This window comes from Pseudomonas sp. LAMO17WK12:I10 (assembly GCF_900215185.1).
In the GTDB taxonomy this organism is placed as follows: Bacteria; Pseudomonadota; Gammaproteobacteria; order Pseudomonadales; family Pseudomonadaceae; genus Aquipseudomonas; species Aquipseudomonas chlororaphis.
This window is the reverse complement of sequence record NZ_OBDX01000013.1, coordinates 114081-170022: the sequence shown is the minus strand read 5'-3', so window position 1 is coordinate 170022 and position 55942 is coordinate 114081. Positions and strand designations below refer to the sequence as shown.

General features: G+C 65.1%; 53 protein-coding genes (2 of these 53 only partly in view). 25 read left to right on the top strand and 28 right to left on the bottom strand.

Annotated elements, in window-relative coordinates:
• The 5 genes from CRO75_RS16285 to CRO75_RS16265 all read right to left on the bottom strand — a co-directional run.
• A protein-coding gene (locus tag CRO75_RS16285; protein ID WP_097136792.1) for a hypothetical protein crosses the window boundary here: on the bottom strand, positions 1-517 show its 5' portion. 278 nt of this gene lie to the left of the window's left edge; the window shows 517 of its 795 coding nt (coding positions 1-517); its start codon is at positions 515-517; its stop codon lies off the left edge, out of view.
• On the bottom strand, positions 514-1362 hold the full coding sequence (locus CRO75_RS16280) for a DUF4123 domain-containing protein (protein WP_097136789.1): 849 nt from the start codon (positions 1360-1362) through the stop codon (positions 514-516). Before CRO75_RS16280 ends, CRO75_RS16285 begins: the two co-directional genes overlap by 4 nt.
• The gene (locus CRO75_RS16275) at positions 1359-3434 is read right to left on the bottom strand and encodes a type VI secretion system tip protein VgrG (RefSeq protein WP_097136787.1); all 2076 of its coding nucleotides are present in this window, start codon (positions 3432-3434) and stop codon (positions 1359-1361) included. Before CRO75_RS16275 ends, CRO75_RS16280 begins: the two co-directional genes overlap by 4 nt.
• Before the next feature lie 348 nt (positions 3435-3782).
• Positions 3783-4607, bottom strand: a complete 825-nt coding sequence (locus tag CRO75_RS16270; RefSeq protein WP_097136785.1) for an alpha/beta hydrolase — start codon at positions 4605-4607, stop codon at positions 3783-3785.
• Positions 4608-4639: 32 nt separating this feature from the next.
• Positions 4640-5215, bottom strand: a complete 576-nt coding sequence (locus CRO75_RS16265) for a flavodoxin family protein (RefSeq protein WP_097136783.1) — start codon at positions 5213-5215, stop codon at positions 4640-4642.
• Positions 5216-5599: 384 nt separating this feature from the next.
• Between CRO75_RS16265 and CRO75_RS16260 the strand changes: the two genes are divergently transcribed.
• Positions 5600-8416 carry a winged helix-turn-helix domain-containing protein gene (locus CRO75_RS16260; protein WP_097136782.1) on the top strand — a complete coding sequence of 939 codons (2817 nt, stop codon included), beginning with the start codon at positions 5600-5602 and terminating at the stop codon, positions 8414-8416.
• On the opposite strand, the gene CRO75_RS16255 is transcribed toward CRO75_RS16260, so the two are convergent.
• The gene (locus tag CRO75_RS16255; RefSeq protein ID WP_097136819.1) at positions 8363-9859 is read right to left on the bottom strand and encodes a winged helix-turn-helix domain-containing protein; all 1497 of its coding nucleotides are present in this window, start codon (positions 9857-9859) and stop codon (positions 8363-8365) included. The genes CRO75_RS16260 and CRO75_RS16255 overlap by 54 nt on opposite strands.
• A gap of 153 nt (positions 9860-10012) precedes the next feature.
• The gene (locus CRO75_RS16250; RefSeq protein WP_097136779.1) at positions 10013-10963 is read right to left on the bottom strand and encodes a GlxA family transcriptional regulator; all 951 of its coding nucleotides are present in this window, start codon (positions 10961-10963) and stop codon (positions 10013-10015) included.
• A gap of 222 nt (positions 10964-11185) precedes the next feature.
• On the opposite strand from CRO75_RS16250, the gene CRO75_RS16245 reads away from it, so the two are divergent.
• Entirely contained in the window at positions 11186-11908 is a 723-nt protein-coding gene (locus CRO75_RS16245) for a pirin family protein (protein ID WP_097136778.1), read from the top strand.
• A gap of 210 nt (positions 11909-12118) precedes the next feature.
• Here CRO75_RS16245 and CRO75_RS16240 read toward each other — a convergent pair whose 3' ends face one another.
• The 3 genes from CRO75_RS16240 to CRO75_RS16230 form a co-directional block, all read right to left on the bottom strand.
• Complete coding sequence (locus tag CRO75_RS16240; protein WP_097136775.1) at positions 12119-12523, bottom strand: DUF3077 domain-containing protein; 405 nt, start codon at positions 12521-12523, stop codon at positions 12119-12121.
• Between the two features lie 683 nt (positions 12524-13206).
• Positions 13207-14814 (bottom strand): MFS transporter, encoded by a 1608-nt coding sequence (locus tag CRO75_RS16235; RefSeq protein ID WP_097136773.1) that lies wholly within the window; start codon positions 14812-14814, stop codon positions 13207-13209.
• A gap of 109 nt (positions 14815-14923) precedes the next feature.
• Positions 14924-15568 (bottom strand): hydrolase, encoded by a 645-nt coding sequence (locus CRO75_RS16230; protein WP_009048370.1) that lies wholly within the window; start codon positions 15566-15568, stop codon positions 14924-14926.
• A gap of 175 nt (positions 15569-15743) precedes the next feature.
• Between CRO75_RS16230 and CRO75_RS16225 the strand changes: the two genes are divergently transcribed.
• From CRO75_RS16225 to CRO75_RS16210, 4 genes are all read left to right on the top strand, one after another.
• Complete coding sequence (locus CRO75_RS16225) at positions 15744-16646, top strand: LysR family transcriptional regulator (RefSeq protein WP_053260645.1); 903 nt, start codon at positions 15744-15746, stop codon at positions 16644-16646.
• Between the two features lie 140 nt (positions 16647-16786).
• Entirely contained in the window at positions 16787-17446 is a 660-nt protein-coding gene (locus tag CRO75_RS16220; RefSeq protein WP_097136771.1) for an isoprenylcysteine carboxylmethyltransferase family protein, read from the top strand.
• Between the two features lie 480 nt (positions 17447-17926).
• Complete coding sequence (locus tag CRO75_RS16215; RefSeq protein ID WP_097136769.1) at positions 17927-19291, top strand: glutamine synthetase family protein; 1365 nt, start codon at positions 17927-17929, stop codon at positions 19289-19291.
• Positions 19292-19348: 57 nt separating this feature from the next.
• The gene (locus tag CRO75_RS16210; RefSeq protein WP_097136767.1) at positions 19349-20662 is read left to right on the top strand and encodes an FAD-binding oxidoreductase; all 1314 of its coding nucleotides are present in this window, start codon (positions 19349-19351) and stop codon (positions 20660-20662) included.
• Positions 20663-20747: 85 nt separating this feature from the next.
• On the opposite strand, the gene nadE is transcribed toward CRO75_RS16210, so the two are convergent.
• Genes nadE through CRO75_RS16195 form a run of 3 tightly spaced genes read right to left on the bottom strand, consistent with a single transcriptional unit; the run spans position 20748 to position 23463 of the window.
• Positions 20748-21575 (bottom strand): ammonia-dependent NAD(+) synthetase, encoded by an 828-nt coding sequence (gene nadE, locus CRO75_RS16205; RefSeq protein ID WP_097136765.1) that lies wholly within the window; start codon positions 21573-21575, stop codon positions 20748-20750.
• Between the two features lies 1 nt (position 21576).
• Complete coding sequence (gene pncB / locus CRO75_RS16200) at positions 21577-22806, bottom strand: nicotinate phosphoribosyltransferase (protein ID WP_097136763.1); 1230 nt, start codon at positions 22804-22806, stop codon at positions 21577-21579.
• A 9-nt stretch (positions 22807-22815) separates the two neighbouring features.
• Positions 22816-23463: a nicotinamidase gene (locus CRO75_RS16195; protein WP_097136761.1), complete on the bottom strand. Its 648-nt coding sequence runs from the start codon at positions 23461-23463 to the stop codon at positions 22816-22818.
• A 182-nt stretch (positions 23464-23645) separates the two neighbouring features.
• Here CRO75_RS16195 and CRO75_RS16190 point away from each other — a divergent pair, with 182 nt between their 5' ends.
• The 4 genes from CRO75_RS16190 to CRO75_RS16175 all read left to right on the top strand — a co-directional run bounded on the left by CRO75_RS16190 (position 23646) and on the right by CRO75_RS16175 (position 27461).
• On the top strand, positions 23646-24191 hold the full coding sequence (locus CRO75_RS16190; protein WP_097136759.1) for an adenylyltransferase/cytidyltransferase family protein: 546 nt from the start codon (positions 23646-23648) through the stop codon (positions 24189-24191).
• A 1-nt stretch (position 24192) separates the two neighbouring features.
• Positions 24193-24900 (top strand): NUDIX hydrolase, encoded by a 708-nt coding sequence (locus CRO75_RS16185; RefSeq protein WP_097136757.1) that lies wholly within the window; start codon positions 24193-24195, stop codon positions 24898-24900.
• An 8-nt stretch (positions 24901-24908) separates the two neighbouring features.
• Entirely contained in the window at positions 24909-25415 is a 507-nt protein-coding gene (locus CRO75_RS16180) for an NUDIX hydrolase (RefSeq protein ID WP_092418439.1), read from the top strand.
• 213 nt (positions 25416-25628) lie between these two features.
• On the top strand, positions 25629-27461 hold the full coding sequence (locus tag CRO75_RS16175) for an NAD(P)/FAD-dependent oxidoreductase (protein ID WP_097136755.1): 1833 nt from the start codon (positions 25629-25631) through the stop codon (positions 27459-27461).
• A 75-nt stretch (positions 27462-27536) separates the two neighbouring features.
• Here the strand turns inward: CRO75_RS16175 and CRO75_RS16170 are convergent, their stop codons facing one another.
• Complete coding sequence (locus CRO75_RS16170; protein ID WP_092418441.1) at positions 27537-28439, bottom strand: LysR family transcriptional regulator; 903 nt, start codon at positions 28437-28439, stop codon at positions 27537-27539.
• 101 nt (positions 28440-28540) lie between these two features.
• Here CRO75_RS16170 and CRO75_RS16165 point away from each other — a divergent pair, with 101 nt between their 5' ends.
• Positions 28541-29764, top strand: a complete 1224-nt coding sequence (locus tag CRO75_RS16165) for an aspartate aminotransferase family protein (protein ID WP_097136753.1) — start codon at positions 28541-28543, stop codon at positions 29762-29764.
• Between the two features lie 141 nt (positions 29765-29905).
• On the opposite strand, the gene CRO75_RS16160 is transcribed toward CRO75_RS16165, so the two are convergent.
• Positions 29906-30445: a DUF4174 domain-containing protein gene (locus CRO75_RS16160; RefSeq protein ID WP_092418443.1), complete on the bottom strand. Its 540-nt coding sequence runs from the start codon at positions 30443-30445 to the stop codon at positions 29906-29908.
• Between the two features lie 504 nt (positions 30446-30949).
• On the opposite strand from CRO75_RS16160, the gene CRO75_RS16155 reads away from it, so the two are divergent.
• Positions 30950-31819: an oxaloacetate decarboxylase gene (locus tag CRO75_RS16155; protein ID WP_009043268.1), complete on the top strand. Its 870-nt coding sequence runs from the start codon at positions 30950-30952 to the stop codon at positions 31817-31819.
• A 95-nt stretch (positions 31820-31914) separates the two neighbouring features.
• Here CRO75_RS16155 and CRO75_RS16150 read toward each other — a convergent pair whose 3' ends face one another.
• The 3 genes from CRO75_RS16150 to CRO75_RS16140 form a co-directional block, all read right to left on the bottom strand.
• Positions 31915-32322 carry a response regulator gene (locus CRO75_RS16150; RefSeq protein WP_085530475.1) on the bottom strand — a complete coding sequence of 136 codons (408 nt, stop codon included), beginning with the start codon at positions 32320-32322 and terminating at the stop codon, positions 31915-31917.
• Between the two features lie 218 nt (positions 32323-32540).
• Positions 32541-32951 (bottom strand): hypothetical protein, encoded by a 411-nt coding sequence (locus CRO75_RS16145; protein ID WP_097136750.1) that lies wholly within the window; start codon positions 32949-32951, stop codon positions 32541-32543.
• Positions 32948-35038 (bottom strand): C1 family peptidase, encoded by a 2091-nt coding sequence (locus CRO75_RS16140; protein ID WP_158539498.1) that lies wholly within the window; start codon positions 35036-35038, stop codon positions 32948-32950. The genes CRO75_RS16145 and CRO75_RS16140 overlap by 4 nt, the downstream gene beginning before the upstream one ends.
• Positions 35039-35374: 336 nt before the next feature.
• Here CRO75_RS16140 and ppnN point away from each other — a divergent pair, with 336 nt between their 5' ends.
• A complete protein-coding gene (gene ppnN, locus CRO75_RS16135) occupies positions 35375-36748 on the top strand; it encodes a nucleotide 5'-monophosphate nucleosidase PpnN (RefSeq protein WP_007924984.1) in 1374 nt (457 codons plus the stop codon).
• Positions 36749-36916: 168 nt separating this feature from the next.
• Positions 36917-37234 (top strand): DUF2388 domain-containing protein, encoded by a 318-nt coding sequence (locus tag CRO75_RS16130; RefSeq protein ID WP_007924983.1) that lies wholly within the window; start codon positions 36917-36919, stop codon positions 37232-37234.
• A 53-nt stretch (positions 37235-37287) separates the two neighbouring features.
• On the opposite strand, the gene CRO75_RS16125 is transcribed toward CRO75_RS16130, so the two are convergent.
• Complete coding sequence (locus CRO75_RS16125; protein ID WP_097136746.1) at positions 37288-37902, bottom strand: NAD(P)H-dependent oxidoreductase; 615 nt, start codon at positions 37900-37902, stop codon at positions 37288-37290.
• A 104-nt stretch (positions 37903-38006) separates the two neighbouring features.
• On the opposite strand from CRO75_RS16125, the gene CRO75_RS16120 reads away from it, so the two are divergent.
• Positions 38007-38633, top strand: coding sequence for a TetR/AcrR family transcriptional regulator (locus tag CRO75_RS16120; protein ID WP_097136744.1), 627 nt, complete (start codon positions 38007-38009; stop codon positions 38631-38633).
• Here the strand turns inward: CRO75_RS16120 and CRO75_RS16115 are convergent.
• On the bottom strand, positions 38630-39871 hold the full coding sequence (locus tag CRO75_RS16115; RefSeq protein WP_097136742.1) for an MFS transporter: 1242 nt from the start codon (positions 39869-39871) through the stop codon (positions 38630-38632). The genes CRO75_RS16120 and CRO75_RS16115 overlap by 4 nt on opposite strands.
• Before the next feature lie 135 nt (positions 39872-40006).
• Positions 40007-40966: an AraC family transcriptional regulator ligand-binding domain-containing protein gene (locus CRO75_RS16110; RefSeq protein ID WP_097136741.1), complete on the bottom strand. Its 960-nt coding sequence runs from the start codon at positions 40964-40966 to the stop codon at positions 40007-40009.
• 69 nt (positions 40967-41035) lie between these two features.
• Here CRO75_RS16110 and CRO75_RS16105 point away from each other — a divergent pair, with 69 nt between their 5' ends.
• From CRO75_RS16105 to CRO75_RS16080, 6 genes are all read left to right on the top strand, one after another.
• Entirely contained in the window at positions 41036-41890 is an 855-nt protein-coding gene (locus tag CRO75_RS16105) for a sterol desaturase family protein (RefSeq protein WP_097136739.1), read from the top strand.
• Complete coding sequence (locus CRO75_RS16100; protein ID WP_097136737.1) at positions 41887-42483, top strand: NAD(P)H-dependent oxidoreductase; 597 nt, start codon at positions 41887-41889, stop codon at positions 42481-42483. The genes CRO75_RS16105 and CRO75_RS16100 overlap by 4 nt, the downstream gene beginning before the upstream one ends.
• A gap of 303 nt (positions 42484-42786) precedes the next feature.
• On the top strand, positions 42787-43506 hold the full coding sequence (gene pcsA, locus CRO75_RS16095; protein ID WP_097136735.1) for a phosphatidylcholine synthase: 720 nt from the start codon (positions 42787-42789) through the stop codon (positions 43504-43506).
• A gap of 36 nt (positions 43507-43542) precedes the next feature.
• Positions 43543-43908, top strand: coding sequence for a DUF2784 domain-containing protein (locus CRO75_RS16090; protein WP_007924961.1), 366 nt, complete (start codon positions 43543-43545; stop codon positions 43906-43908).
• Between the two features lie 115 nt (positions 43909-44023).
• Positions 44024-44422 carry a hypothetical protein gene (locus CRO75_RS16085; protein WP_007924960.1) on the top strand — a complete coding sequence of 133 codons (399 nt, stop codon included), beginning with the start codon at positions 44024-44026 and terminating at the stop codon, positions 44420-44422.
• Positions 44423-44437: 15 nt separating this feature from the next.
• On the top strand, positions 44438-44878 hold the full coding sequence (locus CRO75_RS16080) for a GNAT family N-acetyltransferase (RefSeq protein WP_097136733.1): 441 nt from the start codon (positions 44438-44440) through the stop codon (positions 44876-44878).
• Between the two features lie 124 nt (positions 44879-45002).
• Here the strand turns inward: CRO75_RS16080 and CRO75_RS16075 are convergent, their stop codons facing one another.
• The gene (locus tag CRO75_RS16075) at positions 45003-45968 is read right to left on the bottom strand and encodes a helix-turn-helix domain-containing protein (RefSeq protein ID WP_097136731.1); all 966 of its coding nucleotides are present in this window, start codon (positions 45966-45968) and stop codon (positions 45003-45005) included.
• A 106-nt stretch (positions 45969-46074) separates the two neighbouring features.
• Between CRO75_RS16075 and CRO75_RS16070 the strand changes: the two genes are divergently transcribed.
• The gene (locus CRO75_RS16070) at positions 46075-46620 is read left to right on the top strand and encodes a thioesterase family protein (protein WP_097136729.1); all 546 of its coding nucleotides are present in this window, start codon (positions 46075-46077) and stop codon (positions 46618-46620) included.
• Positions 46621-46736: 116 nt separating this feature from the next.
• On the opposite strand, the gene CRO75_RS16065 is transcribed toward CRO75_RS16070, so the two are convergent.
• Together CRO75_RS16065 and CRO75_RS16060 are read right to left on the bottom strand one after the other, a co-directional pair.
• Complete coding sequence (locus CRO75_RS16065; protein ID WP_097136727.1) at positions 46737-48725, bottom strand: U32 family peptidase; 1989 nt, start codon at positions 48723-48725, stop codon at positions 46737-46739.
• 118 nt (positions 48726-48843) lie between these two features.
• Positions 48844-49224 carry a RidA family protein gene (locus CRO75_RS16060; protein WP_097136725.1) on the bottom strand — a complete coding sequence of 127 codons (381 nt, stop codon included), beginning with the start codon at positions 49222-49224 and terminating at the stop codon, positions 48844-48846.
• 264 nt (positions 49225-49488) lie between these two features.
• On the opposite strand from CRO75_RS16060, the gene CRO75_RS16055 reads away from it, so the two are divergent.
• Positions 49489-49875: a VOC family protein gene (locus tag CRO75_RS16055; protein WP_097136723.1), complete on the top strand. Its 387-nt coding sequence runs from the start codon at positions 49489-49491 to the stop codon at positions 49873-49875.
• 69 nt (positions 49876-49944) lie between these two features.
• On the opposite strand, the gene CRO75_RS16050 is transcribed toward CRO75_RS16055, so the two are convergent.
• Both CRO75_RS16050 and CRO75_RS33535 read right to left on the bottom strand, forming a co-directional pair.
• Positions 49945-51621 carry an MFS transporter gene (locus CRO75_RS16050; protein ID WP_097136721.1) on the bottom strand — a complete coding sequence of 559 codons (1677 nt, stop codon included), beginning with the start codon at positions 51619-51621 and terminating at the stop codon, positions 49945-49947.
• A 252-nt stretch (positions 51622-51873) separates the two neighbouring features.
• Positions 51874-52005 carry a hypothetical protein gene (locus CRO75_RS33535; RefSeq protein WP_256596225.1) on the bottom strand — a complete coding sequence of 44 codons (132 nt, stop codon included), beginning with the start codon at positions 52003-52005 and terminating at the stop codon, positions 51874-51876.
• A 140-nt stretch (positions 52006-52145) separates the two neighbouring features.
• On the opposite strand from CRO75_RS33535, the gene CRO75_RS16045 reads away from it, so the two are divergent.
• A complete protein-coding gene (locus CRO75_RS16045; RefSeq protein ID WP_097136718.1) occupies positions 52146-53087 on the top strand; it encodes a class I SAM-dependent methyltransferase in 942 nt (313 codons plus the stop codon).
• A gap of 105 nt (positions 53088-53192) precedes the next feature.
• On the opposite strand, the gene CRO75_RS16040 is transcribed toward CRO75_RS16045, so the two are convergent.
• Complete coding sequence (locus CRO75_RS16040; protein ID WP_097136716.1) at positions 53193-53981, bottom strand: DeoR/GlpR family DNA-binding transcription regulator; 789 nt, start codon at positions 53979-53981, stop codon at positions 53193-53195.
• 180 nt (positions 53982-54161) lie between these two features.
• On the opposite strand from CRO75_RS16040, the gene yghX reads away from it, so the two are divergent.
• Complete coding sequence (yghX, locus tag CRO75_RS16035) at positions 54162-55061, top strand: YghX family hydrolase (RefSeq protein ID WP_097136714.1); 900 nt, start codon at positions 54162-54164, stop codon at positions 55059-55061.
• A 51-nt stretch (positions 55062-55112) separates the two neighbouring features.
• Here the strand turns inward: yghX and CRO75_RS16030 are convergent, their stop codons facing one another.
• A protein-coding gene (locus CRO75_RS16030; protein WP_097136712.1) for a phosphatidylserine decarboxylase family protein crosses the window boundary here: on the bottom strand, positions 55113-55942 show its 3' portion. It continues 592 nt past the right edge of the window; 830 of the gene's 1422 nt are visible here — the last part of the coding sequence; its start codon lies beyond the right edge, outside the window — the gene reads right to left on this strand; its stop codon occupies positions 55113-55115.

Sequence of the window (55942 nt, the reverse complement as noted above, 5' to 3'; positions counted from 1 at the left end):
GTTCGCCGGATGCATCGGTCTTTTTGCAGTCGAGGATTTTCACGAGACGGCGCAGTCCTCCAGACGTACGAAACAGCCATTGACACTGACCGGAAAACTCACTTTCCCCGGCGGCGTCGAACGTACCTTTAAACGCTTCCGGCAATTCTTCGCGCACCGAAACCCGGGCATACTCGCGCCCCAAGTCGCCCCAGTCCTTACCATAGGTTGCGTTGATTTCCAGCTCGACGTGATCGACCACCAGCTCGCACCCCTTGCGAGTCCGACGTATCTCGATTTGCGCATCCGGCTTGTATTCGGTGCGCCACTCGCGGTTGAACTGCGGCACCCGATTGTCTGCCGTCGGCACGGTGCAGGTTTGCCCTTTGGCGGGCACGTAATACACCGACGCGACATAGGCGAAGTCCGGTGGCAAGTCAGCCGTGAGGGTGAAGCTGCTGGACTTGCCCAGGGCGGCGCAGCCCTGTACCAGCGCCAGGCTGCTGACAAGAATCAGGCGTTGAAGGGTTCGGTTCATACGGCGGCATCTCCTTGCCAAAACTGCACTTGCTGATACACACGCTGAAAATGCGTCAGGGGTGTTTCGTCGAGTTGAGGTAACCAGGACTTAGGCACTGCTTCCCGCGGTGCTTGCAAACGTTGAACGAGCAGGAACCGGACTTGCTCAGGCGCCTGCCAGCCCCACGCGCGGGCCAACTCTAACTGAGCCTGTAGCCAGGTGTCCGCATCCTGTTGCCTGGCAAGTTCGGCCAGCCGCTCCATCTGCTCAACCATCAGGTAGCGCCGGGCGTTATCGATTCGTATGCCTGCCGTCGTGTCCGCGGTCGGCGGGACAGCGAGCCACGCCGGGGCGGGTGGTACCGGGTATTCGCCCGGGGCGGGATTGTAGGCGGCCGCCCATTGCCCATCCTGCCAGTAACACACGCTGGCTATCGGCCCGAGGAATTCGCTGCGTTGTTCGGGGCGCAGGTGTGCCAAGGCTCGCCCCAGGACACGATTGTCATGAAAACGATAGAGGGCCTGGTTCGGCCGCTCCCCCGTTACCAGGCGGGCGCGCCAATGGCGGGCCAGTTGATCCAGATCGCCGCTTGCGCTGCTGGCCAGCCAGCCCCAATGACGCTCCGGCGTTTTGAGCAAGACCTGGATCGCTGGATGATCCAGCGTATCGAGCTGAAAAAGGTATGGGCCTATTGCTGCCAGCGCGCTGGCGGGCGTACCGCTGTACAGATTGCTGTACTGGTCGTCGTCCCTCTCGTTGAGCAGCGCATTGCGCTCATCCAGCTGACCAACGGAATCCAGTATCAGGTAGAGGCGCTGGCCGAGCTCACCCTGGACGCGCATCCATTGTTCGGGCGTACTCATGCAACCTCTCCAATAGCGCACTGTCCGTCGCGGCAGGCTTCGCAGAGTGGGCAGAGGTCCGCAGCGCGTTGCCTGGCGGCGGCAACGAACGCCAACGAATTGGCAACGCTGGTCTGCGGCTCCTCGGCCAGTGCCTGTAGGGTCTGTTGCGGCGCAATCCCTGCCACCGGGGCTCCGCCCTGAACGATCGGCACGCTGCTGAAGATCCCCCCAGGGGTAATGACGATGTGCTGGCCGCCTGCTTTAAGCGTCAGGCTTGTACTCGCATCAACCACCACATGGGTGGCGGTGACGCGGGCCTGGGGCCCCGCTTGCACGACCCAGGTTCCGCCTATGGTGATGCTGCCATTGCCCGAGATGGAGAGCAGTTCATTGCCGCCGATCTGCGTGTTCCGTACGCCTTGGGTAGTGTGCAGTTCGTCACCCTTGACCAGGCTGGAGCTGTTGCTGTCCACCTGATCAAAGCGGTCGTTGCCGATCAGGCTATGGCTGTCCCGGGTGATCTGTTCGCGCCGGTCGTTGCCGATTTGGGTGTCGCTGTCGTTGAGGATCAGCTGCTCGATATCACGTTGCGCGCGCAGGTAGTTTTTTTCCTGCCCGGCACGGTCCTCGATCGACAGTTCGTTGTAGCCGCCACTGTCCGGCGTGCTGCGACTGCGTAACACGGTCTTGCTTTTGTTCGCCGGTAACGCGTAAGGCACGGGTGTGGTCTTGTTCGACACAACGCCCGTAATTAAAGGATTGTCCGGGTTGCCTTCGAGGAAGCTCACCACCACTTCCATGCCGATTCGCGGGATAGTCACTGCACCAAAGTTCTCCCCCGCCCAACTTGAAGAAACCCGCAACCAGCAGCTGCTTTTGTCGCTGCCCAGCTCCCGTCGGTCCCAATGGAGTTCGACCTTCACCCTGCCAAACTCATCGCAGAAGATTTCCTCGCCGGTCGGGCCGGTGACCCAGGCGGTCTGGCAGCCCAGCAAGGGCCGGCGGGTCAGCAGCGGCGGACGGAAGAACACGTCCCACGGAATCGCGGTGAAGCTGTTGCGATAGCCCTGGGTGAAGCCGTCTTCGGGCTGGGTGTCGCTGGTGACGGACTCTTCGAGTGACTGCGGTTGTCGGCCGCAATGCGTGACGCTCAGCAACAACCACAAGTCGTTGCAGCTGTTGCGCGGGTGTTCGGTCAGGTTGAAAAAGTGTCCGCTGCGCAGCGTCGGCTGATCGCTTTGGCCTTCGGCCAACTGGTAATCGACACGGTGCCGCTCCAGGGCCTGCCTGGCCAACACTCTGCCGCGCTCCAGCGTGGTGATAGGTACAGGGTAACTGTAGTCCTCAAGCACCGGCTGGAAGTCCGCGGTGAACTGGCTTTCGAGCAGCAGACTCGGACGTTTCAGATCGTAATCGCGACGCGTCACGGTGCTGGTACGAGTGCTGAAGCGCTGGGAGAACCGGCTGACCACCGGATGGTCCGCTACCGTGCCGGTGTCCTGCTGATAGGGTGTATCCCCCAACAGGGGGAAACAGGTCTGGTCATCGGTGAACACCAGCCGATGGCCCTCCGCCGAGTGCTGGTGGTGCCAGGCGATGCCGTCCTCGGCGCACAGCCTCTGGACAAAATCGAAATCGCTTTCCCCGTACTGGGTGCAGTATTCGCGCTCCGGACTGGTGCTGACATTGAAGGTGTAGACGTCGGCCTGGATGCCGTGGCCACCCAGCACCTGGGCGATGATTTGCGGCACTGTCAGGTGCTGGAAGATCCGCTGGTTGCAGCTGAATTGCAGGTAGTGCAGCACCGGCACCAGGGTCAGGTGATAGCGCGTCAGGCGCTTGCCTGCCTCGCCCACGTACAGGTCTTCGATATGCCCATGAAGGCCTTCGCCGTTCAGCCCGAACCGAAGGAAGGCCGGCTGATTGAGCAGGCTCTCCAGGTCGACGTCAGGGTTCTCGCTGACCAGCTCGACGCGGATCCCATAGAGAGCGCTGAGGGCTTCGGTGCCGTCGAAAGCCAGTACCTTGAAGTCATGGCGGACGGCTGGGATCGACAGCGTGAAGTGCGCGGTGTTGGCGGGCGCAAACATTTAGCTTTTCCTTAAGCGAGACAGCGGGCCTTTCAATGACCCGGAGCAAATGGCTGGCAGGACATTAGCAATGTCGCCCCCCAACGTCTGCGGGACTTTACTTAAAGTCGATGGGGATTTTGAGAGGATTCCAAGGGCCGGATAGGCGTCAGGCGGTCGGCAGTCAGGTCAGGTTTCGCAAAGCACCGGCATAGGTTGAACTCGTCCAAGCAATTGACAAACCTGCTGTATCAGACTGCGGCGTAGTCCAGCAAACTTCGGTACTGGAATCATCGTGAAAATAAAAAACGCCGGGGGGCAAAACCTCCCGGCGTTTTTTTATGGATCAGGCGCAGGTCGCCGAACCACTCAGGCCTCGATGAACGCCAGCAGGTCGGCGTTGAGCTGATCCTTGTGGGTGTCGGTCAGGCCATGGGGCGCGCCTGGGTAGACCAGCAGCTTCGCGCCCTTGACCAGCTTGGCCGAGGCGATGCCGGCGGCTTCGATCGGCACGATCTGGTCGGCGTCGCCGTGCACCACCAGGGTCGGCACGTCGAACTTCTTCAGGTCTTCGGTGAAGTCGGTTTCGGAGAAGGCCTTGATGCAGTCATAGGCGTTCTTGTGGCCCGCCGTCATGCCCTGCATCCAGAACCAGTCGATCATGCCCTGGGACGGCTTGGCGCCAGGCTGGTTGAAGCCGAAGAACGGCCCGCTGGCGACGTCCTTGTACAGCTGCGAACGGTCGGCCAGGGACGCTTCGCGCAGGCCGTCGAAGACCTCGATCGGCAGGCCGCCGGGGTTGGCCGCGGTCCTGAGCATTAGTGGCGGCACCGCGGAAATCAGCCCGGCCTTGGCGACCCGCGCCGTGCCGTGGCGACCGATGTAGCGCGCCACTTCGCCACCGCCGGTGGAGAAGCCGAACAGCACCGCGTCTTGCAGGTCCAGGTGTTCGATCAACTGTGCCAGGTCGTCGGCGTAGGTGTCCATCTCGTTGCCCGACCAAGGCTGGCTGGAACGGCCATGCCCGCGACGGTCATGGGCGATGACCCGGTAGCCCCTGGATGCCAGGAAGATCATCTGCGACTCCCAGCTGTCGGCATTCAGCGGCCAGCCATGGCTGAAGACGACGGGTTGGCCGCTGCCCCAGTCCTTGTAATAGATCTCGGTACCGTCGCGGGTGGTGAATGTACTCATGGCGTTTTTGCTCCTTCAGGGGGTGGGGTGACTCAAATCGATGAATGGCCCAGGCGCTCGGCCAGGCGCGCCACCCGCTCGCCCAGGTGCGCGGCGGTGCGGCGGTCTTCCAGGGGCGGCGCGTGTTCGGGGGACTGTTCGACATTCGACTGGGCCATGGCGCCCAGGGAACTGCCGAGGCGATTCAACTGGCCATCGAACACCCCGCGGCTGGAACGCGCCGGCAGCAGGTCGAGGCCGACCCAGATCATCGAGTGCTGGGCCGCGAAGACCGCCATCTGCACCAGGGTGTTGAGCTTGTCGCCACACAGGCAACCGGAATTGGTGAAGCCGGCGGCGAGCTTGTCGCGCCAGGGCTGGGCCAGGTAGAACGCCGCGCTGGCCTCCATGAACCCCTTGAAGGGCGCCGAGGCGCTGCCCATGTAGGTCGGGGCGCCGAAGATGATGGCATCGGCCTGGTGCAGGCACTCCCACTGGTCGTGCACCTCCTCCACCGGAATCAGCCGGCAGGCGCTGCCCAAGTGGCTCTCCACCCCCTGGGCCACGGCTTCGGCCATGACCCGGGTATGGCCATAGCCACTGTGATAGACCACCACCACCTTGCTCATTCCGGCATCCTCCAGAGGTGTTCATCCCTTTTTTCCTGCGCGCGGCACGCCCGGCCGTCCCTGCGGTTGGCGACCGTGAAGGTCTGGAGTTTTGGCCGTAGGGCGGACCCAGGGCGAGTTAAACGTTGTTAATTTTCAAGGGCCCAGGCACCACCCCTGCCCGCTCGTCGCCAAGGCCACGACCAATAAATACGGGACCCATCGCTGGCAAGAAGATTGCTGCGGCTAGCGCACTCGAGGCACGCCCGTCCGCGTTGCGTTGCGTTGTTCAGGAAACCTGAGGAACATGCTCGAAAACCGCGGGATAGAAGGCCGTGCCCTTCGTCCGCCCGCCCCGCGCAGGTGCCACGGGGAGGATAAAAAAACAGCAACAGGAGTGAGCCGTTGACCCTACCCCCCGAACAGGTTGTGCATTTCGGCCCCTACCGGATCTACCCGGGGCAACGCCTGATACTGGAAGCCGAGCGGCCCTTGCGCCTGGGCCGCCGCTCCATGGACATCCTGCTGATCCTGCTGGAGCACGCCGGCGAGGTGGTCAGCAAGCAGCAACTGATCGCCCGGGTCTGGCCAAGGAGCGTGGTCGAAGACACCAACCTGCGGGTGCACATGGCGGCGCTGCGCAAGGCCCTGGGCGACGGCCAGGCCGGCCAGCGCTACATCGTCACCGTGGCCCAGCGCGGCTACAGCTTCGTCGCGCCCTTCTCCCTGGAACCCTTCGCCCCCGAGCGCTTCGAGCAAGGCCCCAAGGACCCTTCGGCCGAGCCGGGCGGGCATAACCTGCCGGTGCGCCGCACCCGCCTGATCGGGCGCCAGGCCCTGGTGGACAATGTGATGACGCAACTGGCGCGCCAGCGCTTCATCACCCTGGTCGGCCCCGGCGGCATCGGCAAGACCACCGTGGCCCTGCGGGTCGCCGAACAGCTGATCGGCCAGTACCGGGACGGCATCCGCCTGCTGGACCTGGCCCCGCTCAACGACCCGCGGATGATCACCAGCCACCTGGCGACCCTGCTCGACCTGGCGCTGCACGACGACGAACCGCTGGCCAGCCTGGCGAACTTCCTGCGCGAGCGGCAGATGCTGCTGGTGATCGACAACTGCGAGCACCTGCTCGATGCCATTGCACCGCTCTGCGAAAGCATCCTGCGCGCGGCGCCGCAGGTGCATGTCCTGGCCACCAGCCGCGAGAGCCTGCGCGCCGAGGGCGAATTCGTGCAACGCCTGGAATCCCTGGATTGCCCACCGCCCATCGCGGTGCTGGACCGCGACCAGGCCCTGACCTTCTCGGCCCTGCAATTGTTCGTCGAGCGGGCGATGGCCAGCCACGACAGCTTCGAACTGAGCCAGGACGAACTGCCCCTGGCGATCGAGATCTGCCGGCGCCTGGACGGCATTCCCCTGGCCATCGAGCTGGCCGCCGCCCAGGTCGGCAACCTGGGGCTCGCGGGCCTGCTCAGCCAGTTGCACGGCAGTTTTCGCCTGCTGACCCAGGGCTGCCAGGTCACCCCGGGCCGTCATCAGACCCTGCGCGCCACCCTGGACTGGAGCTTCGAACTGCTCAGCACCTGCGAGCAGACCTGCCTGCGCCGGCTGGGCGTGTTCAGGGGCGGCTTCACCCTGCCATCGGCCGCAGCGGTGATCGTCGACGCGCACATCGAAGCCAGCGTGGTTTTTACCGCGATCACTCAGTTGGTGGCCAAGTCCCTGCTGAACGTGGAGGTCGGCGACGAGGAAGTGTTCTATCGCCTGCTGGACACCACCCGCAGCTATGCCCTGGAAAAACTCGAGCAGGCCGCCGAACTGCCGGCTACCCGCAGGCGGCACGCCGAACGTTGCCTGGCCTTGATGCATCAGGCCCGGGACGACTGGGAGCAGACGCCCTCGACGCTCTGGATCGAGCGTCACGCCCGCAGCCTGGAAGACATCCGGGTGGCTCTCGACTGGGGCTTGAATGCCCAGGGTCCGCAACAGCTGGCGATCCACCTGGCCGCGGCCTCCGCACCGCTGTGGCAGGAGCTGTCGCTGCTCAAGGAACACGGCGGCTATGTGCGCCAGGCCCTGGCCCTGCTGCACGCGGCGGGCGAGGCCTGCCCGCGCCTGACCCAGGCCCTCAAGCTGGCCCTCGGCAGCGCCTGCTACCACACCCAGGGCAACAGCACCGAGGCCATCGAGGCCTTCGTCGCGGCCAGGGCCCTGGCCGAAAGCACCGACGACGTGGCCGCCCAGCTCAAGGCGGTGTCCGGGCACATGGCGGTCAACCTCAGTTGCGGTCACTACCAACTGGCCCTGGAGCAAAGCCGGCAGTTCGACCACCTGGCGCTGCGCGATGCCGGCCCTGCCGCGATGTCCCTCAGCACCCAGCGCCTGCAGGTGCTGGCCCTGCACTTTGCCGGCGATCAGCCGCAGGCCCGGGACAAGGCCGAGCAAGTCATCCAGCTGATGGCCCAGAGCGGGCATATGAACCGCTTCACCCGCGGCTTCGGCGTGCAGTACGACCAGAGCGTCGCCGCCCTGACGATCCTGGCGCGGATCCTCTGGCTGCAAGGCCACCCGGAAAAAGCCTGGCGCACCGCGCGCCAGGCCCTGGACATCGCCCTGCAGATCAACCACGGCACGTCCATCTGCTACACCCTGGCCCTGGCCGGCTGCCTGATCGCCCACTACAACGGTGACGCCGCGACTGCCCGCGAACTCCTGCGCCTGCTGCTGGAGCAGGCGCAGAAGCATTCGGTGCTGCTGTTCTACACCTGGGGCCGGCACTACGCGCAGGTCATCGAAGGCGCCCCGGAGTTCTCGCCGCCGCAATCCGGCACCGGGCTGATCGGGGAAATCATGGTGACCCTGGACGGCGCTTTCATCGACAACGCCTTGCTGCAACGGGCCGAAAGCGGCACGGCCGGCTGGAGCACGGCGGAGATCCTGCGCGCCAGGGCCGAGGCGCTGCTGACCGACAATGCGCCTGACGCCGCCGAAGCGGTGCTGCACCAGGCGTTGGCTGTGGCCAGGGCCCAGGGCGCGCTGACCTGGGAGTTGCGCAGCGCCACCTCGCTGGCCCGGCTCTGGCAGCGCCAGGGCCAGGCCCGGCGCGCCCATGAGCTGCTCGAACCGCTCTATGCCCGCTTCACCGAGGGTTTTGCCACGCCGGACCTAACCCGCGTCCGGGAACTGCTCGATGAGCTGCAACGACAGGTGCCGGACTGACAGCCAGCGGGCCTTGCCGATGGCGTGGGCATGCCGCCTTTCGAACACCCGCAACTGCCCGCTGTGTTCCAGCTTTTGCAGCGCGTAGGCGCGGGTGGTGTCGAGAAAGCGGTAATGCGCCGTGCCCTGGCCCTGCTCCACCGCCAGCAGCGATTTGCGCGCCAGCTGCGCCATCACCTCGGCCACGCACTCGGGCCGCAGCACCGCACAGCTGATGACGTCGGTGGCGGCCCGCACGGTGAAGGCCGTGTCGAACACCGCCAGGCGCTGCAACAGGGTCTGCTCCAGCGGGCTCAGCCGTTGATAGCTCCAGTCCAGGGCGGACTTGAGCGTCTGATGCCGGGCCACGGCCGTGCGCCGGCCCTGGGTCAACAGTTGAAAGCAGTTGTCCAGCTGCGCTTGCAGCCCCACCAGCGCCAACGCGTCGATCTGCGCCGCCGCCAGTTCGATGGCCAATGGCAAGCCATCGAGCCGGCGGCAGATCTCGCGCACCGCCCTCAGGTCCTGTTCCCGCAAGGCAAAGCCTTGCTGGCGCGCCCGGGCACAGCTGACGAACAGCTGCACCGCCGAATGGCTCATGACCTCGGCCACGCTGTGCAACGACGAGGCCGGCGGCACCGACAAGGCCGCCAGGCCATGCACGGTCTCCCCCGCAGCCTGTAGCGGCTCGCGGCTGGTGGCCAGGATCGACAGCCGTGGCGCCGAGGCCAGTAACTGCTCCACCACGCCCTGGCAGCGTTCGAGCAGGTGCTCGCAATTGTCCAGCACCAGCAAGGCATGCCGGGTTGCCAGCGCCTCCAGGCCGGCGTCCAGTTCGAGGCTGTGCCTGACGTGCTCGACCAGTTGCGCCGGGTCGTCGATGCTCGCCAGATCGACGAACCACACGCCGTCGCGGTAGTGCTGCAACAGCAGCTCGGCGACCCGCAGCGCGACCGTGGTCTTGCCGATCCCCGCCGGACCGACCAGGGTCATGAACCGGCGCACCGGCAGTTGTCGGACCAGGCTGCCGACCACCGGGTCGCGACCGATGACCGGGGTCAGCCGTGCCGGTAGGTTGTGCTGGGGCCTCTGCAGGTTCGCGAGCGCGAGCGGCTCTGCTTGCGACTCGCGCAGCACCGGGGCGCTGAAGCAATAACCGCGCTGTGGAATGTTGACGATGTAGCGCTGCCCGTCCTGGCCGTCGCCGAGGGCGCGGCGCAGGGCGGCGATGTGCACGCGCAGGTTGATGTCCTCGACCACCGAGTCCGGCCAGACGCAGGCGATCAATTCGTCCTTGCCCACCACCTGGCCGGCGCGCTCGACCAGCACCCGCAGGATGTCCAGGGCACGCCCGCCCATGCGTAACGGCCGGTCGCCGTCGAGGACCAGCCGCTGCCGCAGGTGGAAGGCGTAGGGGCCGAACCGCAGCAGCCCATCGCTGTTCAAATCTCTGATGCTGTTCATGCCCATCCACGTGCTGGAAACCCGGCCCGGCGCCAGGCTCCCGCACCTCCATTTCCGAGAGTTCCCCGGTATCTTGGCAGGCACCGATGACGGTACAACCGCCCTGGAGGGAGCGTCACGGCCATCGCGGTGCGCCAGACGGACAAGCCGGCGCTAGCTGAACTGTTCGCGGTACTGGGTGGGGGTCAGGCCGAGCTTTTCGCCGAACAGGAAGCGCATGTGCCGCACGCTGCCGAAGCCGCTTTTGTAGGCCACGGTCTTGAGCGGCAGGTCGCTGGTCTCCAGCAGGTTCCGGGCGCGGTCGATGCGCGCGCTTTGCAGGAACTCCATGGGCGTCATGTTCACTTCCCGGGCAAACACCCGGGCGAAATGCCGCGTACTCATGTTCGCCAGGCTGGCCATGCGCTCGATGCTGAAGGCTTCGTCCAGGTGTTCGAGCACATGGTTCTGCACCCGGGTCACCGGCGTCTCCTGCGGCGCCACCGTGGCCATCAACGGGCTGAACTGCGCCTGCCCGCCCTGGCGCTTCATCACCACCAGCAACACCTTGGCCACGTCCTGGGCAACTTTCTTGCCGTGGTCCCGGGCGACCACCGCCAGCGCCAGATCGATGCCGGCGGTGACCCCGCCCGAGGTGATCAGGTTGCGGTCCTCGACGAAGATCTGGTCGGTCTCCACCGTCGCCTCGGGGAAGGCCCGGATCAGGCGTTCCGTGTAGTGCCAGTGGGTCGTCACCCGATAACCGTCGAGCAACCCGGCATGCCCGAGGATGAAGGCCCCGGTACAGATCGAGCCATAGACCGCCGAGCGGCGCACGGCCGCCGCCAGCCAGTCGAGCAAGGGGCGGTGCTTTTCGTTGTAGGCCCCCGGCCCCCCGGGCACCAGCAGCAGGTCATAGCTGCCGCGCGCCTGGTCGATATGCAGATCGGCCTGCACCTTGACGCCGTTGGAGGCGCGCAACGGACCGTGCTCGGTGCCGATCGTCGAGAGCTGGTAATGGTCCTTCGGCTCCAGATAACGGTTGGCGATGGAAAACACCTCCATGGGCCCGGCCATGTCGAGCAGGAGAAAGTCCGGAAACAACACCATTGCCACGGTCTTCATGGGTAAATATCACTGATATCAAAGGGTTGGAAGCATAACGCCGACCTTGGACATTATGCCCGGACGGCGCGCGCTCATCGGACAAGAATACGTGATTCATCGCACAAAATTGTCAACCTGAACGGGACAGTATTTCAGTTTCCATCTACTTATTGCGCCGCAGGGTAAACATTAGCCTTCTCCTCAACCGGACGAATTCCCGTTCCGACAGGAGATTCCCTCATGCTGACCCTTCGCAAAGCCTCTGATCGCGGCGCCGCCAACCACGGTTGGTTGAAGTCGTTCCATACCTTTTCCTTCGCCAACTATCGCAACCCACGGGAACAGGGTTTTTCCGACCTGCTGGTGATCAACGACGATCGGGTCGCCGCCGGCAAAGGCTTCGGCCAACACCCGCACCGAGACATGGAGATTTTCTCCTACGTGCTCGAAGGCGCCCTGGAACACAAGGACACCCTGGGCACCGGTTCGGTGATCCGCCCTGGCGACGTGCAACTGATGAGCGCCGGCAGCGGCGTGGCGCACAGCGAGTACAACCACTCGGCCACCCAGCCGGTGCACTTCCTGCAGATCTGGATCGTGCCGAACGTCAGCGGCGCCAAGCCGCGTTACCAGCAAGAGCATTTCAGCCCGCAGCAAAAACGCGGCCGCCTGCAACTGATCATCTCCCCCGAGGGGGCCGACGGCTCGCTGCAGGTGCGCCAGGATGCGCGGGTGTATGCCGGGCTGATCGACGGCCAGGAAAGCGCCACCCTCAAGCTTGACGCCAACCGCTACGCCTATGTGCATGTGGCCCGCGGCTCGGTCGACCTCAACGGCCTGCTCTTGCAGGAAGGCGATGGCGTGCGGGTGCGCCAGGAGCAGGCGCTGACCTTGAGCAACGGCGTGGATGCCGAAGTGCTGGTGTTCGATCTGCGGGCGCAGGAACTGCCGGAAATGCCGTGACCGGCACCGGCCCGGGGGCTTGCGTCCCCGGGCCTTTTTTCGACATTGACAGGCGGCCAGGGGCCGGTGAAAGCCCTCGACCGCAGCGGCTGACAGCCGCTAGCGCCTATTCGTTCGCGTCAACCAGCCTGACCAAGTTGCACAGGGGGGGGTCGCCTTTTTCCCCTGCCCCTCTGCGGCCGTTCGGCCGGCACGCGATGCGCTCCCGCCTCAAAACGTCTGCGCTGCTCCCTGGCTTCGCGCCCCATCCAGCAACGCATCCACCACCGCCCGCGCCATCTCCACTGAGTGGATCATCGACCAGATCAAGCCTCGCTCGATGCCGCTGGCACTGGTGATCTCATCCGCCGTCTCCTCGGCGCACTTGAGCAACAACGACACATGCAACAACGCCTCCTCGGCGCTGACGCCAGGGCGAACGGCGAATAGCGGACGGCCGTTGCCGTCGCGACAGCCGAAAGAGCTGCTGCCGGTTTCCCGCAAGGCACGGTGCAAAGGCTCACCCTCGACGCGACTTTCCAGTGCCTGGCGAAGGGTTTGATTGGGAATTTCCAGCTGAACTATTTGTTCTCGGCTGGGCGAAAGAATGGGCGGATCGGGGACGATCTTTTTCATGACGCGGCTCCTTCTTTGATGAAGACCGCCAGCATCACTTGCAGATGATGGGTGGCGGCTACGTGCAGGTCTGCAAGACCGGGAAGAAGAAGCAAACCCGGCAGACCCGAAAGTCTCCCGCACGCAGCCACCATAAATCGCGATGAGATCTCAACGATCCTGGGTGTGCGTCCAGCGCTTCTTGCTTGTTCGGGCTTGCAGTCCCGGCCGCTGATTTTGCAGCGACCGGGGCAGCCTAGCCCCGAACATTCAACAGGCACAAGACGCCAAAACCGCAGAAATGTAACCCGGCGATTCTCTCGGAAATGCCCTACAAATCAAAGAGAAAAACCGCTCAAACCGTGAGCTTTTTTCACGAGCAATCGAGCGTCGACCGGCTGCTCCTACAAAGGCCAAATGCACAACCTGAGAACGCCCCAATCCCTGTAGCCGCTGCCGCAGGCTGCGATAGGACCGAAGGTCCTCCAGCGATCTCAAGACCCAGCGCCCGCTACGCGGTCGAATGCACAACCTGAGAACGCCCAATCCCTGTAACCGCTGCCGCAGGCTGCGATAGGACCGAAGGTCCTCCAGCGGTCTCAAGACCCAGCGCCCGCTACGTCGGAATGCCGCCCAGATCGATCGCAGCCTGCGGCAGCGGCTACAGGTACGTGAAAGCCCGCATCCGACCACCAGATGCCCCTTCAGCCCTGCCCCTTGAGCAAATGACGGATCCGGATCTTCACCCCGTCGCTCTGGAAGCGGCGGGCGGCGGCCTCGATCTTCAGCTCGGCGCGGGTCACCCGCTCGTGGTGGCGCAGGTGGCCGACCCAGGATTCGTCGAAGAACATCTCGCACCACAGGCGCGGGTTTTCGCTGTCCTGCAGCAGGCACCAGGAAAACGAACCGTTGCGCTGGCGCATGCGCCGCACCGGGTTCATCGCCTGCTGGAAGGCTTGGGCGTGTTCGGGGGCGATGTCGTATTCCAGGCTGATCATCACCGGCCCGCGTTCCAGGTCCTGGTCGTCACTGAGCAGCGGTTGCGGCCAGTGCAGCGACGGCGCCAGGTCTTCGGCGCTGCGCTGGGGCAAGCCGACCCGCCAGGTCAGCCCGACCCCGGCCAGCAGCACCGCTGCCGCCAGGCTCAGGGCAACGCTCATGGACAACAGGCTGGCCACCCAGCCCCAGAGCAACCCGCCCAAGGCCATGCTGCCGAAGAACATCAGGATATACACCGCCAGCGCTCGTGCCCGCACCCAGGCCGGCACCGAGGTCTGGGCCGCCACCTGGAAACTCGAGAGCACGGCGATCCAGGCGCCGCCGCTGATCAGCATCACCGGGATCAACAGATAGAAGTCGCGCAGCCAGGCCAGGGCGAACAGCACCAGGGCGTAGGTCACGCTGGCCAGCGCCACCAGGCGATCCACCGCCAGGCGCTGGCGCAGCTTTGGCAACAGCATTGCCCCCAGCACGGCGCCGAGGCCGACGCTGCCGAGCAACACGCCGAACTGGGTCGCGCTGCCCTGCAACTCGCCGCGCACGATCAACGGCAGCAAGGACATGCCGGCGCTGGCGCCGAAGAAGAACCCCAGGGTACGAATCAGCACCCGTTGCAGAGGGTGGGAACTGCGGGCGTAGCGCCAGCCCACGCGGATCGCACTGAACAGCCGCTCCGCCGGCAACACCGCGACCTTCGGCTCGCGCCGCCAGCAGGCGAGCACGGCGATCACCGCAAAGAACGACAGCGCATTCACCGCGAAGGTCGCCCAGGGACCGGCCATACTCACCAGGACACCGGCGATGGCCGGGCCGACGGCGCGCGCCACGTTGGTCCCGACGCTGCTCAAGGCGATGGCCGCGGGCAATTCGCCGGCGGGCACCAGTTCCGGGGTCAGGGCCGACCAGGCCGGCATCATCAGGGCCGTGCCGATGCCCATGGCCAGGGTCAACAGCAGCAACAAGGGCACCGTCATCAGGCCGCTGAGGGTCAGGAACGCCAGGAGCATGGCGACGCTGGCCATCCAGCCCTGCACCAACAACAGGTAGCAGCGCTTGTCGACGATATCGGCCAGCGCCCCCGCCGGCAGCGCGAGGAAAAACATCGGCGCCGCGGCGGCCACCTGCACCAGCGCCACCGTCATCGGGCTGGCCGACAGCGAGGTCATCAGCCAGCCGGCGCCCACCTCGTGCATCCAGGTACCGATGTTCGAGGCGATGCTGGCCAGCCACAGCCCGCGAAACAGGCCATGCTTGAGCGGGCTCCAGGGCGAAAGGGAGGCCGCGCTACGGGAGGAATCGAGGGTCTGTTTCATGACGGTCCTTGAGTCGTGGGAAGGGTTTGCAGTCCGGGCGTTTTTGCGCGCCAACGACCTCCGGCCGACGCAAGCGGGTTGCGTCGACCGGAGGTCATTCGCGGCAGGCTTACTTGACCTGACGCTGCGGTGCCTTGTGCACCATGGTGTAGGCATAGTCCACGCCCATGCCGTAGGCACCGCTGTGTTCGCGCACCAGATCCATCACCGCGTCGTAGGTTTCCTTGTGCGCCCAGTCGCGCTGGAACTCGAGCAGTACTTGCTGCCAGGTCACCGGCACCGCGCCGGCCTGGATCATGCGCTGCACCGACATGTCGTGGGCTTCCTGGCTGGTGCCGCCGGAAGCGTCGGTGACGATGTACACCTCATAACCTTCGGCCAGGGCTTCCAGGGCCGGGAAGTTCAGGCAGACCTCGGTCCACAGCGCGGCCATGATCAGTTTCTTGCGCCCGGTGGCCTTGACTGCTTCCACCAGTTTCTTGTCTTCCCAGGAGTTCATCGAGGTGCGCTCGATCGGCTGGTGGTCGGGGAACACGCTGAGCAGCTCCGGCCAGATGTAGCCGCTGAAGCTCTCGGTTTCCACCGAGGTAAAGATGGTCGGCACGTTGAAGATCTTCGCCGCCTTGGCCAGGCCCACGGTGTTGTTCTTCAGGGTCTGGCGGTCGATCGACTGCACGCCGAAGGACATCTGCGGCTGGTGGTCGATCAGGATCAGGGCGGAGTTGCTTGGGTTGAGCAGTTCACGGATAGACATGGCGCGTTCCTTTTGCTGTCGAGTAGGTTCAAGCGTTGAGTGGCACAATTCGGGGGCTCGGCGCGGGTTCCGCTGGGGAGGCTTTGCTGCCGGCTTGGTGGCTAATTTAGGGGCTGGAATAAAAAGCAACAATTCCCTAAAATCGAGAATCATTGATTCCAAAAAAGGGACAGTCATGGATCGCATCGAATGCATGCGCGCGTTTGTCGTCACGGTGGATGCCAACGGCTTCGCCGCCGCGGCCCGGGCCATGGACGTGCCGCGCTCGAAAGTCAGCAAACAGATCCAGGCGCTGGAGGAAGCCATCGGCGTGCAGCTGCTGCACCGCACCACCCGCAGCCTGCACCTGACCGAAGCCGGCGCCGAGTACTACGAGTCGGCGCGGGAAGTCCTGGCCGCCGTGGACGAGGCCGAACAACGGGCGCGGGACGGCATCGGCGAATTGCGCGGGGTGCTGCGGGTCAACGCGCCGATGTCCTTCGGCCTGCGCCGCCTCGGGCCACTGGTGCCGCTATTCCATGAACAGCACCCGAACATCGAATTGCAGCTGGTGCTCAGCGACCAGCAAGTGGACCCGGTGCGCGGCGGCTTCGATGTGACCATTCGCATCGCCAGCCTGGCCGACTCGTCGATGGTCGCCAAGCTGCTGGCCCCGGCGCCGCGGATCATGGTGGCCTCGCCGGATTACCTGAAGCGCGCCGGCACCCCGCAGACGCCCCGCGACCTGACCGCCCACCAGTGCCTGAACTATGGCTACCTGCAAAGCGGGGTCAGCCTGCAGTTGAGCAACGGCAAGGACACCCAGCGCGTCCACGTCACCGGCCCGCTGCACGCCAACAACGGCGACCTGCTGGCCCAGGCCGCCGAGGCCGGCATGGGCATCGCCCTGTTGCCCGACTTCATCGTCGCCGACGCCCTGGCCGCCGGCCGCCTGGTGCCGGTGCTGTGCGAATGGCAGGCGCCGCCGATCAGCATCCACGCGGTGTACCCGTCCGCCCGGCGCGTGCCGCAGAAGACCCGGGCCTTTATCGAGTTCCTGGTCGCCCAACTGGCCGACAAAGCGCCCGTGCTGCCGTAGGTACGCGATCCAGGCGACGCCGTGCGGCAGGTACACCGCTTCGCGAGCACGCTCGCTCCTACCAGGACCGGGCGGCGCGGGATGTGGCGGCGATGGACCTACACTGAAGGCATACACCTCGGCATTCGTGAGGGGCCATCATGCGTAACTCTCCCCAACTCGCGGCGCTCAGCCTGATCGCGACCCTCGCCTACCTCGGCCTGGCCATCCTCGGCATGGGCGGACCGGTGGCGTTTTTCTCCCACCCGGCATTGTGGGTCATTACCCTGTCCCTGCTGGCCATGGCCTTTGTTGCCCAGTTCAGCGAAGGCAACCTGAGCCCCGGCAAACAGGAAGACCGGGAAAACCGCTGGGTCCTCGTCGCCTTCGGCCTCCTCGGGCTGTTGCTCGCCTTTCTCCCCGCCTATACCGACCGCCTGCATTTCTGGACCTTTGGCAGTGCCGACATACGCTGGCTGGGCGTGGTGTTCTTTATCGGCGGCGGCATCTTGCGGCTGTGGCCGGTGTTCGTGCTGGGCAAGCGCTTCAGTGGCCTGGTGGCGATCCAGCCCGGCCACAAGTTGGTGACCACCGGCATCTACGGCACCCTGCGCAACCCGAGCTACCTGGGGCTGCTGATCAATTGCGTGGGCTGGGCCCTGGCCTTTCGCTCCGGGGTCGGCCTGCTGCTGACCGCCTTGATGCTGATCCCGCTGATCGCCCGCATCCACGCCGAAGAAGCCTTGCTGCGCAAAGAGTTCGGCAAGCAATACGACCTTTACTGCGCCTACACCTGGCGCCTGCTGCCCTGGATCTACTGAGGACTTTTTCCGTCGCGTTGCCGGGGGCGGTGTTAAATATTTTGTGACGCGCCCCTTGGCAGCGAGGACCAGTCCCGGTAAAACGGTGAACCTCACTTGCACGAAATGTCCGTGAATTCTTGACGAGATCCGCCGGCCGATGAACGCCTTGTGTTGCCGCCCGCCCTGCCAGCCCCGCGCTGCTGCCCCGTGCAGCCGCCTCGGCATCGGCATTGGAACGGCAACAACGCAACGCACCCACGGCGATCTCCACGACACCCCCGGGGACCTGCGATGAAACTGCTGGTCAACCTGCCCATGGCCCTGTGCCGCTCCCGCCTGCGTCATTCCTCGCGCCCTCCGGACCTCTCGCTTTCGCTCTGAACGCGTCCCTCTGCGCGTCGAGCCTTGCCGCCTTGCTATCTGCCATTGCAACCGGGCCCTGCCGGCGCCGCTGCATGAACCGAACCTGCGCGCCGCCATGGCGCAAGCGAGAGAACCATGAAATTTGCAGCCCTTGACGAGGCCCGTAGCTTCCTGGCCGCCAACCCCGATATCGACATGATCGAGCTGTTCATCCTCGACGCCAACGGCGTGCCGCGCGGCAAGCTGTTGCACCGCGAGGAACTGCTGGCGGTCTATGAAAGCGGCCGGCCGCTGCCCAGCACCATCCTCGGCCTGACCCTGCAGGGCGACGACGTGGAAAACTCCGGGCTGGTCTGGGACGTCGGCGATATCGACTGCCGCGCCTACCCCCTGGCCGGCAGCCTGGTGCGCCTGCCGTGGCGGCAGATCCCCACCGCCGCGGTGCAGGTCAGCATGCACCCGCAGGAAGGCCTGCCCGCCAGCATCGCCGACCCGCGCCACCTGCTGATCAAGGTCATCGACCAACTCAAGGCCGAGGGTTATCACCCGGTGATGGCCTGCGAGCTGGAGTTCTACCTGCTGGACGCCAAGCGCGACAGCAACGGCCGCCCGCAACCGGCGCTGGACGCCGACGGCGGCCGGCCACGGCACACCCAGGTCTATGGCTTGCGCGAGCTGGAGCAGATCGAACCCTTCCTCGCCGACCTCTACGCCGCCTGCAAACTGCAAGGCATCCCGGCGCGCACGGCGATCTCCGAATACGCCCCGGGCCAGGTGGAAATCACCCTGGAACACGGCGACGCCCTGGAGGCCATGGACCAGGCGGTGCGCTACAAACGCCTGGTCAAGGCGGTGGCCCACCGGCACGGAATGCAGGCGACCTTTATGGCCAAGCCCTTCGATGACCTGGCGGGCACCGGCATGCACATGCATGTGAGCATCGCCGACGCCGAGGGCCACAACCTGTTCGCCGCCGAAGACCCGGCCGGCACCCCGCTGCTGCGCCAGGCGGTGGGCGGCATGCTCGCGTCGCTGCTCGACTCGCTGCTGCTGTTTTGCCCCAACGCCAACTCCTACCGCCGCTTCCAGGCCAACAGCTACGCGCCGCTGGCGCCGACCTGGGGCGTCGACAACCGCACCGTAAGCCTGCGGGTGCCGGGTGGCCCGGCCAACAGCCGACATATCGAGCACCGCATCTGCGGCGCCGACGCCAACCCCTACCTGGCCGCCGCGGCGATCCTCGCCGGGGTCCATCGCGGCCTGCGCGAACAGCTCGATCCGGGCGATCCGGTGCAAGGCAACGGCTATGCCCAGGCCAGCGAACTGCTGCCCACCGACTGGCTGACCTCGCTGACCGCCCTGGAGAACTCCACCTGGGCCCGCGACGCCCTGGGCAGCGAATTCCTCGGCGTCTACCTGGCGGTCAAGCGCGCCGAATACCGCCAGTTCATGGCCGAAGTCGGCGAGCAGGACTGGCGCTGGTACCTGACCCAGGCGTGACGCGCTGGCCGGCGTCACGGCGCCGGCCCGGCCCCAATAAAAATTCGAGAACAGCCCATGACAGCCGCACTCAATCTGGTCACACCGGCAGCCGAACGCAGCCCTTCGTATTACAGCGCCACCCTGAATCAGGAAACCCATTACCCGACCCTGCAAGGCACTCATCAGGTCGACGTGGTGATCATCGGCGGCGGTTTCACCGGCGTCGCCAGCGCCGTGGAACTGGCGGAAAAAGGCCTGAAAGTGGCCATCGTCGAGAGCCACAAAATCGGCTGGGGCGCCACCGGGCGCAATGGCGGCCAGGTCACCGGCAGCCTGTCCGGCGACGAGGCCATGCGCAAGCAGATGCGCCGCACCCTGGGCGACGAAGTCGACGATTTCATCTGGCAGTTGCGTTGGCGCGGGCACCGGATCATCCGCCAGCGCGTGGACAACTACGCCATCGCCTGCGACCTCAAGCACGGCCACCTGCACGCTGCCTACAAGCCCAGCCACCTCGCCGGCCTGCGCGCCGACTACGAAGAAGCGGTACGCCGCGGCATGGGCGACGAGGTCAGCCTGCTGGACCAGCAACAGCTGCGCGAGGTGCTGGACAGCCCGCTGTACCACGGCGCGATCAAGAACACCCGCAACCTGCACCTGCATCCGCTGAACCTGTGCATCGGTGAAGCCCGCGCCGCCGAGAGCCTCGGCGCGCTGATCTTCGAGCACAGCGAAGTGCTGCAGATTGTCCACGGCGAGCGCCCGGCGGTGATCACCGCCCAGGGCCGCATCGACGCCAAACAGGTGCTGCTGGCCGGCGACGTCTACCACAAGCTGGAGCCGAAACAACTCAAGGGCAAGATCTTCCCGGCCATGGGCGGCATCGTCACCACCGCGCCCCTGGGCGACCTGGCCAAGCGCCTCAACCCCCAGGACCTGGCGGTCTACGACTGCCGCTTTGTGCTCGACTATTACCGCATGACCGCCGATGGCCGCCTGCTGTTCGGCGGCGGCGCCAACTACAGCGGCAAGGATTCGCGGGACATCGCCGGCGAACTGCGTCCCTGCATCGAACGCACCTTCCCGGCGCTCAAGGGCGTGGCCATCGACTTCCAGTGGAGCTGCGCCATGGGCATCGTGATCAACCGCATCCCGCAGCTGGGCAAGCTCTCGGACAACGTCTGGTATTGCCAGGGCTACTCCGGGCACGGCATCGCCACCAGCCACATCATGGGCGAGATCATGGCCCAGGCCATCACCGGGCACCTCGAGCACTACGACACCTTCGCCGCCTGCCAGCACATCCGCGTGCCCTTCGGCGACCAGCTGGGCAACCCGATGCTGGCGGCGGGCATGTGGTACTACCAGATGCTCGAACGGTTGCGCTAAGGCCCCGTACTCCTCGCTTCTGTAGGAGCGAAGCTTGCTCGCGATGGCCTCCTTGAGATCGCCATCGCCGGCAAGCCAAGGCGGGTCAGGCGGGGGTGCGCGGCAAGGCGCGTTTGTGGGCGGTGCGGTGGTAGGCGGTTTCGATCAGATGGCGCACGGCATCGGACACCGGCTCGCCCATCAGGTAGGCGTCGATCTCGGCGTAGCTGCAGCCATAAGCCGTTTCGTCCAGCTTGCCCGGCGCCAGTTCTTCAAGGTCCGCCGTGGGGGCCTTGTGCACCAGATGCCCGGGGGCGCCAAGCGCCTCGGCCAGCGCGCGCACCTGGGTCTTGGTCAGGCCCGACAGCGGAGCCAGGTCGCAGGCACCGTCGCCGTATTTGGTGAAAAACCCCATCAGGGCCTCGGCACCATGGTCGGTCCCCACCACCAGGCCGTTGCTGAAGTTGGCGACCGCATACTGCGCCAGCATCCGCGCCCGCGCCTTGACGTTGCTCTTGGCGAAGTCGGTCAGTTCGGCCGACGGCCGCAAGCCATCGATCCGCACCTGGCTCATCAGACCGTCGACGCTGTCGGCAATGTTGCAGGTGCTGACCGAGTCCGGGCGGATAAAGTCCAGGGAGGCCTGGGCATCGCTTTCGTCAGCCTGGCTTTTATAGGGCAGGCGCATGGCGATAAAACGGGTGTCGTGCCCTGCCCCGCGCATCTGCTCCACCGCCAGCTGGCACAGGCGGCCAGCGGTCAGGGAATCGACGCCACCGCTGATGCCCAACACCAGGGCCTGGCCGCCGGACTCGCGCAACACCTGCTGGATGAAGTCCACGCGCCGGATGATTTCCGCGGCTTCGTCTCCGCGCGCCAGTTGCCGATCGATGCCCAGCTCCCGGGCAATTCGTTCTTGGGTTTGGCTGCTCATATCAGGCCTCCAGGGGCGAGTTGCTGAGGTTGACGTTGAACACCTGCGCCGCGTACCTGAGGAACGACGGGTCTTCGCAGACGTTCTTGATCGGGTCATCGGAGAACTTCACCACCGGTTCGCCATGCACTCGCACCAGCTTCATCACAATGCTCAGCGGCTCGACGTCTTCGACGTCGCAGGCCAGGCTGGTGCCCATGCCGAAACCGAACCGGGCCTGGCCACGCACATGGCGCAGGATCGGCAGGCATTTCTCGAAGTTCAGGCCGTCGGAGAACATCAGGTCCTTGCTCCGTGGATCGATGCTCAGTTCCCGGTAGCGGGCCAGGACCTTGTCGGCCCAGGCAATCGGGTCCCCGGAATCCTGGCGCAGGCCGTCGTAGAGCTTGGCGAAGTACAGGTCGAAGTCCTTGAGAAAGAAGTCCGTACTGATGCAGTCGGTCAGGGCAATGCCCAGGCGTCCGCGGTATTCGCGCACCCAGTTTTCCAGCGCCGTGTTCTGACTCTCCCGCAGCCGTCCCAGTTGCTGGTGCACCATCAACCACTGGTGGGCCATGGTGCCGATCAGCGGCAGGTCGAACTCGTAGGCCAGGTGGGCGTTGCTGGTGCCGACGAAGACCCCGGGGAAGTCGCTGCGCATGATCTTCACCACCTCGCGCTGGGCCTTGAACGACAGACGCCGACGCGTAGAGAAGTCCGAGACCCGCAGCTCGGCGAGTTCTTCGCGGCTGGAGTTTTTCTCCAGCCATTCGAATTTCTGATAGAGCCGGCGGGTGACGTCCGCAAGCTCCACCTCCGGATACCTGTCGCGGTTGCGCAACTCACTGACCATGGCCAGCACCGGCTGCTCGAACATGATGCAGTGCAACATCGGGCCGCGGACGCGAATGCTCAGTTGGCCATCGACCGCCGCCACGTGGATGTAGCGCAGGTTGAAACGGAACAGGCCGAGAAACTGCTCGAAGTCCGGGGTCAGGTACTCGCGAAAACGCTTGTTGAACAGAAAGCGCTGTTCACCTTCGCGCATCTGCAGGCTGGCGAGCTTTTCCAGTTCCTGGCGGATCTGCGGGATCAGATGCACCAGGGACTCTCTGGAGCGGACGATGAACTGGTATTCCACATCGACATTGGGGTGCTGGTGCAGCACCGCCTGCATCATGGTGAAGGTGTAGTAGTCGGTGTCCAGCAGGCTCTGGATCACGCCATTGTTACGGTCAAATGCACTTTCCATGGTGACTCCTCAGGCACTGGCCAATCTGGCGGTTTCTTCGCGGGTCGCGGCCACCGCGATACCCGCTTGTTGCATCTCGTCGATCGCCTGGGTGGCGCCCTCTGCGCTGATGGCGCGGCATGCCGGCAGATGGATGATCACCTTGAAGCCGGCGGCGGCCAGTTGCAGGGCGGTGGTCTTGACGCAGAAATCCAGGGCCAGGCCGCCGACGATGACCCGTTGCACACCCTGGCTGTCGAGGTATTCGATGACCCCGGTGGACAGCTTGCCGTGCAGGTCGTGGTAGCAGGCGCCGTAGGGGTGCAGGTCCGGCTCCACGCCCTTCCACACGAAGTAGTCGTAGTCATAGGGCGTCGGCAATTCGTCCAGCAGGGCGAACCCTTCGGTGCCCGGTACGCAGTGGCTGACCCAGGTCAGGTCGGCATGCTCCAGGCCGGTGGGCTGGAGCATCTGCCCGGGCTCGGCCACCACCCAGGGGGCCTGGGGGCTGTGGGCGTCCTTGCTGCCGATGCGCAGGCTGGCCAGGGTCGCCATGAAATTCAGCTCGCCACCGATGCGGTCGCCCTCGGCCACGGGCAGTTCGTCCGGGCACAGCGGGGTGAAGCTCTTTTGTGCATCGACATCGAAGGAAGCGGTCTTCATCGTTTGGCTGCTCATGCTGGTTTCTCCTTTGCATGGAGCCAAAAGTACATGTCATGTACTTTAAAGACAACCCCCTTTGACTCCGTTTTTTATTTCATCGATCCGAATCAAACAATATAAATAGCGCAAGACATGCCGATTCCCCGCGCACACAAGCAATGATAAGGTACACGTCATGTACCAATAAGGAGATGCAGATGTTTGAACTGGCCCTCTATGGCGGTGCCTTCAACCCGCCCCACGCCGGTCACGCCCGGGTCATGCTTGAAGCCGCCCGCCACGCCCGGCGCGTGCTGGTGGTCCCCAGCTTTCGCCATCCGGACGGCAAGCGCATGGCCGACTTCGAGCAACGGGTGAACTGGTTGCAGGCCGTCACCCGGCACCTGCAACCCGAGTGCCCCGCCGAACTGGCAGTGAGCCGCCTGGAACAGCGACTGGGCCTGGCCGATCCCGCCCCGGTCTACAGCTACACCCTGCTGCAACGGCTGGCGGACGACCTGGCTCTGGACGGCAAGCGCATTGCCTTGGTGGTGGGTGAGGACGTGGCGCGCCAGTTGCCCGGGTTCCATCGCGGCGAAGAGTTGCGGCAGCGCTTTTCCATCCTGCGGATCGAAGAACAACCGGGGGTGCGCAGCAGCGTGTTGCGCCAATGCCTGGCCCGCGGCGAAACACCGCCAAGCCAATGGCTGGCACCGGGCATGAATCCGCTAAACTACGGCCTCTACGCCGTCCACGGAAGTTGATATGCCCGACCGCCCCCTCTCCCCCAGCGCCTACCTGCACACCATCGACCTGTGCCTGCTGCGCTATAACCGCGAACGCTCCGAGCTGGAAATCCTCCTCCATCAACGCGACGGCGAGCCCTTCGCCGGGCACTGGGCCCTGCCGGGCATCGTGGTCAACGGCGATGTCGAGGACCGCAGCCTGAATGATGCGGTGCAGCGGCTGCGGCGCTCCAGCAAGGTGGACATGCCCCTGGCCTGGCTGGAGCAGGTGGGCACGGTCGGCGACGCCTTTCGCGACCCGCGCTGCTGGTCGTCCTCGACCTTCTACCTGGGGATCGTCAGCGAGCCGGTGGAGCCCGGCCCGCAGCAGGGTTTCTTTACCCTCGGCGACGTGGCCAGCGGCAGCTTCAAGCTGCCCTTCGACCACAACAGCCTGGTGGCCCAGGTGCACGAGCGGCTGTTTTCCAAATCCCTGTACAGCAGCCTGCCGTTGATGTTTCTCGGCAGCGAATTCAGCGCCCCCGAAGCGGTGAGCATCTTCTCCCTGGTGCTGCAACGGCCAGTGCTCAAGACCAGCATCCGCCAGCGCCTGTTGAAGATGAGCGAAGCCGGTTACCTGCGCGAAACCGGACGCAAGAAAAGCGGCGACGGCGGCCGGCCGCAAGCCACAGTGGAAAATCTCAAGCCCGCCGAGCTGTACCTGTTCGATCGCTGTTTTCTGGAGTGATACCCCCCATGAGTTCCATCGCCGACAACCAGTGCCTGCTGGAAACCCCGTATTTCAAGGTGGTCCGTGAGCAGGGCTACTTCATCATCAAGGAACCCCGGGCGGTGAACGGCGTGGTGGCCGTGCCGACCCTGGCCGATGGCCGGCTGATGCTGGTCAACCTCAAGCGGCGGGCCATCGGCGGCCAGTCCATCGAGTTTCCCCGCGGCGCCATCGATGCCGGGGAAAGTGCTGTTGACGCCGCGGCCCGCGAATTGCTGGAGGAAACCGGCTGGCAGGCGTCGCACGTTCGCGAACTGGGCCTGCTGCACAGCAACACGTCGCTGATCGCCAGCGCGGTGGCGGTGTGCCAGGTGCAGATTGCCGAGCAACAGGCCGCCGCCACCGATGGTGAAGTGGACCATCTGCTGTGGGTCAGTCGCCAGGAATTGATGACGCTGATTGCCACCGGCCGGATCACCGACGGCCACACCCTGTCGGCGGCGATGATGCTGCTGGCCAGCGAGTCGGCCTAACGCCAGCCAGCCCTGCTGCGGGTCCTCCGGCACCAGGGCATCGGACATTAAGTCCTCCTCTCACGCTCTTGCGCTGCCGCCCCGCGCGGGCACAACCCCCGCCCGACCCTATGCATCCCGGAATCTGTTCTAGGCTTGGACCTCTGGCGACTATTGATATAGAGCCATCGAGCAAGTGGAAACACATGGAAATGACTTTCAAGGAGAAACCCCATGTCTGCGATTCCTTCCAGAACCAACCGCTCTCCCCTGCGCATGAACAAGGACGTCACCGCGCTGATTCCGGACTTCCCCTTTCACTACGCCGACTTTCTGCAGAAAGCGCAGGGCAGCCCCCTGGGCCATGTCGCCCCGGAGAACTACGGGAAACAGGTGCTGATCGTCGGTGCCGGCGTCGCCGGCCTGGTCGCCGCCTATGAGGCCATGCGCATGGGCCTGCACCCGGTGGTGGTCGAAGCCTCCGAGCGCATCGGCGGGCGGCTCTACTCCAAGGTCCAGGGCGACCCCGAAAACCCAGGCGACCAGGTGCTCTGTGAACTGGGCGCGATGCGTTTTCCGGTGTCCGGCAAGGCGCTGTTCCACTACTTCCGAAAAGTCGGCATGACCGAAAACTCGGCGGACTTTCCCAACCCGGGCACCGCCGCGGCGTTCAGCACCGTGGTCGATTACCGCGGGGAAAAAGTCTATTACGAAGTGGACGGCCACCCGGATTTTAAAAAACCAGAGAAATACACTGAACTGGAAAACCAGTTCTTCGATAACTTCCTGGAAACCTACGATTTCACCGCCATGGAAGAGGCCATGACCGAAAACCACATCGATCAGCCGAAGATCAAGGAGCTGTGGAACGCCATCGTCAACCCCGCGACCGGCACCAGCGGCGACGATGTCAGCTTCTACGCCGCGCTCCTGGAAAACTCCGGCTGGGACAAGGCCGATATCGACCTGTTCGGCCAGATCGGCTTCGGCACCGGCGGCTGGAACACCGACTACCCGAACAGCATCCTCGAGTTGCTGCGCGTGCTGTACACCGGCCTGGACGCCGACCACCAACTGATGTTCGACGGCTCCTCCAGCCTGCCGCAACGGCTCTGGTCGAAGACCCCGCAAGAGCTGGGCGACATGATGAAGCATTGGCCCGCGGAAACCACAGTCGAAACCCTGGCCCGCGAGGTATTCCCTGACCCGTTCCACCAGGAGGTGCGACACATCGAACGCCAGCGGGACGGCTCCTTCCTCGTTTCCATTACCGACACCCGCAACCAAAAAACCCAGCAACGCTACTTCCCCAGCGTCATCTACACCCCGCATGTGCGGATCCTCGACAAACTGCGCTACTCGGGAAACCCACGAAGCCTTCCCGCCATGAACGGCCTGCTACCCATCGATACCTGGGAAGCCATCATGTACACCCACTACATGCAGTCGGCGAAGATTTTCGCCGCCACCCGGCGCCCGTTCTGGAACGACCCGGTGGCAGAGGGCGAGCAACGCAAGATGAGCATCACCCTGTCCGACCGGCTGACCCGCGGCACCTACCTGGTGGACTACTCGGCCAGCAAGGGCGACTACAAAGGCAGCGGGATCTTCCTGTCCTACACCTGGAACGACGATGCCCTGAAGTTCCTCGGCGACCGCCCCGCGCCGCTGCCACAGCATGTCGATCTGTGTACCAACCTGCTGGACAACCTCTACCCACAGATCAACCTCAACGAGCAATACAGCACGGTCGATGCCTTCGTGGAGCACAACTGGGAGGACCAGCCGCTGTACCTGGGCGCCTTCAAGATGAACCTGCCGGGGCAGTACGAGTATCAGCGGCGGATCTTTTCCCAGTTCATGAGCGACGTCGGCACGGACAATCCCGACCGCTTCATCCTGGCCGGCGATGACGTGTCCTGGACCGCTGGCTGGGCCGAAGGCGCGGTCACCACCGCGATCAACGCGGTGAACAAGCTGGCGGTGTGTTTTGGCAGCGGCAGCCTGCCGGGCAACCCGGGGCCGGTGGAATCCTGGGACAAACTGAAGCCTGTCGAAAGGGCTTGACCGAACCTGCATGAACCCGACCCCGTCGCTGCCAGACCGGCACGACGGGGTCTTTGCTTGATGGCCCGACGCCGATCAGCGCCCCCACTTCTCCAACGCGAATTCGACGAAGCTGCGCAGCTTGGGCAGGCGGTAACGGTCCTGGGCGTACAGCAGGTGCATCGCCCGCAAGGGCAATTGATAGTCCTGCAACACAGGCACCAGCCGCCCCTGTTGCAGGTCCTCCTCCACCAGGGCATCGGGCATCATCACCACCCCCAGGCCACCCCGCGCCGCGCGGTGCAGGCCGGACGAAGTATTGGTCAGCAGCGAACCGGACACCGGGATCAGTACGTCCCCCTCGGGTCCGCGCAGCGGCCACTGGGTGGCGGTGGAGCTCCACTCGTCACCGGCCGGATAGGCGAACGCCAGGCAGTTGTGGTGCTGCAGGTCCTCCGGGACTTGCGGCGTGCCGCAGCGCTCCAGGTAATCCGGCGCGGCGCAGATGGTCAGGGTGTAGTCCTCCAGGGGCCGGGCGATCAGCGATGTGGTGTCCAGGTTGCCCAGGCGAAAAGCCACGTCGAAGGCGCCATCGATCAAATCGAAGCGCTGGTTGGCCAGGGTCAGTTCCACCTTGACCTGCGGGCAGCGCTGCTGGAATTCGCTCAGCGCCGGTGCCAGGCGTTCGGTGCCGAAGGTCAGCGGCGCGGTGATGCGCAAGGTGCCGGACGGCTCGCCCTGGACCTGTTCCGCCATGCGCTCGGAGTCCGCCACCAGCCCCAGCACCGCCAGGCAACGCTGGTAATACTCGGCGCCGAACTCGGTCAGGCGCTGGCGCCTTGTGGTGCGGCTGAGCAGGCTGACCCCGAGGCGCTGCTCCAACGCCCGCAGGTGATTGCCGACCATGGTGGTGGACAGGCCGCACTCGCGGGCGGCGGCGGTCATGTTCCCCGCCTCCACCACCTTCACGTATACCGTCATCGCCTGGAACAGATCCATTATCAACCCTGACTTGAAGATGATTAAAGAATTGACGAGTTTATCTAGCCAGGGTGGCTAACGATACTGCCAGCACACCCCACTCGATGGAGCTACCCGTCATGACCGCCACCTGCCTGATGAGCACCTATCAACCCCTGCCCCTGAGCTTCACCCACGGCCTGGGCACCCGCCTCTGGGACCAGGCCGGCCGCGAATACCTGGACGCGGTGGCCGGCGTGGCGGTGACGGGCATCGGCCATTCCCACCCCAAGCTGGTCAGCGTCATCCGCGAACAGGCCGGCCTGCTGCTGCACACCTCCAACCTGTACAGCATCGATTGGCAACAGCGGCTGGCGCAGCGGCTGACCCAGCCGGCCGGCATGGACCGGGCGTTCTTCAACAACTCCGGCGCCGAAGCCAACGAAACCGCGCTGAAGCTGGCACGGCTGCACGGCTGGCACAAAGGCATCGAGCGGCCGCTGGTCATCGTCATGGAGAACGCCTTCCACGGCCGCACCCTGGGCACCCTGGCGGCCAGCGACGGACCGGCGGTGCGCCTGGGCCTGAACTCGCTGCCCGGGGATTTCCTCAAGCTGCCCTTCGGCGACCTGGCCGCCCTGGAGCGAGCCGCGCAAGCCCACGGCCCGCGTATCGCCGCGGTGCTGATGGAGCCGATCCAGGGCGAAAGCGGTATCCGCCTGGCCCCGCACGGCTACCTGAAGGCCGTGCGCGAGCTGTGCAGCCGGCGCAACTGGCTGCTGATGCTCGACGAGATCCAGACCGGCATCGGCCGCACCGGCCAGTGGTTCGCCTGCCAGCACGAGGGTGTGGTCCCGGATGTGATGACCCTGGCCAAGGGCCTGGGCAACGGCATCCCCATCGGCGCCTGCCTGGCCCGGGGCAAGGCCGCGCAGCTGTTCACCCCCGGCAGCCACGGCAGCACCTTCGGCGGCAACCCGCTGGCCTGTCGGGTGGCCTGCACCGTGCTGGAGATCATCGAGGAACAAGGCCTGCTGGCCAACGCCAGGCGCCAGGGCGAGCACCTGTTGCAACGCTTGCGGGTGGAGCTGGCGGATCACCCGCAGGTCCTGCAGGTGCGCGGCCTGGGGCTGATGATCGGCATCGAGCTCAAAGCCCCGCGGCGCGAGCTGGCGCTACGGGCGGCGCAGGATCACGGACTGCTGATCAACGTGACCCGCGGTACCACCATCCGCCTGCTGCCAGCGCTGATCATCGATGAACGGGAAGTCGAGATGATCGTGCGCGGGGTCAGCCGGACACTGCAAAACACTGAAGGTGATGGCGGTGCAGCAAAAGAGGCAGAAATGCTGGCAGTGTCGTGACCGATGCCTGATGGTCGGCTGAACTCAGGCGCGGTGAGTTAGAACGCCATCGCGAGCAAGCTCGCGCCTACAGAAGCCCGTATGTTTCTGCAGGAGCGAGCTTGCTCGCGATGCGCTATCAGGAAACGGTGATGGCCAGACTCAGTCGTCCAGCGGCTTGGGTGGTGCCGCAGGCTTGCCCGATTTGGCGGCCTTGCCGGCGTGGGCCGCCTTGACTTCCGAGACCGGTGCCAACGTCGGCGCAACGGCTTCCTTTTCCGCCGCCGGCAGTTGGTCGATGGTGCTGAAGACTTCCTTGAGTTCGATGGCCCCGGAATGCTCGAGCTTCTTCTCGCCGTCCTTGCCCACCAGGATCACCTTGGTCTGCGCCCCGGCGCCGAGCTTCAGGCTGCGGATCAACGCCATGGTCGATTGCGGGTCCAGGTCCTTGCCGTCGCGCTGGCCGATGGTGTTGATCACCGTGTAGAGCACCATGTTGCGTTCGCTGAAGGCCTGGCGGTTGGCCGGCTCCTCAAGGGACTTCTTCAGCGCCACCAGGGTCGGGTCCACGGTGCTGGGAGCGATGACGATCAGTGGGCGCGCCTTGCCCTGATCCTGGGCCAGAGGGCCTTCGTTGTCGGCCGCCATTGCGGGGCCGACGACAGCGAGCAGCGTTGCGAGGGTCAATGACCGAATGAACATGCGTCTCTCCTTTGGGTATCCACGTCCTAATGATTGCGCATCAGGGGAAAAGGTCCAGACCCGGACTCAAATTCTGACATTTTATTGAGCCTTTCCCCTGGTTCGAGGCGTAGCAACGAGCGCTGCGTACTCTCGTCCTCGCCACTACAGATCGACACTCCCATAAACGCCAGTGATAACCGAACCCTCTTGTTCGGCATGATCGACCCGCCTTGGCGCCCATGACAACCGGCATGGCCTATGCCGTTCTGGCATGGGCCCATACGAATTCGTCATCATTTTCGCCGCGGCGGCGTGATAGCCTTCATCCCGGCCATAACAAGAGCGCCCGCCTGGCTTTTTCCATCCGGTGCGGCGTCACCCGCCGTTTCACACCTGCTTGCTTCGTCTTCATCTGCCCAGGTTTTCGCAGCGCCCCTTCTACACAGGCGCGCTGGACGACCGATTGCATTTTTGACTCGACGCTATCGTCGGCATCTCTTTTACCTCCTTCCGGGAGTTCGTATGTCCAGGCTGTCTCATCAAGATTTACGCCGTAGTTTTCGCGAGTTGATCGCTTCAGACTCCTGCTTTCACACCGCCTCCGTATTTGACCCGATGTCGGCGCGGATCGCCGCCGACCTGGGTTTCGAAGTGGGCATTCTCGGCGGCTCCGTCGCCTCGCTGCAGGTGCTGGCCGCGCCTGACTTCGCCCTGATCACCCTGAGCGAATTCGCCGAGCAGGCCACCCGCATCGGCCGCGTCGCCCAGCTGCCGGTGATCGCCGACGCCGACCATGGCTACGGCAACGCCCTTAACGTGATGCGTACCGTGGTCGAACTGGAGCGCGCCGGCGTCGCCGCCCTGACCATCGAAGACACCCTGCTGCCGGCCCAGTTCGGGCGCAAGTCCACCGACCTGATCTCGGTCGCCGAAGGCGTGGGCAAGATCCGCGCGGCCCTGGAAGCGCGGGTCGACCCGGAACTGGCGATCATCGCCCGGACCAACGCGGCGATCCTGCCGATCCAGGAAATCATCAGCCGCACCCAGCAATACGAGCGTGCCGGCGCCGACGGTATCTGCATGGTCGGGATCAAGGATTTCGAGCAGCTGGAGCAGATCTCCGAGCACCTGTCGGTCCCCTTGATGCTGGTGACCTACGGCAACCCGGCGCTGCGCGACGATGCGCGCCTGGCGCAACTGGGCGCGAAGATCATCGTCGACGGCCACGCGGCGTACTTCGCGGCGATCAAGGCCACCTACGACTGCCTGCGCGAACAGCGGCAGATCTTCACCCAGGCCTCGGACCTCAGCGCCACCGAGCTGGCCCACACCTACACCCAGCCCGAGGAGTACATCGTCTGGGCCAAAGAGTTCATGAGCGTCAAAGAGTGAGCCGCTAGCTCACCCGCCCTTGCGATCACCGAGGACCCGAGGTCCTGGGTGGTCGAAAGCCGCTTCGCTCCTCATCTCGCCAGCGCCCCGCCCAGTTACCTATTCCCCGCCTTGTTCAACGCCTGGTCGACACTGTCGAGGATCTGCCCGATGGTCCAGGGTTTGCGGATGAACGACACCGGATAGCGGATGCCGGAACTCTGCGGCGTCTCATAACCGGACATCACCAGCACCGGCATTTCCGGCCAGCACTCGCGCACCCGATTGGCCAGGCCCGCGCCGTTCAAGGTGCCCGGCATATTGATATCGGTCAGCAGCAGACGCACCTGGTCCGGGTGGCTTTCCAGGAACTGCAGCGCCTCATCCGCGCGGAGCATGGCCTGGGTGGCGAAGCCCTCGTCCTGCAGAATCTCACAGAGAAACTCCAGGATCATCGGCTCGTCCTCGACCACTAACAGCAGGCGACAAGGCTGGCCTGGATTGACAGATGAAACCGGGCTCATGTGGATGCCGCTCCCTGACTGCGTACACAACCCTGGCGCGATTACGCCATTTAGAGTTATGAGCAGCGCCTGGCCGATAAATTCACTCGGCCTGCCGAGGTGCTGGGCAAGACCGTGCAGGCACCGTCGGTTGCGCCGGCGGCAGCGGGATCGCCGCCAGGGGCGCCTCGCTCCCACACCTGCCCCAAAGCCGCTCTGCGCACCCGCCAAGAGCCCCGCTAGCCACCCTCGGTGACATCGATCACCCTGACGTCCATCTTCCCTGAGTTGTTCCGGTAGAAGCCGAGCACGTCGTTGGCGCAGAACTGCAGGCGCCCCGGTGGCAGGTCCGACCAGACGCCGTCGCCGCGCCCGAGCAGGCGCCAGCGCGACTTGCCCTTCGGGCCCCTGGTCCGCACCAGCAGCGCCATCCAGGCCGCCTCGGGCAAGCGCTTGGCCCAGCCGAAGCCCTCGCGGATGCCGCCCGGGTGCGCCACGCCCTCGGGCCCGGTCGGCGGGTCCGTGGCATCGGCCCACTGGCCTTCCACCAGGAAACGGTAGCGATGCCCGACTTCGATTTCGAACTCACTGGTGATACAGGACTGGTTGGCCGGTACCTCGATGGGGCGGATCGGCGAAGGAATGCTCATGATTGCCTCCGGCCAATGCTGCTGGCCAGGTCCAGCTGGCGCCGCCGTTGCGCCCGCTCGGCGATGGGTTGCGACAACACCAGGGCTTGCCGCGCTCCGCCTTGCCCGAGGATCCGCGCCAGGGTCGCGCGAACCGTGGTTTCGTCGTTGTCGAAATCGCCGTGGTGACGGGCCCCGGAGGCATTCTGACTGCCCATCGGCAAGTCGTTGGGCGCGCGTACCCAATCGGCGTTCGGGGCATTGGAGAACAGCTGCGCCAGATCGCTTTCGCCGGTGACGAACCGCTCCATGCCGAGGATTGGCTCACCGTCGGGTCGAATCAGCGGTATGCGTACCTTGTCCTCGAAGGCATCGGAGACCAGGTACAGCAAGGACTTGTTGTAGATATGCGCGCAATGGTCGTCACGTTCGGCCAGGTCGGTCAGGGTGAACAGACCGAACTTCTGGATGCGCTTGTCGCGAATCGGCGCCAAATAAGTCTCGCGAAACAGCTTGACGGTGCAGGCCGGCGCCCACAGGTGGCAACTGGCGATCTTCACCCCCAGCCCCTTCAACTGGCTGCGCGCCATCGGCCCGCCGTTCATCTCACCCTTGGATACCAGGTACTGCACCATCGGCGCCAGCAGGATGCTGCCCGCGCTGTGCCCGACGATATGGATCTCCACCCCCTGGGTAGCCAGGCGCGCCAGGGCCCTGGCCACCACCCGCGCCCCGCCGTTGGCATTGACCATGGCACGCAGGCCGTTTTCCTTCATCTCGTCCCACTCGGCCTTGCCGGTCAGCAGCCGGGCAATGGGCTCCAGCGCATCGTCCAGGCGGTCGAGCATGAAGTCCTTGGTCGCGTCCAGCACCCCTTCGGAGCGCCGGCGCCGGGCGGCATCGGCCAGCATGTTGCCCAGGGTGCTCCAGTAATCGGTCTTCCAGATGAACGCCAGCGGATAACACTCGGCCTGCAACATCGCCGCGCGGTAGCCGGCCACGGTTTCGATGGCCCCGGCCTGCGCCACCAGGCCGCCGTGGGCATACACCACGATGCGTTTTTTCGCCCAGCCGGCGGTGATGCGCGGGAAGTCCACGGCGAATATCTCCTCGACGCTGGCCGCGGTGGTCGCCAGGTCGCCACGCGGGTCGAAGGCGCCGTCGTTGCCCAGGCTGATGACATGCGGGCGAATCTCCCGCAGGGTCTCGCTGGACGAAGCCGCCGCCACCGCCTTGGCCTGCGATGCCGCCTGCAGCGACACGCGCAGGGTGATCGGCGCGCCGAGCCGAGCGACCCAGGCATCCGCGCCGTTGGCCAGCCAGTCGTCGTAGCGCAGGTGGGCAAACCCCTCGTACCCCCACGTCTCGCCCCAGGAATTCTGAATCCAGAAACCGTCCTGGTCATAGGCGACGATCGCGAAGGCATGGCCGCCGAGAATGTTCGCCGAGGGCTGGATATGGCCATCCCCACCGACTGCATGCCAGCCCTCGTGCACGCTGGCGCTGGCGTACAGCACACCGACTTCGGCAATCGCCGCGTGCATGGCGACGATGTCGGTATGGTTGACCCGGAAGTACGCCCCCAGCGGACGCAGCGCCGCCTCCTCGGCCAGCACCTGGGTCAGGGTCGTGGCCTGGTTGTTGGCCTGCCACTGCGGTGCCGGGCACACCCCGTGCTTGTACCAGCCCTTCATCGCCCCGCGACAACTGGAACCTTCGTCCACCTCGCCGGCCCATTCGTCATAACGACGGGCCAGGTCGTACAACATGTGCGGGCTGACGAGCGTGGCGTCGGACTGATAGCGACGGGTGCGCAGCAGGTAATGCGCCACCGTCGCCAGGCCATAACCGGTACAGGCGTTTTCCTGGCCCTGGTCGAGTACCGGCACCCTGGTCTTGCGGTAGTCGCTGAGTTCGCGGCGTACCGGGACTTCCACCAGGGTCGGGATATACATGGTGTCGCGAAAATCCAGGCCGTCCGGTCGCACGTTCAGGACCCGCACAGGGGCCGTGGCGGCCTTGCGGCGGGCGATCTTCTTGCCAGCCCTGGCAGCCGTTGCGGCGGTTTTTTTCGTGGTTTTTTTCTCGGTTTTTTTGGCTGTAGCCACAGCCTTGCCCTTTTTGACCGCGGACCGGTCGGATGCAGATGCCATGCTCACGCGCTCCCGATGTCGTGACGAGACTGGCACTGCCGGCGCCTGGTTGCGCTCCCCAGCCCTATGGGTGACTGGGCTGAGCATAGCCAAGGGCGATGCACGCCGCTTTCGCTTCGGACCACCAGCTGTGAGAAAGTAGCGTGGCGGACGCGCCGCACGTTCCGGTGGCCCGTTTGCCTTCGCGTGGTGAAGCCCGGGAGAATGTTTTCCCGGCGTCCCGCCCGCCGCTCACTATTCTTAAGCCATGGGCCCGCATGGGCCGGTGGTCTCGCTTTCAAGGAATCCAGAATGCATTCAAGACACGTCATCAACGCTTCGGTCAGCCCCAAAGGCAGCCTGGAGACTTTGTCCCAACGTGAAGTGCAACAACTCAGCGAAGCCGGTTCCGGCAGCATCTACGCCCTGTTCCGCCAGTGCGCCCTGGCCATCCTCAACACCGGCGCCCACGTCGATAACGCCAAGACTATCCTCGACGCCTACAAGGATTTCGAAGTCCGCATCCACCAGCAGGACCGCGGCGTGCGCCTGGAACTGCTGAACGCCCCGGCCGATGCCTTCGTCGATGGCGAGATGATCGCCAGCACCCGGGAAATGCTGTTCAGCGCCCTGCGCGACATCGTCTACACCGAAAGCGAGCTGGCCAGCCAGCGCATCGACCTGGAAAGCTCCCAGGGCATCACCGACTACGTCTTCCACCTGCTGCGCAATGCCCGCACCCTGCGCCCGGGCGTGGAACCGAAGATGGTGGTCTGCTGGGGCGGCCACTCGATCAGCACCGAGGAATACCAGTACACCAAGAAGGTCGGCCATGAGCTGGGCCTGCGCAAACTGGACGTCTGCACCGGCTGTGGCCCGGGCGTGATGAAAGGCCCGATGAAGGGCGCGACCATCGCCCATGCCAAGCAGCGCATGAGCGGCAGCCGTTACCTGGGGCTCACCGAGCCAGGCATCATCGCCGCCGAGGCGCCGAACCCGATCGTCAACGAGCTGGTGATCCTGCCGGACATCGAGAAGCGCCTGGAAGCCTTCGTCCGCGTCGGCCACGGCATCATCATCTTCCCGGGCGGCGCCGGTACCGCCGAGGAGTTCCTGTACCTGCTGGGTATCCTCATGCACCCGGACAACCGCGAGCTGCCGTTCCCAGTGATCCTCACCGGGCCGAAAAGCGCCGCGCCGTACCTGGAGCAACTGCACGCCTTCGTCGGCGCAACCCTGGGCGATGCGGCCCACAGCCTGTACCAGATCATCATCGACGACCCGGCCGAGGTCGCCCGGCAGATGACCGAGGGGCTCAAGGAGGTCAAGCAGTTCCGCCGCGAACGCAACGACGCCTTCCACTTCAACTGGCTGCTGAAAATCGACGAAGGCTTCCAGCGTCCGTTCGACCCGACCCACGCCAACATGGCCAGCCTGCAACTGGACCGCGCACTGCCGTCCCACGAGCTGGCGGCCAACCTGCGTCGCGCGTTCTCCGGCATCGTCGCCGGCAACGTCAAGGACAAGGGCATCCGCCTGATCGAAAAGCACGGCCCGTACGAAATCCACGGCGACACGGCGATCATGCAGCCGCTGGATCACCTGCTCAAATCCTTCGTCCAGCAGCACCGGATGAAACTGCCGGGCGGCGCGGCCTATGTGCCGTGCTACCGGGTCGTGAGCTGACAACCCGTTGACCACAGCCCCCGGTGCAATGCCGGGGGCTGCTGGCTGCCCCACAGAAAACGCCCGGCCAGCGGCCACCGCGAGCGTTCAGGGAACTCCGGGGCTGCGTCGCGCATCCTAGATTGTGTAGTACTTCCTTTTCGCTTCACGCTGTCGGAGGACGCCCCCATGCGCCGCCTATTACTCGTTTCTTCGTTGTTGCTCTGTCTGCCCGCAGGTTCAGCCATGGCCCGTGTCGATGCGGGTGATGTCGCCACCTCCGCAGGGGTTTCCGCCTCGCTGTACTCGACCTTCAAGGACGACAAGATGGTGATTCCCGCCCGTGACGACGCCTCCAGCTTCGTCGCCAGCGGCGGCGCCATCCGTGGCGTCTACCTGGAGTCGGTGCTGCAGAAAATCCGTCAGGAAAACCCAGGCCTCAACGCCAGCGATGAAGAACTGGCCAGGGCGATCCTCACTCAACAGGCGCAGCCCGCCGGGCACTGACGGCCGATGCCGTCCTGCGCTCCGCGACCGGGACGTCGCGGAGCCTTATCCCCTCATCCCGCCTGGACCGCCGCGGCGGCGCTGGCGCGGCTGAACAGATCACGACCGATGGCCCGGGCCGTGCGCAGATGCAGCGCCGGATCCTGGCTTTCCGATTCCAGCAGCAGCTCCGAGGTCAGCACCCGCGCCCCGCAGTAGTCGAAGATCCCGTGGTCGATCTGGGTCTTCATCGCCGTCTCGTAGCCGTGGCGCCCGTAAGTGCCGGCATCGGCCCCACCGACGCCAAGCAGATGCACCCGCAGGTGTCCGAGTTTCTTCTCAAACCTATTGGCTTCGAGGTTGAAATCAAACGCCCAGCCGTTGGCGAACACCCGGTCGATCCAGCCCTTGAGCAGCGCCGGCATCGACCACCAGTACACCGGATAGACCAGCACCAGCGCATCGGCGCGGTCGATGCGCGCCTGCTCGGCCAGCACGTCGGCCGGGGGCTGTTCCTGCCGGCGATGGACCGCGTGGTCGGCGACGTTGAAGCGTGGGTCGAACGCCTCGGCGAACAGGTCGGCGATCTCGAACGAGTGGGACGGCCCAAGCCCCTCGGCGACCTGGGCCGCCAGGCTGTGGCTGAGGGAGCGGGGATCATGGTGGGCGACAACGATAAGCGCATGCATGGCGAAGACTCCTGCCGATGGAGGCAAATTGGATTGAGGGCGGTAACCAGGCCCTATATACTTTTGGTAAGTTACGAACAGTAAGTTACTTTTGGTATATAAGCATGTCAAGCATCCCCTCCGAGGCTTCACCCCCCCGTCGCCGCCTGTCCCGCGAAGAGCGCCTGCAACAGTTGCTGGAAGTGGCCTGGCAATTGATCGGCGCGGAAGGCACCGAAGCCCTGACCCTGGGCCGCCTCGCCGAACAGGCCGGGGTGACCAAGCCGGTGGTCTATGACCATTTCGTCACCCGCGCAGGATTGCTGGCGGCGCTGTACCAGGACTTCGATGCGCGGCAGACATTGCTGATGGACGCCGCCCTGGACCGCAGCGAAGCGACCCTGGCCAGCCGCGCAGCGGTCATCGCTGGCTCTTATGTCGACTGCGTCCTGACCCAGGGCCGCGAGATCCCGGGGGTAATCGCCGCGCTGGCCAGCTCGCCGGAACTGGCGCGGATCAAGGAGGAGTACGAGCTGATCTTCCTGGAAAAATGCCGCGCCGCCCTCGCCCCCTTCGCGGCGCCCGGGACCATAGCCACGGCTGGCCTGCGGGCGATGCTCGGGGCGGCCGAGGCGCTGTCCCATGCCGCGGCCACCGGAGAAATCAGCCGCGAGCAGGCCCGCGACGAGCTGTTCGACAGCATCGTCGCCATGGTCGAGCGCAGTGCGCGGCGTGGCGCCGGCCCGGTCTAACCGGCTTCGCCTGCCACCGCCACGGCAGGTTTCATCGAGCCGAACCACCAGGTGACCAGAGCGCACAGGGCCATGACGCCGCAGGTGCCGACAAACACCGTGCGCATGCCGAAGTGCCCGCCGAGAAAGCCCCCGGCCAGGGGGCCGAGCACCTGCCCGACGTACTGGCTGGAGGTCGAGTAGCCGAGCATCCGCCCGGCGATGTTTTCCGGCACCGAATGGCGAATGATGCTGGAGATGCAAGGCAACAGCCCGCCCAACGCCAACCCCATGAGAAAGCGCAGCAGCACCAGTTGCCAGGGCGCGCTGACCAGCGCCTGGGGAATCAGCAGCAGGGCCGCGGCGGCCAGGCACACAGTGAGCACCCGCCAGTGGCCGATACGGTCGGCCAGCTTGCCCAGCTGCGACGCGGAAATAATGCTGCCCAGGGCCGTGGCGGACATCACCAGCCCCGCCATCAGGGTGACCTTTTCCGCCCGCAGTTCCTGCAGGTACACGGTGATGATCGGCTCGATGGACATGGTCGCGAACATCAGCAGGCAGGCCACCGCGAACATGCTCAATACCGTTTTTTTGTCCGCTACGGACGCCCAGGAGTTGTCCGGCGCCTGGCCCTTTTGCGTGGCCGGGCGCGGCTCGCGCGGAGCCTCCTTCAGCAGAAAGGTGGTGGCCAGGAAGGTCACGAAGATCACCGCGCCGGCGATGAAGAAGGTGTTGCGGATGCCGATCAGCGGCGACAGCAGACCACCCACCAATGGCCCGGCCAGGCTGCCGGCCATGATCCCCGAAGACAGCACGCCCAGGGCCCAGCCGGAGCGCGCCTTGGGGGTTTGCGTGGCGACCAGGATGGTCGCCCCCGAGGCATAGCCACCCAGCAAGCCCGCCAGCAGGCGCAGCAACACCAACTGCCAGACATTCTCCGCCAGACCGATCAGCGACATGGCCACGGCCATGCCGAGGCTGGCGCGGATCAGCATCAGCTTGCGCCCATAGCGGTCACCCAGGCGGCCCCACAAGGGCGCGGTGATCGCCGCCGACAGGAAGGTCGCGCCAAACGCCACGCCGGACCACTGGACGATGGCCGCCGGGTCGCTGACCCCCAGTTGCTCGACGTACAACGGCAGGAACGGCAACAGCAGGGTCATCGCGACAATGGTGGTGAACGCCCCCAGGGCGCACACCGCGAGGTTGCGCTGCCAGTAGCGTTCGGCAGGAGACAGTGGCTGCGGGGTGGACATCGGGGCGCTCCATCGGTCAGGGACGGGGCCACGCTACAGGCTCGATTGCGATAAATAAAATTCATGTTTTTTATGCAGTGGATTCCTTTAAGGAATCCGCACAACGCCTGCGCTGATGTCGCGAGCCTGATGGATTCAGTCGCGCTTCCAGCGCTTGCGCGCATGCAGGTACGCCGCGAGGTCACCGTAACCCAGCTGGGCCGCCACCTGGGCGCGGCTCTCGCCGAGAAACTCCAGCTGCTGTTCCAGTTCGGCGCGGACCTGATCGAGCAACTGGCGAAAGGTCATGCCCTGCTCCTCCAGGCGCCGGCGCAAGGTGCGCGGGCTCTGGTACAGCGCCTCGGCCTGGTTCTCCAGGCTCGGCACCACGCCACGGGCCAGGCTGTCGCGCATGCTGGCCGCGACCTTGCCGGTCCAGCCGGCCAGTTGCAGGCGCTGGGCCAGGCGGCGGTCCAGTTCGCTGCGCAACAACGCCTGCATGCCGGCGTGGCGCGTCAGCAGCGGCAGGCGCAAGGTGGCCTGGTCGTAGTACAGGCAGTTGTGCGGGCAGTCGAATTTGAGGTTGTCACCGAACCACTGGCGATATTCCTCGTGGTAAGCCGGGCGCGGATGGCTGAAGCAGGCGCGTACCGGTCGCACGGGTTGCCCGGTGCCGTGGCGGATCTGGGTCAGGGCCATGACGCAGTAATGTTCGACCACGTAGCGGGTCAACCTGGCGGGTGCGTCGATGCACAGTTCGACGCCGAGCAGCTCGCCGTCGCTGACCAGCTTCAGGCTGTCCATGTCCGAGGCCAGCGCGGCGTAGTCGGCCCAGCATTGCATGGCGCCGCGCACGTCCGGGCAGTACAGGCAGATGTAGGCCAGTACGTGCAGGTCCTGGGGGGTGAATTCGCCGAACAGATGCAGGCCGATGGCCGGGTCGCGCTCCGCCGCCAGGCGCCACAACTGTTCCAGTTCCAGCAGGTTGTAATCCTGGCGGTCGCCGCGGGTCTGGCGTTGCAGGACCCGTTCCAGCACCCGGCCGAGCTGGCCCCGGTGAAAACGGCGGACCGGTTGATTGGCCTCTTCGCCAGTGTTTTTGTCCAGTTCGCGCATAGGGTCCGGGCGGCTCTTGGTTTCTTATTGTTCGGGCAATGCCCATGTCGGGCCTGACTCGAGATTGCCATGAATACAACAATGCTCGCCAACAATCCAATCCTGGTCGTGGCCGGGATTTTCCTCGGTTTCATCCTCCTGGAAATCGCCTGTACTTGCTTTCGCCAACCCAAGGGTCAGCGCCGCGATGTGCTGATCGAGATCATCGGTTCTTCGCTGTTGCTGGGCCTCACCTTCCCCCTGGTGATGTTCCTCAGCACCCTGCTGCTCGACACCTTCGCGCCGTCCCTGAAGAACAGCCTGGGCGACTTGCACTGGGTGGCGGGCGCGGCGCTGTTCCTGCTGCTCGATGACATGACCCAGTACTGGTGGCATCGCCTGACCCACCGTCTGCCATTCCTCTACGCGCTGCACCGCGCGCACCATTCGGCGCCGTACATGAGCATCCGCATCGTCTACCGCAACAACAGCTTCTATTACCTGCTGATGCCGGGCATCTGGCTCTCCGGCGTGCTCATCTACCTGGGCCTGGCGCCGGTCTACTACGGCTACCTGATCGTCAAGATGACGGTGATCTTCGCCGCCCACAGCAGCGTCGCCTGGGACGACAGGCTCTATCGCATCCCGGCCCTGCGCCCGCTGATGTGGCTGCTGGAGCGGACTATCTCGACCCCTTCCACCCACTCCGCCCACCACGGCCTGAACGCCCATGACGGGGTGACCCACTACAAGGGCAATTTCGGCAATCTGCTGTTCTTCTGGGATGTGCTGTTCGGCACCGCGAAAATCACCCGCCGCCGCCCCACCGCCTATGGCATCGAGGACCTGCGCCCCATCAGCTGGCAGCAGGAACTGTTCTGGCCGCTGGTGCGTTCGCCCAAACCCGCGGCGCGTCCCGAAGCCAAGCAGGAGGTGGCGCAATGAGCCTGCATATCGCGCTGCTCGCCGGCTCCAGCCAGCTCGCTAGCCAGTCGGCCAAGGTCGCCCATTACCTGAGCCAACGCCTGCGCCAACTGAAACTCTGCGAGCAGGTCACGCTGCTCGACCTCGGGCGCTTGCCCTTGCCGCTCTGGCCAAGCCCCGACTCGAACGGCGCCTGGAGCCAGTACTCGGCCAGCTTGCTCCAGGCCGACGCGCTGGTGGTGGTGACGCCGGAGTGGAACGGCATGGCCTGCCCGGCCATCAAGAACTTCTTCGTGTATGCCGGCCACACCGAGCTGGGGCACAAACCGGCATTGCTGGTCGGGGTCTCGGCCGGCCTGGGCGGCGCCTACCCGCTCGCCGAGCTGCGGGCCTCCAGTTACAAGAACTGCCGGATCTGCTACCTGCCGGAACAGCTGATCGTGCGTCAGGTGGAAGGCGTATTCAATGCGCATTCCGAGCCCACGCCTGAAGAACGCCACCTGCGCGCCCGCGCCGACTGGAGCCTGGAAGTCCTGGCCGAATACGCCGGCGCGCTGAAGCACCTGCGCTCGCGCATCGATATCCGCGCCGCGCCCTTCGCCAACGGAATGTAGCCACGCAACACAGGAAGTGACCGCTCCGGCGAGGCGCCCTGCCTCCCCGGCGCCGTGAAGAAATTCGCTTTCGCCAGGGCCCTTCCCCGCCAAACTGTGGCTACAGTCTTAGGAGCCGTCACGGGCTTGGGCGCCCTGCTGCACGCGGGCAAGTCCACGCGCGGCCTGACAAAGACACGGGCAAGGGTGAACCTTATCGCCGCCTGCCCGGTCGATAGATGCAATCTGGCCAGGTTTGGCGATAAGCCCCCGTTTCTTCCAATGGGGCGTCGTACGGCTGGTTTCATTTCCTGGAGAACGCCCGTGATAACGACCCGACACATCGCCAGTCTCAAAGCCTGGGGCGCCCATGGTTTCACCGCGACCGGCGTGGTCACGGCCTTTCTCGCCACCCTGGCGCTGTTCGACAACCAGCCCAAGGCCTGCCTGCTGTGGCTGGGCGTGGCGCTGATCGTCGATGGGGTCGACGGCTCGCTGGCGCGCAAGGTCAATGTGCAGTCGGTGCTGCCGCATTTCGACGGCTCGGTGCTGGACCTGGTAATCGACTACCTGACCTATGTGTTCATCCCGGCGCTGTTCATCTATCGCTACATCCCGCTGCCGGACTACAGCGCGCTGCTGGCGACCTCGGTGATCCTGGTGTCGTCGCTGTTCTGCTTCTGCAACGTCAACATGAAGAGCAAGGACAACTATTTCGTCGGCTTTCCCGCGGCCTGGAACGTGGTGGCGCTGGCGCTATACATCCTTGCCCCGACACCCTGGCTGAGCCTGTCGAGCATCGTGGTCCTGGCGCTGCTGACCCTGACCCGGATGAAATTCCTGCACCCCTTCCGCGTGCGCCGCTTCATGCCGGTGAACATCGCGGTGACCGCCATCTGGCTGCTGTGCAGCCTATCGCTGGTGATCAACCATCCCTACAATGGCCCCTGGGTGATGGGCTTGTGGCTGGCGATGTCGGCGTACTTCCTGGGCATCTGCATCTGGCGCACCGCGCTGGGCTGGTTCGACCACGCGCGAACCTGAACCACTGCTGTATCCCTGACCGCAACGAGACTCGACATGCTCTATCGCTTCGCCGCTGACGCCCTGGTATCGCTGCACCTAACCTTTATCCTGTTCGTACTCTTCGGCGGCCTGCTGGTGCTCAAGTGGCCGCGCCTGGCCTGGCTGCACCTGCCCGCCGCGACCTGGGGCGTAGCGGTCGAAGTCTTCCACCTGCCCTGCCCGCTGACCGAGTGGGAAAACCGCCTGCGCCACGGCGCCGGCCAGCAGGGGTATGGCGACGGTTTCATCGAACACTACCTGATCCCGCTGATCTACCCGGCCGGGCTGACGCCGCAGATCCAGCTGGGCCTCGGCGCGCTGGTGCTGCTGATCAACGCCCTGGTCTACGGGCGGCTGTTGTGGCGGCGCCGGCAGCCTTGAAAAAACCGACGGCATGGCTGGCGAATCCTGCGCCACAGCCTGCCCCGTCTGTGTATATTTCCAGGCAACCCCATGGGCAACGGCGATCCGCGATCGCTTCGAGTGGAGTCCATAGATGCCCGATTTCCAGATCCGCCAGCCCTGCCCCCCCGGCGCCTGCGATTGCGAGCGCGAGCGCCTGCTGCAAACCCCTGGCACCGACCTGCGCATCCTCGGCCTGACCCGCCAGGAGGAAAAGCGCCTGCTCGAGCGGCTGGAAAACCTGCAAAGCCTGAGCGACCTCGAACACATGCAGCGGCGGATGTACGAACTGCTGGGCATCCGCGTACAGATCGCCCCCAGCTTCAACGAAGTGCGCAGCATGCGCGGCATCGCCATCCAGCTCGACGAGCTGCCGGGCCTGTGCCGCAAGACCCGCCAGTCGATCCCCGCCGCGATCCGCCGCGGCCTGGAGAAGAACCCGGAAATCGCCTACCGCCTGCTCGACGCCCACGACCTGTTGCGCGATGCCTGAACTGGAATGCTCCCTATGAAACCCGCCGTCACGGCCAGCCCCTTGATCGTCATCAGCGACACCATCGACAGCACCTTCGAAACCCTGCTCGGCCAAGGCCTCGCCGCCTTCAACGAGCAGATGACCGGCTACAACGATCGCCAGCCCCTGGCCGTGGAACTCAAGGACCCGGAGACCGGCCAGGTCCTGGGCGGCATCAGCGGCCGCACCTCCCTGGGCCTGCTGTTCATCGACCTGTTCTACCTGCCCGACAGCCTGCGCGGCGCGGGCCTCGGCGCCCGACTGCTGCAGGCTTGCGAAGACGAAGGCCGGTGCCGCGGCTGTCGCTCGGCCGTGCTCTACACCCTGAGCTTCCAGGCGCCGTCGTTCTACGAAAAACACGGCTGGCAACGCTTCGGCGAGATCCCCTGCGAGCCCGCGGGCAGCAGCCGGGTCTTCATGAGCAAGGTTTTGTAAGCGGCCAGGGCTTCCCAGGCCCGCGATGGCCACGCCGCCGAACGCCTGCGTTAGCGTTCTTCGTGCGCCAACTGCGCTCCTACAGAAGCAGAGGTTTGCGCAAGCTTCGGCACTCGCCTGCGAATCAACTCGCACCGGCCTGGAACTTCTTGCGATACGCCGCCGGCAGCAGGCCGACCCGTTGCTGGAACAGCCGGCGAAACGAGTTGCTGTCTTCGTAGCCCACCTTGTAGGTGATGCTGTCCAGGGTCATGCGCGTGGATTCCAGCAGCTCCTTGGCCTTTTCCAGGCGCAGGGTCTGCAGATAGGCCAGGGGCGTGTAGCCGGTGGCCTCCTTGAAGCGGCGCTTGAAGTTCCGCACGCCAAAGCCGAAGCGCCGGGCCGTGTCGTCGATCAGCAGCGGCTGGTCGAAGTGTTCCTCCAGCCAGTCCTGCACCCGCAGGATCTCGCCATCGCCATGGCTCTTGGGCAACGACCACATGACATAGACCGACTGCTCGCTGCGCACCTTGTCGATCAGCAGGTACTTGCCGCATTTCTGCGCCAGTTCCAGGGAGGCGAAACGCCGCACCAAATGCAGCAGCAGGTCCATGGCCGCGCTCGCGCCGCCGCTGGTGATCAGGCGATCGTCCTCGCAGAGGAGCTGCCCCTCGTCCAGCTCGACCCCGGCATAACGCCGCCGGAACAGCTCGGCGAAGGCCCAGTGGGTGGTGGCGCGGGCGCCCTTCAATAGGCCGGCTTCGGCCAGCAGGAAGGTGGCGGTGCACATCGAGGCCAGCACCGCGCCTTGGGCATGCTGTTGCCGCAACCAGGGCCCATGCCTGGCAAATGCCGGCAAGGCTTCCTTCAAGGTGAAGAGAAAACCGGGGATCAGCACCAGATCGGTCTGGACGATCTCGGCCACCGAACGCTGCACCCGCAGCGCCTGCCCGCCCCAGGCGCTGACATCGGCGCCATCGAGCGAAGCGACCACCACCTCGAACGGCGCGCTGGCGCTGTCGGCGAACAGGTTGGCGGCGCTCAGCACTTCCAGGGCCAGGGTGGCGCTGGCGGCGGAACAGTGATCGGCCAGGAGCAAGGTGACGTGCATAGTGGATTCCGTTGCGCTTTTCGCATGAAAAATGTCATTTGCGCACCTAGCTTAGCCGATCCCCCTTGCCTAAAGTGCGGCCATCCTTTCAATCATCGGTGTACTCATGAATCTCTGGTTCCGCATGCTGCTCATGCTGTTTCGTCGTCCGTGGCGCAAGCCGGTCGAAGGCCTGGCCACCACCGTCGTGCGCATGCGCGTCTGGCCGCTCGACCTCGACCTCAACCGCCACGTCACCAATGGCCGCTACTTCACCCTGGCCGACCTCGGGCGCATGGATTTTGTCCTGCGCAGCGGCGCCTATCGCGTGGCCCTGCGCCACAGGGCCGTGCCGATCGTTGGCGATGTGTGGGGCAAGTTCCGCCGTGAACTGAAGCTGTTCGAAGCCTTCGAGATCCACAGCCGGATCCTCGGCTGGGACGAGAAATGGAGCTTTATGGAACACCGCTTCGTGAGCAAAGGCCGGGTGATCGGCGTGGTGGTGATGCGCGGGCTGTTCCGCTCGGCCAAAGGCACCATCGCCCCCGGCGAGTTCGTCCACGAACTGGGCGTGGACATCTCGCCCGAGTTGCCACAGTGGCTGCAAGACTGGTCGCAAAGCTGCGACGACATGAGCGTTCAGTTGCGCGCCGAGGAAGATCCAGCGCGTTAAGGCGGTTCGCTGAAACAACAACGCCATTGCCGACCCAGGTCGACAATGGCGCTGATGCGCGACAGCCAGCGCTTGAGCGAGCGCGACGCCGTAATGGCACCGCGCCCGCCCGTCACTCAGTGCGGGGCGCGGGGGATGGTCTTGAGCAGGTCTTCGGGGCTGATGTGGCCGACCACGCTGCCCGGTTGCGGCATGTTGAGGATGTGGCCTTTCATCTTGCCGATGATGTGCATCTCGCACGGCTTGCAGTCGAACTTCAGGGTCAGTACTTCGTCACCGTGAATCAGCTGCATCGGCGCCACCTTGGTGCGCACGCCGGTGACCCCCTTGGCCTGTTTCGGGCACAGGTTGAAGGAGAAACGCAGGCAGTGCTTGGTGATCATCACCGGCACTTCGCCGGCCTCTTCGTGGGCCTCGTAGGCCGCATCGATCAGCTTCACCCCATGGCGGTGATAGAAGTCGCGGGCCTTCTGGTTGTAGACGTTGGCCAGGAACGACAGATGCGATTCCGGGTACACCGGTGGCGGCGTGGTCTCGGCCTTGCGGCTGCCACGCGGGTGAGCGGCAACCCGCGCGGCGGTCAAGGCTTCGATCACTTCCCGGCGCAAGGCCTTGAGCTGCGAGTTGGGGATGAAGTAAGCCTGCGGCGCATCGAGCTTGATGTCGATGGCGTGGTACTGCGTGGTGCCGAGCTGGCCGAGCAGGTCGCGCAGCTGCTCCAGCGCCTGTTCCGGCTTGTTGGCGACGCCGAACGGGCCGTCCAGGGTCACGCTGGCGCTGATCCCCTCTTCACTCGTCGCTGTCACTTCCAGCTGTTCTTCGCGCAGGCGCGCGACCCAGCTCAGGGCCACGCGACGCTCGGACGAAGTCTTCTGCAGGGCCTGCTGCCAGTTGTGATCGAGGTTGCGGTTCAGCGGGTGGTTCGGCCGCAGCTTGTACAGGCCTTCCGGCATCTCGTTGGGCTCGACGCGATAGCGATAGCGCTTTTCGCCGTCCTCTTCGAACTCGCCCTTGGGCTCGGCGATGTTGGCGCGAAAACCCACCACTTCGCGCTTGACCAGCACGTTGAGGCCGTCGCCGTTGGACAGCGGCTCATGGGTCACCACTTGCAGGTCGCGCTTGGCGACTTTCTCGACCACGCCCACCGGCAGGCCGGTAAAGGTCGGCGAGTCGAAGGCGCCGATGTCGATCTTGCGATCGGTAACGAAATAATCGGTGCTGCCGCGGTGGAAAGTCTTTTCCGGGTCGGGCAGGAAGAAGTGCGCGGTGCGGCCGCTGGAAGCGCGGGCCAGGTCGATACGGTCTTCGAGCACATCGTCCAGGCGCTGGCGGTAATAGGCGGTGATGTTCTTCACATAGCCCATGTCCTTGTAGCGCCCTTCGATCTTGAACGAACGCACGCCGGCTTCCACCAGGGCGCGGATGTTGGCGCTCTGGTTGTTGTCCTTCATCGACAGCAGGTGCTTCTCATAGGCGATCACGCCGCCCTTTTCATCCTTGAGGGTGTACGGCAGGCGGCAGGCCTGGGAGCAGTCGCCACGGTTGGCGCTGCGGCCGGTCTGCGCATGGGAGATGTTGCACTGGCCGGAGAAGGCCACGCACAACGCGCCGTGGATGAAGAACTCGATCGCCGCGTCGGTCTCGTCGGCGATGGCGCGGATTTCCTGCAGGTTCAGCTCGCGGGCCAGGACCAGTTGCGAAAAGCCGGCCTGGTCGAGGAACTTGGCCCGGGCCAGGGTGCGGATATCGGTCTGGGTGCTGGCGTGCAGCTCGATCGGCGGAATGTCCAGCTCCATCACGCCCAGGTCCTGGACGATCAACGCATCGACGCCCGCGTCGTACAGCTGGTGGATCAGCTTGCGCGCCGGCTCCAGCTCGTTGTCGTGGAGGATGGTGTTGATAGTGGTGAAGATCCGCGCGTGGTAACGGCGGGCGAACTCCACCAGCTCGGCGATTTCGCTCACTTCGTTGCAGGCGTTGTGGCGCGCGCCGAAGCTCGGGCCGCCGATGTACACGGCGTCGGCGCCGTGCAGGATGGCCTCGCGGGCGATGGCGACATCGCGGGCAGGGCTGAGCAATTCCAGGTGATGCTTGGGCAAGGACATATTTTTTTAGTCAGGCTCGTCGAGGCGCGCATTGTAGCGGCGAAACGCCTGACCGGCACCCGTGTACTGCCCGGTGGCGCCCACTCGCCGAGCGGCACCACCGGATAACGCCGCAAACTCAGCCCTTGGCCGCCATCGCGGTGACTTCCACGCGCATGCCTTCGACCGCCAGGGACGCCACGCCAACGGCGGCGCGCACCGGCCAGGGCTTGGCGAAGAAGCGCTGGTAGACCTCGTTGAACGCGGCGCGCTCGGCCATGTCGGTGAGGTAGATGGTCAGGTGCAGGACCCGGTCCATGGAGCTGCCGGCCTTTTCCAGGGCCACCTTGAGCGCCTGCAGGGTGCACTCGCTCTGCGCAGTGATGTCGCCCAGCTCCAGGCTGCCGTCGGCACGGGTGGGGATCTGGGTGGAGACCAGGATGCCGGCGAAACCGGCAACGTCGGAAGAGATGGAATCCGCGTCGGGATCGGGAATGAAATCGATATCGTGGTGGGCCATGGGGCTCTCTTGCTCGAGGGGATAAAGGGCGCCAGTTTACCGCCCCGGCGCCGGGTCGTGCGGGAATCGGCGGGAAAACCCGGCAGCCTGCCGGGCTGCCAACACCCCGCCCTGCCCACTGGACAGCCGGTCGCCCTCCAGGGCGTGGACACCGCGGCTGCCCGGCTATTATTCCTGCCAGGTATTGATCGTCGGCCGGTATTGACGGCGTGTGGCAAGCCGGCCCTGCTGCCACCTGTACCTCAAATACGGAGGAAGAACCCCATGAAGATCGTCATCACCAGCGTGGTCGTCGACGACCAGGCCAAGGCCCTGGCCTTCTACCGGGAGGTGCTGGGTTTTCAGCTCAAGCACGACATCGCCATGGGCGAGCATCGCTGGCTGACGCTGACCTCCCCCGGCGATCCCGACGGCGTCGAATTGCTGCTGGAGCCCGACGCCCACCCGGCCGCCAAGCCATTCACCTCGGCGCTCAAGCAGGACGGCATCCCCTTCACTTTCTTCGGGGTCGAAGATGTGCACGCCGAATATGCCCGGCTGAGCGCCGCCGGTGTGCAGTTCACCCGGGCGCCGACAGTCGCCGGCCCGGTGACCCTCGCGGTCTTCGACGATACCTGCGGCAACCTGATCCAGATCGTCCAGCAGAACTGAACAGCCCCGGCGCGGTGAGCTGAAAACAAACGGGTCCTCTCCCTTGCGGGAGAGGACGGGCGAATACCTTCAGGTGTGGTGAATGTCCCGGTCCTTGGTTTCCGGCAGGAACAAGGTGCCCAGGATCGCCGTCATCACCGCGATGACGATCGGGTACCAGAGCCCGTAGTAGATGTCCCCGGTGGCCGCCACCATGGCGAACGCCACCGTCGGCAGGAAGCCGCCGAACCAGCCGTTGCCGATGTGATACGGCAGCGACATCGAGGTGTAGCGGATGCGCGCCGGGAACAGCTCCACCAGCCAGGCGGCGATCGGGCCGTAGACCATGGTCACGTAGATCACCAGCAGGGTCAGCAATGCCAGCACCGCCGGATAGTTGGTCTTGGCCGGATCGGCCTTCTCGGGGTAGCCGGCGTCCTTGAGGGCGCTGCCCAGGGTGGCGACGAAGGCATCGTTCCGCACCTTGAAGTCGGCGGCCGGCATGCCGGTGCCTTCGAAGCTCGCCATCACCTTGTCGCCGATCCGCACCTGCGCGACCGCGCCAGGCTCGGCCTTCTCGTTCTTGTAGGGAATGGCTTTCTTCGCCAGCACGCTCTTGGCCAGGTCGCAGGAGCTGGTGAATTTGGCCTTGCCCACCGGGTCGAACTGGAACGAGCACTGGGCGGGATCGGCGATCACCGTGACCGGGTTGCGCTCCTGGGCGCTGAAGACGTCGGGATTACCGTACTGGGTCAGCGCATGGAAGATCGGAAAGTAGGTCAGCGCCGCGAGAACGCAGCCGACCATGATGATGCCCTTGCGACCGATACGGTCCGACAGGCTGCCGAACAGGATGAAGAACGGCGTGCCGATCAGCAGCGAACCGGCGATCAGCAGGTTGGCGGTCTGCGGGTCGATCTTGAGCGTCTGCAGCAGGAAGAACAGCGCATAGAACTGCCCGGTGTACCAGACCACCGCCTGGCCGGCGGTGCCGCCGAGCAGTGCCATGATCACGATCTTGAGGTTGTCCCAGCGGGCGAAGGACTCGGTCAGCGGCGCCTTGGACGACTTGCCTTCGGCCTTCATCTTCTGGAACACCGGCGACTCGCTCAGTTGCAGGCGGATGTACACCGAGACAATCAGCAGCAGGATCGACAGCAGGAAGGGAATCCGCCAGCCCCAGGCCTCGAAGGCTTCGGTGCCGAGGATCGTGCGGCAGGCGAGGATCACCAGCAGCGACAGGAACAGCCCCAGGGTCGCCGTGGTCTGGATCCACGACGTGAAGTAGCCGCGCTTGCCCTTGGGGGCATGCTCGGCCACATAGGTCGCCGCGCCGCCATACTCGCCGCCCAGCGCCAGGCCCTGCAGCAGGCGCAGGCTGATCAGGATGATCGGCGCCGCCACGCCGATGGTCGCGTAGCTGGGCAGCAGGCCGACCACGGCGGTGGAGACCCCCATGATCACGATGGTGATGAGGAAGGTGTGCTTGCGCCCGATCATGTCGCCCAGGCGGCCGAACACGATCGCGCCGAACGGCCGCACGGCAAAGCCCGCGGCGAATGCCAGGAGGGCGAAGATGAAGGAGGTGGTTTCGTTGACGCCAGCAAAGAAATGCTTGGCGATGATCGCGGCGAGAGAGCCGTAGAGGTAAAAGTCGTACCACTCGAATACGGTGCCCAGGGACGAGGCGAAAATGACCTTGCGCTCCTCCCTGGTGATCCCGCGGTTGGGCGCGCTGCCCGTGGTTGTACTGTCGATTGCCGGCATGAGGGTTCTCCGTCTTGTTCTTGTTATAGGCCGGAGTGCCTTACTACCCTTGCCGCACCCAGGCCCTGGGCTGATGTCATCGAACTGAAGCTCATCGAACTACGGATTGCACAAAGCATGGAAACAGGCTGACGGCCTCGCATCGCTGCCAGGTTTCCCTGAAGCATAATCAGCTTCGCGCAGATATCCACTCGCCCGCCGCCTGGCGGCCCTCCTGCCACGCCGCCGTCAACCATCACTGCCGTCGATCATTCAAATCATGAAAGCGGATTTTTCATTTTCCGCCGATGCCTTCAGAATGGCGCCACCTTCAATACCGTCGGACAAGTACGTCATGAATATCAATTTTGCGGTCGCCTGCATGATCGTGGTTTCCTTTGCCATCGCCCTGTTCCACACCTGATCGGCAGCCCCGCTCGACATAGCCCCGGCCATCGGCACGGGTGCCGGACACTGACTTGCCGCGTTCCCCACGCGGCATTTGTGTTTAAAATGCCCGCCCTTTTATTGCCGGCCCTCCTTCGATGAACCCCGACGCCCTCGCCACCCTGCACCATCACCTGCTGACAGCCCTGGCCTGCGCTCCGGCGGAAACCCGGCGCCTGTTCCATGGCCGCGGGCGTTGCTGGCCGGGGCTGGAGCAACTGACCGTGGACTGGCTGCAGGGCGTGGTGCTGGTGGCGTTGTTCAAAGAGCCAGAGCCGCAGCAGCTGGAGGCGCTCAAGCAATTGCTGCTGGCACTCAGCACCTCGCCCGAGTGGCAGGCCTGTGGCGCCCACACCCTGCTGCTGCAACACCGTTATCAGCTGCAAAGCCCAGTGGACTGGCTGGTGGGCGAACCCATCGATGAATGGACCCTGGTCGAGGAAGGCCTGCGCTATCGGGTGGATCTGGGTCAGAAGCAGAACAACGGCCTGTTTCTCGACATGCGCTACGGTCGCAACTGGGTGCGCGCCAATGCCCGGGGCAAGCGCGTGCTGAACCTGTTCGCCTACACCTGCGGCTTTTCGGTGGCGGCCATCGAAGGCGGCGCGACCCATGTGGTCAACCTCGACATGTCGCGCGCGGCCCTGAGCCGTGGCCGCGACAATCACCGGCTCAACGGCCACGACCTGAGCCGGGTGAGCTTTCTCGGCCACGACCTGTTCAAGTCCTGGAGCAAGGTGAAAAGCGGCGGCCCCTACGACCTGGTGATCATCGACCCGCCTTCCTTCCAGAAAGGCAGCTTCCTGCTGACCAAGGACTACGCCCGGGTGCTGCGGCGCCTGCCGGAATTGCTCACCGCCGACGGCTGCGTGCTGGCCTGCATGAACGACCCGGCCGTCGGCTCGGACTTCCTGATCGACGGCGTCACCCGCGAGGCCCCGGGCCTGCGCTTCGAGCAACGCCTGGACAACCCGCCGGAGTTTCCCGATAACGATATCGAGAGCGGCTTGAAGGCCCTGGTGTTCCGCCGGGTCGAATAAGCCCGTAGCGGTTCAGGCCGGGCTTGCCGCAGCTCCGAACTCGCCATCCACCGACCCAGGCCAGCCCCTGTAAAGCCCAGCACCTCCCGGCTCTTGCCACCGCCGTCACACCGGCGCCTGCACCACCTCGATGCCCAGGCGCCGGTAGTCCTCGATGCTGCCCGAGGCCAGGTGCTGTTCGGTGATCAGCGTATGCAGGCGATTGCACGGCGCCACGGCGAAGGGTTCCACCGCGCCGAGCTTGTCGGCGGTGGTCACTGCGATGACCTGGGAAGCGCTGTCGAGCAAGGCCTGCTTCACCGGTACCTCATCGAAGTGCAGCGAGGTGATGCCGACCTCCGGGTGAATCGCGCACACCCCGGTGAACAGCAGGTCGGCGCGGATGCCCTGGATCAGGCGTACCGCCTCATGGCCGCCGGAAGACAGAGTCGCCGGGTTGAGCCGGCCGCCGGCGAGAATCACTTGGCTGCGCGGGTATTCGGCCAGGGCGACGGCGATCAGCGGCGAAGCGGTGACCGCGGTGATGCCGATATCGGCAGGTAGCGACTGGGCGATCAGCAGCGTGGTCGAGCCCGAGTCGAACATCACGATCTGCCCTTCCTGCACCCGCTGCGCGCCGAGCCTGGCCAGGTGGCGCTTGACCTCGCTGCTTTCGCCCAGGCGGGTGAACACATCCTTGCCGGTGTCCTTGGGCCGTGGCAGCGCGCCGCCGTGCACCCGCTGCAGCAGCCCGGCATCGGCCAGTTCCGCCAGGTCGCGGCGGATGGTGTCCTCGGAGACCGCGAAATGCTGGCCCAGCTCGGACGCCATGACCTTGCCGTCGCGTTCGAGCAGCAACAGGATCTTCTGCCGGCGCACATGGGGCAGTTCGGCGATGGAATGCTGGCTTTGCATGGTTATGCCTGCTTTTGCGTGTTTATGCGAGATTAGCCAAGGCTTTGCCCAAACACAACGCCAGCCCCGCGCATTGGCCGCCCGGGCCCAGGCTTGCTTTACTGAGGCAACCGGGGCGAATTCGTCCCGCCCACAGGTCATGTGGCACCCGGACGCCCATGAGTGAGGAGATAACGCGCGATGCAACGTCTCAGTGCCAAAGACTTCGCCCCCGAGCTGCTCGAGCTCTACGACTACTACGCCCACGGCAAGATCAGCCGCCGCGAGTTTCTCGACCGGGCGGCGGCCTTCACCCTGGTCGGGCTGACCGCCAGCGCTACCCTCGCCGCCCTGACGCCGAACTACACCCTGGCCGAACAGGTGTCATTCACCGACCCGGCGATCGTCGCCGAGTACATCACCTACCCCTCGCCCAAGGGCCACGAGCAGGTCCGGGGATACCTGGTGCGCCCGGCGAAGGCCGAAGGCAAGTTGCCGGCGGTGGTGGTGGCCCATGAAAACCGCGGGCTCAACCCGTATATCGAGGACGTTGCGCGACGCCTGGCCAAGGCCGGTTTCCTCGCCCTGGCCCCCGACGGTCTGACCTCCCTCGGCGGCTACCCCGGAAACGACGACAAGGGCCGCGAGCTGCAACTGAAGATCAATCCGGAAAAGCTGATGAACGACTTTTTCGCCGCCGTCGAATGGCTGCTCGAGCACGACGCCAGCACCGGCAAGGTCGGCATCACCGGCTTTTGTTATGGCGGTGGCGTGGCCAATGCCGCGGCCGTGGCCTATCCGGAACTGGCGGCGGCCGTGCCCTTCTACGGGCGCCAGCCGGACAGCGCGGAAGTCGAGCGGATCCAGGCGCCGCTGTTGCTGCACTACGCCGAACTGGACACCCGCATCAACGAAGGCTGGCCGGCCTACGAGCAGGCGCTGAAAGCCACGGGCAAGACCTACGAAGCCTATATCTACCCCGGGGTGAACCACGGTTTTCACAACGACTCGACCCCGCGCTACGACGAGGCGGCGGCCACCCTGGCCTGGGACCGGACGCTGGCGTGGTTCCACAAGTACCTGGTCCAGGCCAGCGGCTGACAGCGGTTTGCAGGCGACGGCGCGAGGGCGCCGTCGCTTGTGCTCAGCGGCTCAGCCCTTGTTCAGCAACGCCGTGGCGATCACCGTGCCCATGGGCGTCGGTTGCGGGTCGTTCTGGTGCGCGACCGCGTTCACCGCCCAGTCCTCCAACTGCACCCGGCCCTTCTGGAAGATCATCATGTGGGTCGAACCGCCGAACTCGAAATGCCCGATCTCGGTGCCACGGGTGATGTTCACCGGTGCCGCGCCTTCGTCGACGATGAACGGCGGCTCGATCACGCAGGTCGAGACCTCGACCATGCCGATGCAGATCAGCGCGACATAACCGCAGGTCGGGTGCTCGAAGACAAAGATCGCCCGGGCGGCGACATGCCCCAGGTACGGCTGCGACTCGGTGCCCTCCCAGGTGCCCTCGCCTTCGCCCTGGGCCGGACGCTGGGCGAAATAGGTGCCCGGCTGGACCCAGGAGCGCACCAGCTTGCCATCGAGCGGGGCGTTCCAGCGGTGATAGTGGGTCGCCGACAGGAAGCCCTGGTAAGCCTGCCCACCCTGGAACGGCGCGGCCCACTGCTCCTGGCCGCCGAACAGATCGAGCAGCGAGTAATTGACGTCCTTGATCCAGAACTCGGTCTCGAACGCCACATCGTTTTCGTACTGCCAGGGCGTGGTCTCGCAGCCGATATCGACCTGGGTCAGCGGGTTGCCCTGGAACGGCCGCGCGCCGGGCACGAACCTGCGGATGAAAAACGCGTTCCAGGAATCGAAGCCATAGCCGGGCAGGTTCGGGTCATGCTCCATCTGCTTCCAGACCCCGGCCTCATGGGCCGCCGCGGAGATCCACGAACCCTCTTTTTCCGGGTCGTTGATGTCCAGCTTGTCGA

Bases quoted from the DNA above. Each gene is read 5' to 3' on its own strand.
- CRO75_RS16050 (WP_097136721.1), bottom strand. From the start codon at position 51,621: ATGCCGGCAATCGACAGTACAACCACGGGCAGCGCGCCCAACCGCGGG.
- CRO75_RS16195 (WP_097136761.1), bottom strand. From the start codon at position 23,463: ATGAGCAGCCAAACGATGAAGACCGCTTCCTTCGATGTCGATGCACAA.
- CRO75_RS16075 (WP_097136731.1), bottom strand. From the start codon at position 45,968: ATGCACGTCACCTTGCTCCTGGCCGATCACTGTTCCGCCGCCAGCGCC.
- CRO75_RS16160 (WP_092418443.1), bottom strand. From the start codon at position 30,445: ATGTTCATTCGGTCATTGACCCTCGCAACGCTGCTCGCTGTCGTCGGC.
- CRO75_RS16270 (WP_097136785.1), bottom strand. From the start codon at position 4,607: ATGAGTACATTCACCACCCGCGACGGTACCGAGATCTATTACAAGGAC.
- CRO75_RS16220 (WP_097136771.1), top strand. From the start codon at position 16,787: ATGCGTAACTCTCCCCAACTCGCGGCGCTCAGCCTGATCGCGACCCTC.
- CRO75_RS16240 (WP_097136775.1), bottom strand. From the start codon at position 12,523: ATGAAAAAGATCGTCCCCGATCCGCCCATTCTTTCGCCCAGCCGAGAA.
- CRO75_RS16100 (WP_097136737.1), top strand. From the start codon at position 41,887: ATGAGCCTGCATATCGCGCTGCTCGCCGGCTCCAGCCAGCTCGCTAGC.
- CRO75_RS16155 (WP_009043268.1), top strand. From the start codon at position 30,950: ATGTCCAGGCTGTCTCATCAAGATTTACGCCGTAGTTTTCGCGAGTTG.
- CRO75_RS16105 (WP_097136739.1), top strand. From the start codon at position 41,036: ATGAATACAACAATGCTCGCCAACAATCCAATCCTGGTCGTGGCCGGG.
- CRO75_RS16080 (WP_097136733.1), top strand. From the start codon at position 44,438: ATGAAACCCGCCGTCACGGCCAGCCCCTTGATCGTCATCAGCGACACC.
- CRO75_RS16145 (WP_097136750.1), bottom strand. From the start codon at position 32,951: ATGAGCATTCCTTCGCCGATCCGCCCCATCGAGGTACCGGCCAACCAG.
- CRO75_RS16130 (WP_007924983.1), top strand. From the start codon at position 36,917: ATGCGCCGCCTATTACTCGTTTCTTCGTTGTTGCTCTGTCTGCCCGCA.
- pncB (WP_097136763.1), bottom strand. From the start codon at position 22,806: ATGGAAAGTGCATTTGACCGTAACAATGGCGTGATCCAGAGCCTGCTG.
- yghX (WP_097136714.1), top strand. From the start codon at position 54,162: ATGCAACGTCTCAGTGCCAAAGACTTCGCCCCCGAGCTGCTCGAGCTC.
- CRO75_RS16280 (WP_097136789.1), bottom strand. From the start codon at position 1,362: ATGAGTACGCCCGAACAATGGATGCGCGTCCAGGGTGAGCTCGGCCAG.
- CRO75_RS16150 (WP_085530475.1), bottom strand. From the start codon at position 32,322: ATGAGCCCGGTTTCATCTGTCAATCCAGGCCAGCCTTGTCGCCTGCTG.
- CRO75_RS16065 (WP_097136727.1), bottom strand. From the start codon at position 48,725: ATGTCCTTGCCCAAGCATCACCTGGAATTGCTCAGCCCTGCCCGCGAT.
- CRO75_RS16055 (WP_097136723.1), top strand. From the start codon at position 49,489: ATGAAGATCGTCATCACCAGCGTGGTCGTCGACGACCAGGCCAAGGCC.
- CRO75_RS16115 (WP_097136742.1), bottom strand. From the start codon at position 39,871: ATGTCCACCCCGCAGCCACTGTCTCCTGCCGAACGCTACTGGCAGCGC.
- CRO75_RS16215 (WP_097136769.1), top strand. From the start codon at position 17,927: ATGAAATTTGCAGCCCTTGACGAGGCCCGTAGCTTCCTGGCCGCCAAC.
- CRO75_RS16275 (WP_097136787.1), bottom strand. From the start codon at position 3,434: ATGTTTGCGCCCGCCAACACCGCGCACTTCACGCTGTCGATCCCAGCC.
- CRO75_RS16210 (WP_097136767.1), top strand. From the start codon at position 19,349: ATGACAGCCGCACTCAATCTGGTCACACCGGCAGCCGAACGCAGCCCT.
- CRO75_RS16120 (WP_097136744.1), top strand. From the start codon at position 38,007: ATGTCAAGCATCCCCTCCGAGGCTTCACCCCCCCGTCGCCGCCTGTCC.
- CRO75_RS16180 (WP_092418439.1), top strand. From the start codon at position 24,909: ATGAGTTCCATCGCCGACAACCAGTGCCTGCTGGAAACCCCGTATTTC.
- CRO75_RS16110 (WP_097136741.1), bottom strand. From the start codon at position 40,966: ATGCGCGAACTGGACAAAAACACTGGCGAAGAGGCCAATCAACCGGTC.
- CRO75_RS16045 (WP_097136718.1), top strand. From the start codon at position 52,146: ATGAACCCCGACGCCCTCGCCACCCTGCACCATCACCTGCTGACAGCC.
- CRO75_RS16235 (WP_097136773.1), bottom strand. From the start codon at position 14,814: ATGAAACAGACCCTCGATTCCTCCCGTAGCGCGGCCTCCCTTTCGCCC.
- CRO75_RS16125 (WP_097136746.1), bottom strand. From the start codon at position 37,902: ATGCATGCGCTTATCGTTGTCGCCCACCATGATCCCCGCTCCCTCAGC.
- CRO75_RS16230 (WP_009048370.1), bottom strand. From the start codon at position 15,568: ATGTCTATCCGTGAACTGCTCAACCCAAGCAACTCCGCCCTGATCCTG.
- CRO75_RS16090 (WP_007924961.1), top strand. From the start codon at position 43,543: ATGCTCTATCGCTTCGCCGCTGACGCCCTGGTATCGCTGCACCTAACC.
- CRO75_RS16060 (WP_097136725.1), bottom strand. From the start codon at position 49,224: ATGGCCCACCACGATATCGATTTCATTCCCGATCCCGACGCGGATTCC.
- CRO75_RS16085 (WP_007924960.1), top strand. From the start codon at position 44,024: ATGCCCGATTTCCAGATCCGCCAGCCCTGCCCCCCCGGCGCCTGCGAT.
- CRO75_RS16255 (WP_097136819.1), bottom strand. From the start codon at position 9,859: ATGAACAGCATCAGAGATTTGAACAGCGATGGGCTGCTGCGGTTCGGC.
- CRO75_RS16265 (WP_097136783.1), bottom strand. From the start codon at position 5,215: ATGAGCAAGGTGGTGGTGGTCTATCACAGTGGCTATGGCCATACCCGG.
- CRO75_RS16225 (WP_053260645.1), top strand. From the start codon at position 15,744: ATGGATCGCATCGAATGCATGCGCGCGTTTGTCGTCACGGTGGATGCC.
- CRO75_RS16170 (WP_092418441.1), bottom strand. From the start codon at position 28,439: ATGGATCTGTTCCAGGCGATGACGGTATACGTGAAGGTGGTGGAGGCG.
- CRO75_RS16185 (WP_097136757.1), top strand. From the start codon at position 24,193: ATGCCCGACCGCCCCCTCTCCCCCAGCGCCTACCTGCACACCATCGAC.
- nadE (WP_097136765.1), bottom strand. From the start codon at position 21,575: ATGAGCAGCCAAACCCAAGAACGAATTGCCCGGGAGCTGGGCATCGAT.
- CRO75_RS16040 (WP_097136716.1), bottom strand. From the start codon at position 53,981: ATGCAAAGCCAGCATTCCATCGCCGAACTGCCCCATGTGCGCCGGCAG.
- CRO75_RS16250 (WP_097136779.1), bottom strand. From the start codon at position 10,963: ATGAAGACCGTGGCAATGGTGTTGTTTCCGGACTTTCTCCTGCTCGAC.
- CRO75_RS16190 (WP_097136759.1), top strand. From the start codon at position 23,646: ATGTTTGAACTGGCCCTCTATGGCGGTGCCTTCAACCCGCCCCACGCC.
- CRO75_RS16245 (WP_097136778.1), top strand. From the start codon at position 11,186: ATGCTGACCCTTCGCAAAGCCTCTGATCGCGGCGCCGCCAACCACGGT.
- CRO75_RS16070 (WP_097136729.1), top strand. From the start codon at position 46,075: ATGAATCTCTGGTTCCGCATGCTGCTCATGCTGTTTCGTCGTCCGTGG.
- CRO75_RS16175 (WP_097136755.1), top strand. From the start codon at position 25,629: ATGTCTGCGATTCCTTCCAGAACCAACCGCTCTCCCCTGCGCATGAAC.
- CRO75_RS33535 (WP_256596225.1), bottom strand. From the start codon at position 52,005: ATGGCAAAGGAAACCACGATCATGCAGGCGACCGCAAAATTGATATTC.
- ppnN (WP_007924984.1), top strand. From the start codon at position 35,375: ATGCATTCAAGACACGTCATCAACGCTTCGGTCAGCCCCAAAGGCAGC.
- CRO75_RS16165 (WP_097136753.1), top strand. From the start codon at position 28,541: ATGACCGCCACCTGCCTGATGAGCACCTATCAACCCCTGCCCCTGAGC.